The 46,709-nt window shown below is 67.5% G+C and carries 43 protein-coding genes and 2 pseudogenes (1 of these 45 cut by a window edge); 18 read left to right on the top strand and 27 right to left on the bottom strand.

Translation table 11 applies throughout. The features are described from left to right. Window positions 1-1,558 (bottom strand): annotated as a pseudogene (locus tag ABJK40_RS14765) (hypothetical protein); the annotation flags it as partial. Between the two features lie 221 nt (window positions 1,559-1,779). Between ABJK40_RS14765 and greA the strand changes: the two are divergent. The 4 genes from greA to ABJK40_RS14745 are packed head-to-tail and all read left to right on the top strand — an operon-like array spanning window position 1,780 to window position 5,918. Continuing rightward, the gene (greA, locus tag ABJK40_RS14760; protein ID WP_348479648.1) at window positions 1,780-2,229 is read left to right on the top strand and encodes a transcription elongation factor GreA; all 450 of its coding nucleotides are present in this window, start codon (window positions 1,780-1,782) and stop codon (window positions 2,227-2,229) included. Window positions 2,230-2,258: 29 nt separating this feature from the next. Next, window positions 2,259-3,209, top strand: a complete 951-nt coding sequence (locus ABJK40_RS14755) for an alpha/beta hydrolase (protein ID WP_348479647.1) — start codon at window positions 2,259-2,261, stop codon at window positions 3,207-3,209. Continuing rightward, a complete protein-coding gene (locus ABJK40_RS14750) occupies window positions 3,206-4,726 on the top strand; it encodes an AarF/ABC1/UbiB kinase family protein (protein ID WP_348479646.1) in 1,521 nt (506 codons plus the stop codon). The genes ABJK40_RS14755 and ABJK40_RS14750 overlap by 4 nt, the downstream gene beginning before the upstream one ends. 37 nt (window positions 4,727-4,763) lie before the next feature. Further along, the gene (locus ABJK40_RS14745) at window positions 4,764-5,918 is read left to right on the top strand and encodes an FKBP-type peptidyl-prolyl cis-trans isomerase (protein WP_348479645.1); all 1,155 of its coding nucleotides are present in this window, start codon (window positions 4,764-4,766) and stop codon (window positions 5,916-5,918) included. 60 nt (window positions 5,919-5,978) lie between these two features. Here ABJK40_RS14745 and nadC read toward each other — a convergent pair whose 3' ends face one another. The 3 genes from nadC to nadA all read right to left on the bottom strand — a co-directional run bounded on the left by nadC (window position 5,979) and on the right by nadA (window position 9,761). Continuing rightward, window positions 5,979-6,890 carry a carboxylating nicotinate-nucleotide diphosphorylase gene (gene nadC, locus ABJK40_RS14740; RefSeq protein ID WP_348479644.1) on the bottom strand — a complete coding sequence of 304 codons (912 nt, stop codon included), beginning with the start codon at window positions 6,888-6,890 and terminating at the stop codon, window positions 5,979-5,981. A 122-nt stretch (window positions 6,891-7,012) separates the two neighbouring features. Then, window positions 7,013-8,698, bottom strand: a complete 1,686-nt coding sequence (locus ABJK40_RS14735) for an L-aspartate oxidase (protein ID WP_348479643.1) — start codon at window positions 8,696-8,698, stop codon at window positions 7,013-7,015. 19 nt (window positions 8,699-8,717) lie between these two features. After that, window positions 8,718-9,761, bottom strand: a complete 1,044-nt coding sequence (gene nadA, locus ABJK40_RS14730; protein WP_348479642.1) for a quinolinate synthase NadA — start codon at window positions 9,759-9,761, stop codon at window positions 8,718-8,720. A 29-nt stretch (window positions 9,762-9,790) separates the two neighbouring features. On the opposite strand from nadA, the gene ABJK40_RS14725 reads away from it, so the two are divergent. Both ABJK40_RS14725 and ABJK40_RS14720 read left to right on the top strand, forming a co-directional pair. Beyond that, entirely contained in the window at window positions 9,791-10,210 is a 420-nt protein-coding gene (locus tag ABJK40_RS14725; RefSeq protein ID WP_348479641.1) for a DoxX family protein, read from the top strand. Window positions 10,211-10,341: 131 nt separating this feature from the next. Next, window positions 10,342-10,602, top strand: coding sequence for a hypothetical protein (locus ABJK40_RS14720; RefSeq protein ID WP_348479640.1), 261 nt, complete (start codon window positions 10,342-10,344; stop codon window positions 10,600-10,602). A gap of 25 nt (window positions 10,603-10,627) precedes the next feature. Here the strand turns inward: ABJK40_RS14720 and ABJK40_RS14715 are convergent, their stop codons facing one another. Then, window positions 10,628-11,551 (bottom strand): TIGR03564 family F420-dependent LLM class oxidoreductase, encoded by a 924-nt coding sequence (locus ABJK40_RS14715; RefSeq protein WP_348479639.1) that lies wholly within the window; start codon window positions 11,549-11,551, stop codon window positions 10,628-10,630. A 134-nt stretch (window positions 11,552-11,685) separates the two neighbouring features. Then, window positions 11,686-12,333 carry an IclR family transcriptional regulator gene (locus ABJK40_RS14710; protein WP_348479638.1) on the bottom strand — a complete coding sequence of 216 codons (648 nt, stop codon included), beginning with the start codon at window positions 12,331-12,333 and terminating at the stop codon, window positions 11,686-11,688. A 50-nt stretch (window positions 12,334-12,383) separates the two neighbouring features. Here ABJK40_RS14710 and leuC point away from each other — a divergent pair, with 50 nt between their 5' ends. Together leuC and leuD are read left to right on the top strand one after the other, a co-directional pair. Continuing rightward, the gene (leuC, locus tag ABJK40_RS14705) at window positions 12,384-13,808 is read left to right on the top strand and encodes a 3-isopropylmalate dehydratase large subunit (RefSeq protein WP_348479637.1); all 1,425 of its coding nucleotides are present in this window, start codon (window positions 12,384-12,386) and stop codon (window positions 13,806-13,808) included. Continuing rightward, window positions 13,805-14,392 carry a 3-isopropylmalate dehydratase small subunit gene (gene leuD / locus ABJK40_RS14700; protein WP_348479636.1) on the top strand — a complete coding sequence of 196 codons (588 nt, stop codon included), beginning with the start codon at window positions 13,805-13,807 and terminating at the stop codon, window positions 14,390-14,392. Before leuC ends, leuD begins: the two co-directional genes overlap by 4 nt. 98 nt (window positions 14,393-14,490) lie before the next feature. Here leuD and ABJK40_RS14695 read toward each other — a convergent pair whose 3' ends face one another. The 3 genes from ABJK40_RS14695 to ABJK40_RS14685 form a co-directional block, all read right to left on the bottom strand. Continuing rightward, window positions 14,491-15,057, bottom strand: a complete 567-nt coding sequence (locus tag ABJK40_RS14695; protein WP_348479635.1) for a hypothetical protein — start codon at window positions 15,055-15,057, stop codon at window positions 14,491-14,493. 64 nt (window positions 15,058-15,121) lie between these two features. Further along, window positions 15,122-16,135, bottom strand: a complete 1,014-nt coding sequence (locus ABJK40_RS14690) for an MDR family oxidoreductase (RefSeq protein WP_348479634.1) — start codon at window positions 16,133-16,135, stop codon at window positions 15,122-15,124. Window positions 16,136-16,200: 65 nt separating this feature from the next. Then, window positions 16,201-17,037: an enoyl-CoA hydratase-related protein gene (locus ABJK40_RS14685; protein ID WP_348479633.1), complete on the bottom strand. Its 837-nt coding sequence runs from the start codon at window positions 17,035-17,037 to the stop codon at window positions 16,201-16,203. 246 nt (window positions 17,038-17,283) lie between these two features. Between ABJK40_RS14685 and ABJK40_RS14680 the strand changes: the two are divergent. Continuing rightward, a pseudogene (locus ABJK40_RS14680) lies at window positions 17,284-17,361 on the top strand (FAD-binding protein); the annotation flags it as partial. A 255-nt stretch (window positions 17,362-17,616) separates the two neighbouring features. Next, a complete protein-coding gene (locus ABJK40_RS14675; protein ID WP_348479632.1) occupies window positions 17,617-18,060 on the top strand; it encodes a nitroreductase family deazaflavin-dependent oxidoreductase in 444 nt (147 codons plus the stop codon). 91 nt (window positions 18,061-18,151) lie between these two features. Here the strand turns inward: ABJK40_RS14675 and ABJK40_RS14670 are convergent, their stop codons facing one another. The 10 genes from ABJK40_RS14670 to ABJK40_RS14625 form a co-directional block, all read right to left on the bottom strand. After that, the gene (locus tag ABJK40_RS14670; RefSeq protein ID WP_348479631.1) at window positions 18,152-19,165 is read right to left on the bottom strand and encodes an NADP-dependent oxidoreductase; all 1,014 of its coding nucleotides are present in this window, start codon (window positions 19,163-19,165) and stop codon (window positions 18,152-18,154) included. A gap of 244 nt (window positions 19,166-19,409) precedes the next feature. Then, a complete protein-coding gene (locus tag ABJK40_RS14665) occupies window positions 19,410-20,843 on the bottom strand; it encodes a M20/M25/M40 family metallo-hydrolase (protein ID WP_348479630.1) in 1,434 nt (477 codons plus the stop codon). 117 nt (window positions 20,844-20,960) lie between these two features. Further along, the gene (locus tag ABJK40_RS14660; RefSeq protein WP_348479629.1) at window positions 20,961-21,845 is read right to left on the bottom strand and encodes an aminoglycoside phosphotransferase family protein; all 885 of its coding nucleotides are present in this window, start codon (window positions 21,843-21,845) and stop codon (window positions 20,961-20,963) included. A 56-nt stretch (window positions 21,846-21,901) separates the two neighbouring features. After that, window positions 21,902-23,221, bottom strand: a complete 1,320-nt coding sequence (locus ABJK40_RS14655; RefSeq protein WP_348479628.1) for a DEAD/DEAH box helicase — start codon at window positions 23,219-23,221, stop codon at window positions 21,902-21,904. A 22-nt stretch (window positions 23,222-23,243) separates the two neighbouring features. Continuing rightward, entirely contained in the window at window positions 23,244-23,855 is a 612-nt protein-coding gene (locus tag ABJK40_RS14650; RefSeq protein WP_348479627.1) for a hypothetical protein, read from the bottom strand. Continuing rightward, window positions 23,855-25,279 (bottom strand): hypothetical protein, encoded by a 1,425-nt coding sequence (locus tag ABJK40_RS14645; protein ID WP_348479626.1) that lies wholly within the window; start codon window positions 25,277-25,279, stop codon window positions 23,855-23,857. The genes ABJK40_RS14650 and ABJK40_RS14645 overlap by 1 nt, the downstream gene beginning before the upstream one ends. Window positions 25,280-25,297: 18 nt before the next feature. Then, window positions 25,298-26,908, bottom strand: a complete 1,611-nt coding sequence (locus ABJK40_RS14640) for a hypothetical protein (protein WP_348479625.1) — start codon at window positions 26,906-26,908, stop codon at window positions 25,298-25,300. A gap of 84 nt (window positions 26,909-26,992) precedes the next feature. Continuing rightward, window positions 26,993-28,153 carry a glycosyltransferase family 4 protein gene (locus tag ABJK40_RS14635; protein WP_348479624.1) on the bottom strand — a complete coding sequence of 387 codons (1,161 nt, stop codon included), beginning with the start codon at window positions 28,151-28,153 and terminating at the stop codon, window positions 26,993-26,995. A 29-nt stretch (window positions 28,154-28,182) separates the two neighbouring features. Continuing rightward, window positions 28,183-28,893 carry an FkbM family methyltransferase gene (locus ABJK40_RS14630; RefSeq protein WP_348510331.1) on the bottom strand — a complete coding sequence of 237 codons (711 nt, stop codon included), beginning with the start codon at window positions 28,891-28,893 and terminating at the stop codon, window positions 28,183-28,185. Window positions 28,894-28,994: 101 nt separating this feature from the next. Beyond that, a complete protein-coding gene (locus tag ABJK40_RS14625; RefSeq protein ID WP_348479651.1) occupies window positions 28,995-30,092 on the bottom strand; it encodes a glycosyltransferase family 4 protein in 1,098 nt (365 codons plus the stop codon). 87 nt (window positions 30,093-30,179) lie between these two features. On the opposite strand from ABJK40_RS14625, the gene ABJK40_RS14620 reads away from it, so the two are divergent. After that, window positions 30,180-30,365: a hypothetical protein gene (locus ABJK40_RS14620; protein ID WP_348479652.1), complete on the top strand. Its 186-nt coding sequence runs from the start codon at window positions 30,180-30,182 to the stop codon at window positions 30,363-30,365. A gap of 967 nt (window positions 30,366-31,332) precedes the next feature. Continuing rightward, complete coding sequence (locus tag ABJK40_RS14615; protein WP_348479650.1) at window positions 31,333-32,481, top strand: glycosyltransferase family 4 protein; 1,149 nt, start codon at window positions 31,333-31,335, stop codon at window positions 32,479-32,481. On the opposite strand, the gene ABJK40_RS14610 is transcribed toward ABJK40_RS14615, so the two are convergent. From ABJK40_RS14610 to ABJK40_RS14590, 5 genes are all read right to left on the bottom strand, one after another. Further along, window positions 32,426-33,253: a glycosyltransferase gene (locus tag ABJK40_RS14610; RefSeq protein ID WP_348479622.1), complete on the bottom strand. Its 828-nt coding sequence runs from the start codon at window positions 33,251-33,253 to the stop codon at window positions 32,426-32,428. The genes ABJK40_RS14615 and ABJK40_RS14610 overlap by 56 nt on opposite strands. Continuing rightward, the gene (locus ABJK40_RS14605) at window positions 33,246-35,024 is read right to left on the bottom strand and encodes an ABC transporter ATP-binding protein (RefSeq protein WP_348479621.1); all 1,779 of its coding nucleotides are present in this window, start codon (window positions 35,022-35,024) and stop codon (window positions 33,246-33,248) included. The genes ABJK40_RS14610 and ABJK40_RS14605 overlap by 8 nt, the downstream gene beginning before the upstream one ends. Then, window positions 35,017-35,904, bottom strand: coding sequence for a glycosyltransferase family A protein (locus ABJK40_RS14600; RefSeq protein WP_348479620.1), 888 nt, complete (start codon window positions 35,902-35,904; stop codon window positions 35,017-35,019). The genes ABJK40_RS14605 and ABJK40_RS14600 overlap by 8 nt, the downstream gene beginning before the upstream one ends. A gap of 339 nt (window positions 35,905-36,243) precedes the next feature. After that, on the bottom strand, window positions 36,244-37,332 hold the full coding sequence (locus ABJK40_RS14595; protein ID WP_348479619.1) for a glycosyltransferase family 4 protein: 1,089 nt from the start codon (window positions 37,330-37,332) through the stop codon (window positions 36,244-36,246). Continuing rightward, complete coding sequence (locus ABJK40_RS14590) at window positions 37,332-39,470, bottom strand: GNAT family N-acetyltransferase (RefSeq protein WP_348479618.1); 2,139 nt, start codon at window positions 39,468-39,470, stop codon at window positions 37,332-37,334. Before ABJK40_RS14590 ends, ABJK40_RS14595 begins: the two co-directional genes overlap by 1 nt. Between ABJK40_RS14590 and asnB the strand changes: the two genes are divergently transcribed. From asnB to ABJK40_RS14560, 6 genes are all read left to right on the top strand, one after another. Beyond that, entirely contained in the window at window positions 39,367-41,460 is a 2,094-nt protein-coding gene (gene asnB / locus ABJK40_RS14585; protein WP_348479617.1) for an asparagine synthase (glutamine-hydrolyzing), read from the top strand. The genes ABJK40_RS14590 and asnB overlap by 104 nt on opposite strands. Beyond that, window positions 41,436-41,966 carry a hypothetical protein gene (locus tag ABJK40_RS14580; RefSeq protein ID WP_348479616.1) on the top strand — a complete coding sequence of 177 codons (531 nt, stop codon included), beginning with the start codon at window positions 41,436-41,438 and terminating at the stop codon, window positions 41,964-41,966. The genes asnB and ABJK40_RS14580 overlap by 25 nt, the downstream gene beginning before the upstream one ends. Before the next feature lie 22 nt (window positions 41,967-41,988). After that, window positions 41,989-42,795, top strand: coding sequence for a polysaccharide deacetylase family protein (locus ABJK40_RS14575; RefSeq protein WP_348479615.1), 807 nt, complete (start codon window positions 41,989-41,991; stop codon window positions 42,793-42,795). 59 nt (window positions 42,796-42,854) lie between these two features. Next, window positions 42,855-43,802, top strand: coding sequence for an NAD-dependent epimerase/dehydratase family protein (locus tag ABJK40_RS14570; RefSeq protein WP_348479614.1), 948 nt, complete (start codon window positions 42,855-42,857; stop codon window positions 43,800-43,802). 3 nt (window positions 43,803-43,805) lie between these two features. Continuing rightward, a complete protein-coding gene (locus ABJK40_RS14565) occupies window positions 43,806-44,618 on the top strand; it encodes a hypothetical protein (protein WP_348479613.1) in 813 nt (270 codons plus the stop codon). 61 nt (window positions 44,619-44,679) lie between these two features. Beyond that, window positions 44,680-45,057 (top strand): PqqD family protein, encoded by a 378-nt coding sequence (locus ABJK40_RS14560; protein WP_348479612.1) that lies wholly within the window; start codon window positions 44,680-44,682, stop codon window positions 45,055-45,057. Here ABJK40_RS14560 and ABJK40_RS14555 read toward each other — a convergent pair. The 3 genes from ABJK40_RS14555 to ABJK40_RS14545 form a co-directional block, all read right to left on the bottom strand. After that, the gene (locus tag ABJK40_RS14555) at window positions 45,039-45,332 is read right to left on the bottom strand and encodes a PqqD family protein (protein ID WP_348479611.1); all 294 of its coding nucleotides are present in this window, start codon (window positions 45,330-45,332) and stop codon (window positions 45,039-45,041) included. The genes ABJK40_RS14560 and ABJK40_RS14555 overlap by 19 nt on opposite strands. Then, the gene (locus ABJK40_RS14550) at window positions 45,329-45,967 is read right to left on the bottom strand and encodes a hypothetical protein (RefSeq protein WP_348479610.1); all 639 of its coding nucleotides are present in this window, start codon (window positions 45,965-45,967) and stop codon (window positions 45,329-45,331) included. The genes ABJK40_RS14555 and ABJK40_RS14550 overlap by 4 nt, the downstream gene beginning before the upstream one ends. Window positions 45,968-46,197: 230 nt before the next feature. After that, window positions 46,198-46,709: the 3' portion of a nucleotidyltransferase family protein gene (locus ABJK40_RS14545; protein WP_348479609.1), read on the bottom strand. The gene runs 505 nt beyond the window's last position; 512 of the gene's 1,017 nt are visible here — the last part of the coding sequence; its start codon lies off the right edge, out of view; its stop codon occupies window positions 46,198-46,200.

Below are 46,709 nucleotides of genomic sequence, written 5' to 3'. Positions count from 1 at the left end.
ACGTCGACAGCGTCGGGCGGTAGCGCGCCGGGTTGGGCCATGCGTCGCGGAGCATGTCGCGTGCGTTGTTGGACACCGAGACGACGAGGTTGCCCTGCGCGTCACGCCACGGCATCAGGTGTGCGTGATACGTGTTCATCTTCGGATCGGCGCCACGAGGTTGGAGCGGGCGCGACTCGGCGGTCGTCCACGGCCCCCACGGATCGGTCGCCACGTCGAGTTCGAACGAGTCGCCCCAGTAGCCGTTGACCGCCGTGGTCGCGACCCACTGGCCGTCGATCAGGCGGGGTTGGAACGGGAACTCGGCCCAGTGCCGCTGCAGGAACGGCTCGGCGACCCGACGATCCTGCCTCCATCCCCTCGAGGTCCAGTACTCCGGCTGATCGAAGATCCGGCCTCGAGGCACACGGCCGAGCCACATCTTGGTCCCGCTGTGCGGCCCGTTCGACCAACCGCCCTCACGGGACAGGTTCTGCTCGAAGGTGTTGGCGAAGAGATAGGTGAACTCGGCGTCCGACTGCACGGCGTACCCGTAGATCGGCGTCGCCCCCGGCTGGGTGGCCATGCGGAAGTCGAGCCGGGCCATCGTGTTCGGGTCGTAGGTTCCGACGAACGTGGCGTCGGGATGCCATCCGAGGCCGTCGGGCGGCACCGGGTCGACGGCGTCCTTGCGCATCCGGACCCAGAAGACGTGCAGTCGGCCGTCGATCAGTTCGCCGCCCATCGGCCAGAACCAGGTCGCCAGCGTTCGGGTGCCCGTGCCGAGTTCGAACGGCTCGGGCCGGCCGGTGGAGCCGCCGTGCAGGAGCCGGAAGCAGTTGCCGTCCTGGATCATCGCGGTGTTGTGGACGAAACTCGCCTTGTCGAGCGTGCCGGCGGTGTTGGAGTGGTCGATGAACGTGTCCTGGAACAGCCACAGGTACCGGCTCCCACCGAGGGAATACACGTGCTGGTAGTCCCAGCCCAGCACGGGTCCGACACGCGCCGCGAAGAACGCGTCGAGTCCTGCGGCCGACGTGTCCCATGCGCAGCCGACATCGGTCGAGACGTGACCTCCGGCGGTCGTGAACACGCTGTCGGCCCACGGCGCGGGAGGCGCGTCGGGAGGGGGAGGCGGCGGATCGACGGGAGTGGGCCGGGCGACGACGCTCGGTTCCTCCGTGAGCGGCGGCGCTGTCGCCGGCGGCTCCTCGATCGTGGGCACCGTGGTGGCGGGAACGGTCGCGGCGACGGCCGTCGGCGCCGCCGTGGTCGATGCGACGGTCGAGGCATCGGACCTGGTCGCGGTGGTCGTCGTGGTCGGTCGAACGGGGACGGTGGTCCGGGGCGGCAGGCCGACGCCCAGCGGCTCCGTCGTCGAGGACAGGGCGAGTTCGGCACTGACGTTGCCCCCGGTGCCGTTCGATCCCGCCAGCACCACGAGGCCCGTCACTGCGAGAGCGGCGGCCACGAACCCGGCGACGACGATCCGGCGATCCACCTTCGACGGCGACGGAGCGTCGACACCCTCCGACCGATCACCGACACCGTCGGCGCCGTGACGCGGATCGAACGACATCGCCGAAGCCGTCGGAGCAGACCAGGCGGAGGCGGACGCCCCCGGATCGGACGATGACGACGAGGACCCTGCGCCGTCCGGCGCATCGAAATCGGACCCGGCCCCCATCGCAGCGAGGTTACGTCGCGACCCCGCCTCGGCGCGGGCACCCGACGATCGGGCGGCACGGATGGCCGGGCGATCGCTGATCGGCCGACGCCGTAGTCGCTAGCCTCCCCGGCATGGCAAATCCGCAGCTCTCCCAGGTCGCCTACGACAAGTTGCAGGCCGAGTTCGACGACCTCACCACCCGCGGTCGCATCGAAGTGGCCAACAAGATCGAGGTCGCACGCGAAGAAGGCGACCTCAAGGAGAACGCCGGATACCACGCTGCGAAGGATGAGCAGGGCCACATGGAAGGCCGCATCCGTCAACTCGAGCATCTGCTGGAGAACAGCGAGATCGTGGCCGCCTCGATGGTGTACACGATCGTCTACGAGGGCGACTCCGACGACATGGCCGAGCGCTACCTGATCGGCAACATGGAGGAGGTGGCCGAGAACGCAGACGTCATCAGCGCCACCTCGCCGCTCGGCGCCGCCCTCGAAGGCGCCCGTGAAGGCGACTCGATCACCTACGACGCGCCGAACGGCCAGTTGACGGTGAAGGTCCTGAAGGTCGAGACGGTCTGAACGGGGTCGACACCGCCGCCGAGATCGACATGACGACCGAGATCGTCGACCACCCCGCGGGCGACCCGGCTCCCGAGTCCGACCCGACGCACTGCGCCGCTCACCTCGGAGCCGTGGCCGTGACCGCAGCGGATGCCGACGTGCCGGCGCCCGATCTCCCGCCGGGGCGGTTCGTCGATCTGCCCGGTCGCGGGACGATCGTCGTCCGCGACTTCGGACCTCGCGACGCAGAGACCACGATCCTGCTCCTGCACGGCTGGACGGCCACCGCCGATCTCAACTGGTTCCGCTGCTACTCGGCGCTCGCCGAGCACCACCGCGTGGTGGCATTCGACCATCGGGGCCACGGCTCGGGGCTCAGGTCCAAGAAGCGCTTCCGACTCGAGGACTGCGCCGACGACGCCGTGGCGGTGGCCGACGCACTCGGCATCGAACGGTTCGTCCCCGTCGGCTACTCGATGGGTGGGCCCGTCGCACAGCTGATCTGGCGTCGCCACGCCGAGCGGATCAACGGCCTCGTGCTGTGCGCAACGGCACCGATCTTCAACGTCGAACGTGCCGAGCGCCTCGGATTCCTGGGCGGCAGCGCCCTCGCCGCGATCGCCCGCATCACTCCGGAGCAGGCCCGCGTGTGGCTGACCGACCAGCTGTACCTGCAACGCAAGTCCAAGGAGTGGGAGCCGTGGGCGATCCGTGAGGCGTCGAGCCACGACTGGCGGATGCTGCTCGAAGCCGGAGCCGCACTCGGCACGTTCGACTCGACGTCGTGGATCGGCGAGGTCGACGTGCCCGTGTCGCTCGTGATCACGACCCGCGATCCGGTGGTCAGCCGTCGACGCCAGACGATGCTGTTCGAACTGATCCCCGATGCCGACGTGTACCGCGTCGACGGTGACCACGGGGCCGTCGTCGAAGGAGCCGACCGGTTCGTGCCCGCGTTGCTGCGCGCACTCTCGTCCGTGGAGCAACGACGGACATGACCGCGCCCCGTCTCGGACGCGATCTGTCGAACGTCACGCGGATTCCCCTCCGCGGGCGGCGCCGACGACGTCGATGGCCGTTCGTCCTCGGCGGCCTGTCGGCAACCGTCGCTGCGGGAGCGGTCCTGCTCGCCCGGCGCGACGCGGGCGGCCGGATGGGTCTGTCCTGGGCGGGTCGCAGCGCACGCCTCGCCCGGATGGGCGTGAAGGTCGGTGGCACCTATGCCTCGACCGCCGCGCGCAAGACGTTCGCCTCGGCGGAGCGCCGTGACGAACTGGACCGCGAGCGCGAGTTCCGCACCGCCGAGCAGGTCGCCGAGGAACTCGGGCAGATGAAGGGTGCGCTGATGAAGCTCGGCCAGATGGCGAGCTACCTCGACGACGGACTCCCCGAGCCGATGCGGATCGCCCTCGCCCAACTCCAGGCCGACGCTCCACCGATGTCGACGGCGCTCGCCCGATCCACGGTCGAAGCGGAACTCGGAGCACCGATCGACGAACTGTTCGTCGAGTTCGACGACCAACCGATCGCCGCCGCCTCGATCGGCCAGGTCCATCGGGCGATCATCCGGGGCGACGACGGCGCAGAACGGGCCGTGGCGGTCAAGGTGCAGTACCCGGGAGTCGGCGAGGCCATTGCGTCCGACCTGCGAAACGCCGACATGCTCGGCGTGCTGCTCAAGCAGAGTTTCGGCGGGCTCGACCCCTCGGAGATGGTCGACGAGATCAAGATCCGCCTGGCCGACGAGGTCGACTACGAACTCGAAGCGACCAACCAGCAGCTGTTCGCCGACTACTTCCGCGGCCATCCGTTCGTGCGGATCCCCGAAGTCGTCGCGGGGTACTCGACGAAGCGCATCCTCACGACGGAGCTCGCCGACGGGCACCGCTGGGCCGAGATGATGGAGTGGGGCCAGGAAGCCCGTGACCGGGTCGGAGAGATCATCTTCCGGTTCGTGTTCCGCTCGCTGTACCGGTTCGGGGCGTTCAACGGTGATCCGCATCCGGGGAACTACCTCTTCCACGACGACGGCACCGTCACGTTCCTCGACTTCGGGCTCGTCAAGCACTTCACACCGGACGAGCTCTCGATGTTCGGTTCGATGGTGAAGGCCGCCGTGGTCGACTTCGACCAGGTCGAGTTCCGCCGGATCGTCGAGGAGGCCGGGATGCTCCTGCCGGGCGCGCCTGCCGACACCGAGGCCGTGGGCGAGTACTTCTCGTTGTTCTACGAGACCGTTCGCGAGGACCGTGAGATGACCTGGACGGGTGAGTACGCCAGCTCGGTCGTGCGCCACACCTTCGACCGCTCGAGTCCGATCAGCCAGTACGCCACGGTGCCGCGGGCGTTCGTGTTCATCCAGCGGATCAACCTCGGCCTGTACGCGCTGCTCGGTGACCTGGGCGCCACGGGCAACTACCGGCGCATCGCCGAAGAACTCTGGCCGTTCGTCGATGCCACGCCCTCGACCGAGCTCGGTCGCGCCGAGGCCGAATGGCTCGAACGCAACGGCTGACCCCGCCACGCGTCCCGCCACCGATAGCTTCGTCGCAATGCGCCGGACACTCGCCATCTCTGCCTTCATCGCCTTGACGCTCGCTGCGTGTGGGGACGACGACTCCTCCACGCCGGTCAGCCTCCCGCCCGCCGAGGGCGCCGTTCCCGAGACGACGACCACCACGCTGCCCCCCGACTACTGCGTCCCCGTCGGCGGCGAACTGCCCGACACCGTGCCCGAGGCGTTCCCCGAGACCACCGAACCGGACGAGACCGAGACCGGCAACACTCAACTGCCCGAGACCAGCGACCCCGAGACCGACGGCACCGATCCGGAGACCAGCGAGCCCGAGACCGGCGAAGCCGACGACGCCGAGACCGACGGCACCGACCCGGTGACCAGCGAGCCCGAGACCGACGGCACCGACCCGGTGACCAGCGAGGCAGACGAGGTCGCGGTCGACAAGCCCGAGGTCGAGATCCCCGCCGAGGCGCCGACCGAGTTGGTGCGCACCGTTCTCGTCGAGGGCACGGGCGAAGAAGCCGAGTCGGGCGACACGGTGATCGTCGACTACACCGGCGTGCGTTCGAGCGACGGCCTCCCCTTCGACAACAGCTACGACCGGGGTGAACCCTTCCCCGTCGTCCTCGGCCAGGGTTCGGTCATCCAGGGCTGGGACGACGGTCTCGTCGGTTCCCAGACCGGTGAACGGGTGCAACTCGACATCCCGTCCGAGCAGGCGTACGGCGAGACGCAGCGCAGCGAGGTCATCTGCGCGAACGAGAACCTGTCCTTCGTGATCGACGTGCGAGCGGTGATCAAGGCCGGCGACCCGGCCGACGCTCCGACCGAGCCGGGTGTCGACCTGTCTCCGGCACCGGGCGTCGACGACACCGTCTTCGAGGACCTCGTGGACGGTGACGGCGACACGTTGGAAGTGGGCGACACCGCAGTCATCCGCTACGTCAACTTCGTCGGTGACACCGGCGAGGTGATCGAGACGAACTGGGGCACCGATCCGCTCCAGGTGCCCTACGGCGAGAACCTGCTGCCGGGCCTGCTCGAAGGCATGGAAGGCATGAAGGTCGGCGGGCAGCGCGCCATCACGATCCCGCCCGAGGACGGCTTCGGTGAAGCGGGCAGCCCCGAGGCCGGCCTGCCCGCCGACACCGACATGATCTTCGTGGTCGAACTGGCCGGCAAGTACTGACCGACCGGGGAGTCGTCAGGCGGCGGTGCGTCGGCAGGAGTGCGTCCGGGGACGCACCCGCTACACGGCCTCTCGGAGGTCGAGTCCCAGGTCGAGCACCCGGGCGGAGTGCGTGAGTTCGCCGACGGCGATCAGGTCGACGCCCGTCTCGGCGACCGCTCGCGCCGTCGCGAGAGTGAGGCCGCCGCTCGCCTCGAGTCGCACCGACGGGTTCATCTGGTCACGGATCTGCACGGCCTGCCGCATCATGTCGGGGGAGAAGTTGTCGATCAGGACCTCGTCGGCACCCGCCGTGACCGCCTCACGCAGGCCATCGAGCGTGTCGACCTCGATCTCCACGGGAATGGTCGCTTCGAGTCCGCGCACCAGCGAGTAGGCCTCGGTCACGCCACCCGCTGCGGCAACGTGGTTGTCCTTCACCAGCGCCATGTCGGACAACCCCATCCGGTGGTTCGCTCCCCCACCGCAGCGCACCGCGTACTTCTGGAGCGCCCGCATCCCGGGCATCGTCTTGCGCGTGTCGCGCACCGTCGCGGCGGTGCCGTCGAGAGCGTCGGCCCATCGCCGGGTGAGGGTCGCGACCCCCGAGAGGTGGCAGAGCAGGTTGAGTGCGGTCCGCTCGGCGGTCAGCAACAACCGCGTCGGTGCGGTGACCCGTGCGACGTCCACACCGGGAAAGACCCGCGACGCGTCGTCCACGAGGTACTCGAGATCGCTGGCGTGGGGCCCGCAGACCGTGTCGATCACCGCAGCCAGCACGGGGAGCCCGGCGACGATGCCCTCCTCCCGAGCGCCGAAGGTGGCGACGCTGCGGTGATCGGCGGGGATGGTCGCCGTGGAGGTCACGTCGATTCCGCCCATCAGGTCCTCCTGGACCGCCATCCGGACGAAGCTCGCCACAGCGTCGGGGTCGAGCCCGGCTCGCAGCAGCTGGTCTCGGATCTCGGTCGACAAGGGATGGAACACGAACATGCCCCCGACCCTATGACGGCAGGTGTGGCAGGGGTCTGACCCACTCCACACCCCATCCGATGGTGTGGCAGGGGTCTGACCCACTCCACACCCCGTCCGATCCGTCGGCGCGTCCGGACTGGTCAGGCCGGGTCGGGGGGTTCGGGGCGGATGTCGATCGAGCCGACGGCGTCGAGCACGACCTCGAGGTGGCGGACCCACGTCGGGTCGGTGTCGGGGTGGTCGCTGCGTCGATGACACCCGCGACTCTCGGTCCGCGCCAGCGCGGCGGACACGATGGCCGACGCCATCGTCAACAAGTTCGTCGCCTCCCACGATGCCCGATTCGCGGCGACGTCGGGCGACGCCGACCGAGCGAGCGCACCGAGTGCCCCCATCGCCATCGCGAGTTGCGACTCGTTGCGGACCACCCCGGTATGTCGGGACATCAGCGCCCGCACCTCACGCAGCCGGGTGGGGTCGAACAGGTCGTGCGCAGTCGGATCGTCGTGGTCGGGTTCGACGCGGGCACGGGACGGAAGTTCCCATGCGAGGTCGCGTCCGAGCCGCGTCCCGGCGACGATCGACTCGGTCAGGCTGTTCGACGCGAGCCGATTGGCTCCGTGGACGCCGGTGGACGTGACCTCGCCGACGGCGAACAGCCCGGCGAGACCGGTGGTGCCGTCGAGGCCCGCCGTGATCCCGCCACAGCTGTAGTGGGCGGCCGGAGCCACGGGGATGCGATCGACCGCGGGGTCCAACCCGATCTCCTGACAGGCGGCGAAGATGGTCGGGAACCGTTCGGCGAACCGGTCGCCCATGTGGGTGGCGTCGAGGTACACGTGGTCGTCGACGCCGCCGGGAGCCTCGGCCATGCGAGCGCTGATCGCCGCCGACACCACGTCGCGCGGCGCGAGGTCCTCCTGCGGGTGGACGCCCTGCATGATCCGCTCCCCCGCTGCGTCGAACAGGAGCGCACCCTCGCCGCGTACCGCTTCGGACACGAGCGCCTGCTGGCCGCGAGCCTCGGGCCCGCGCCACATCACGGTGGGATGGAACTGGACGAACTCGGCATCGCGCACCGCCAATCCGGCCCGCAGCGCCATCGCGATCCCGTCGCCGGTCACCGCTGCCGGGTTCGACGTGGACGCGAACACCTGCCCGTACCCACCGCACGCGATCACCACGGCGCGAGCCGTGATCGTGCCGACCGAGGTGACCGCGCCGTGTGCGTCGGTCCGAGCGACCCGTACCCCGGCCACCTGGCGCACACCGTTCTCACCGACGCCCATCACGAGGTCGAGTGCGAACGTGTGGTTCATCACGTCGACGCCGGCGCCGATCGCCGACTCGTCGAGCGTGCGCTGCACTTCGGCACCCGACCGGTCACCACCGGAGTGCACGATCCGGTCGTGGCTGTGCCCGCCCTCGCGGGTGAGTGCGATGTCGAGATCGAAACCGGGACGCGGTTCGCGAAGGTGGTCGGGGTCGAACGCCGCACCCAACCGCATCAGGTAGCGGATCGACTTCGGGGCCTCCTCGACGAGGTCGCGCACCACGTCCTCGTCGCACAGGCCGGCTCCGGCGGCGAGCGTGTCCTGCACGTGGTTCTCGGTGGAGTCGGCCGGATCGAGTACGCCGGCCAGCCCGCCCTGCGCCCACTGGGTCGAGCCCGCCTCGAGCACGTCCTTCGTGACCACCAGCACGCTGCGCACCGGACGCGCCGCGAGCGCAGCGGACAATCCGGCGGCGCCCGACCCGAGGATCACGACGTCGACATCGCGCTCCCAGGTGGCGCTCGGGGCCTTCAGTCGTGACGCGATCGCCATGCCCGGATCCTTCTCGACGTCAGTTGGCGGTGGGGGCAGTGGTGCCGATGGCGTTCATGCGTTCCAGCGACTGACGTGCGGCGTCGGCGATGTCGCGTTCGAGCGTGACCTCGTCGGTCCCGGTCTGCAGCGAGCGCAGCAGCTTCGCCGGGGTGATCATCTTCATGTACTTGCACACGGCCGCCCGGTTGACCGGCTCGAACTTCACGTTCGGCGCCGCCTTCTGCAACTGGTGGATCATCCCGGTCTCCGTCGCCACCAACACGGTGGACGCCGTGGTCTCGCCGGCGGCTCGGATCATCCCACCCGTCGACAGGATCCAGGTGCGCTCCTGGGGCACCACGCCCGCTCCGACCAGGTACAACGCGCTGGTCGCGCACCCGCATTCGGGGTGGACGAACAATTCGGCGTCGGGGTTCGACTCGACCTTGTCCTTCAGGTCGGCGCCATTGATACCGGCGTGGACGTGGCACTCCCCCATCCAGATGTGCATGTTCTCCCGCCCGGTCTCGCGCTGCACGTGGGCGCCGAGGAACTGGTCGGGGGCGAACAGCACCTCGGTGTCGGCGGGAATCGAGTTGACGACGTCGACGGCGTTCGACGACGTACAGCAGATGTCGGTCTCGGCCTTCACCGCAGCCGTCGTGTTGACGTAGCTGACCACGACGGCGCCCGGGTGCTGCGCCTTCCACGACCGCATCTGGTCGGCGTTGATCGTCTCGGCGAGCGAGCATCCCGCACGAGCGTCGGGGATCAGCACGGTCTTGTCGGGGCTGAGGATCTTCGCCGACTCCGCCATGAAGTGGACGCCACAGAAGATGATCGTGGACGCATCCACCTCGGCAGCGACACGCGACAGTCCGAGCGAGTCACCGGTGTGGTGTGCGATGTCCTGGATCTCGGGCAACTGGTAGTTGTGGGCCAGGATCACCGCGTCCTTCTCCTCGGCCAGGGCGCGCACCCGCTCGCGCCAGTCCGAGGGAAGGAGTTCGACGGGCTCGAGAACCGGATCGTCCCGATCGACATCGGTGGCGTCGTCGAAATCGCCGGTCGTTTCGCTCATCACATCACCGTACGCAAGACTCGTGGCCGATGCCTCGTCCGATCCCGATCGAACCGACCACCCTCCTGGCCAGCGCGTTCTTCACGGGGGCGGGCACGTTGCACTTCGCACGACCCGATGTGTTCGAGGCGATCGTGCCCGACTGGTTCCCCGACGCACCGCTCGCCAACTACGTGAGTGGTGCCGCCGAGGTCGTGCTCGGCGTGGGCCTGCTCCCGCGCCGGACGCGTCGGTGGTCGGCGATCGGCCTGATCGCCCTCCTCGCGATCGTGTTCCCGGCGAACCTCGACATGGCCGTGAACGACGTCGAGGTCACGCCCGTCGACGGAACCATGACGCGTTCGGTCGGAACGGCGTCGGGCCCGTCGCGCCTGGTCAACTGGGTCAGACTGCCGCTCCAGTTGCCCCTCGCCTCTGCGATGTGGCGCATCGCCCGGCGGAGCGCCTGAGGTCGAAGCGGGCGGCGTGGCCTAGAATGCGAACCACCGACCGACCGGGGACCTCTGCTGACGCACTGCTCTCGTGACGCCGTCACATTCGACCGCCGGGATCGACCCGGCACAGACAGGAGCAGGATCACATGGCCAAGAAGAAGGTTGCAGCATCGCGTTGGCATGACGGAGTCAGTGAGATCGAGGACCTGTCCGAGACCGAGCAGGTCGCCCACGCGATCGTGACCGAGCGCCGCGATCTCGAGCCGTCGGTCGCCCGCATCATGGACTCCGAGACCCTCGACGAGGACCAGCGCGCCGTCGCACTGACGTCGTTCCACGATGCGCTCTCGGATCCCGACGACGAGAACCGCAACCCGATGGTTGCGATCGCCAACGCCGGCGGCTGATCTCCTTCTCGCACTCCGGCGTCGCTCAGTTCGACGTCGTCGCCAGTCGGCGCAGGAGTGCCCGGGTGCGTGCTCGGTCATCGGAGTTCAAGCCGAACTCCGACGCGCCGTAGTCGGTGACTCCGGCCGTGGCGAGCGCGGCGACTCGCTCCTCGACCTCGTCCTCGGAGCCGACCATCGCGAGGTCACCTGTGTCCGACACGCCCTCGCGCTCGAGCATCGCCCGGTACGAGGGGAGTTGGGCGTACATCGTGGTGTTCGCCGTCAGCACCCGACGTACCGCTGCCGGATCGTCGGTCACGCAGATCGGCAGCGTCGCGATGATGCGCGGTGCCGGTCGATCGGCGGCGTCGGCGGCATCGGTGATCGTCGGCACGATGTGATCGCGGATCGTGTTCGGCCCGACCCAGGCGAGATTCGTCCCCGCCGACATGCGCCCCGCCACCCGCAGCGCCTGCGGACCGAGTGCGGCAACGGTCACCTCGGGCGGCTCGACGACCGGGTAGATCGCGTCGGCCTTCGCTCGGATCGTCTCGCCCGTGACATCGACGTGACCGGTCTGGATCAGCGGCATCAGTGCCTCGAGGTACTCGCGGAGGTGACGGATCGGCTTGTCGTCGCGCAGGCCGAGGTCGTCCATCATCACCTGGTGCGACATGCCGATCCCGAGCGACAGGCGGCCCCGGATCGCGGCCTGGACGGTGAGCGCCTGGCCAGCGAGCGCGACGGGGTGGCGCGGGTAGGTGGGGATGATCGCCGTGCCCAGCTCGATCCGTTCCACGGAGCGGCCGATCACGGTGAGCATCGTGAGGGCGTCGAATCCGCCGACGGGATGCTCGGCCATCCAGTAGCTCGTGAACCCGTCGGTCTCCGCCGTGCGCGCGTGTTCGACGAACCCGTCGATGTCGGCTCGGCCGAGTTGGGCGGTGGCGTTGATCCCGATCCTCATCGAGCCTTGCTACCACTCGGACCGGGTCGGTCGGCATTCGCGGGTGTGGAGTGGGTCTGACCCACTCCACACCCTGGTGTGGCAGGGGTCTGACCCACTCCACACCACTCGGGTGGTGACGTCGTCGTGAGCGATCAGCCGCCGAGCGACACGAACAGTTCGTCGGCGGCGGCGACCACGGCATCGCCGAAGCGCTCGCCGGGTTGGCGGCTCAATCGTTCGATCGGGCCGCTCACGGACAGCGCAGCAACCACCGCGCCGGCCGGGCCGCGGACCGCAGCACTGACCGATGCCACGCCTGCTTCACGTTCCCCGACGCTCTCGATCCAGCCGGTCGCGGCACCCTTCGCCGACAGCACCCGACCGGCCGAACCCGCATCGAGGGGGAACACCGAGCCCTCCGGGACGATCCAGCGCAGGCCGTGCGGCGTCTCGAGCGACAGCACGCAGCGTCGCTGGCGGCCCTCCTGGACGAAGAGTTGCACGCTCTCGCCGGTCCGGTCGCGCAGTTCCGAGAGGATCGGGCGGGCGAGCTCGACGAGCGGGAATCGCGCCTGCGCAGCGGATCCGAGAGCGACGAGTCCGTGTCCGAGTTCGAAGCGGCCGTCGACGTCACGGCGCAGGATGCCGTGCGATTCGAGCGCGGCGGCGAGACGGTGGACCGTGGCCCGCGGGTAGCCTGTCGACTGCTGGAGTTGTGAGAGCGCCTGGGGTCCGTCGGCGACCGACTGCAACACCGTCATCGCCTTGTCCAGAACGCCCACACCCGTTACGATGTCCATATTCAGGGAATCGTATCTCAGAATGTGAGACGAAGCAAGGAGAGTCCAGGATGTCGAAGACACTGCCGGAGAAGGTGTGGGAGCGCCACCTCGTCCAGTCGGGCGATGGTGAGCCGGATCTGATCTACATCGACCTGCACCTCGTGCACGAGGTCACCAGCCCGCAGGCCTTCGACGGGCTGCGTCTGTCCGGGCGCTCCGTCCGGCGGCCGGAGTTGACCATCGCCACCGAGGACCACAACGTCCCGACCGAGAACATCGACCAGCCGATCGCGGACGAGGTGTCACGCAAGCAGGTCGACACGCTGCGGGCGAACACCGCCGAGTTCGGCATCACCAACTTCCCGATGGGCGATCCCGACCAGGGCATCGTCCACGTGATCGGCCCGGAGCAGGGTCGCACGATGCCCGGCATGACCATCGTCTGTGGCGACTCGCACACGGCGACGCACGGAGCGTTCGGGTCGCTCGCGTTCGGCATCGGCACCAGCGAGGTCGAGCACGTGCTCGCCACCCAGACGCTGCCGCAGGAACGACCGAAGTGGATGTCGGTCACCGTCGACGGGGAGTTGCAGCCGGGCGTCACCGCGAAGGACGTGATCCTGGCGATCCTCGGCGAGATCGGCACGGGTGGCGGCCTCGGCCACGTGATCGAGTACCGCGGTTCTGCGATCCGGTCGCTGTCGATGGAAGGCCGCATGACGGTGTGCAACATGTCGATCGAAGCCGGCGCCAAGGCCGGGCTGATCGCTCCCGACCAGACCACGTTCGACTACCTCCAAGGCCGCGACCAGGCGCCGAAGGGGGCGGACTGGGATGCCGCCGTGGCCGACTGGAAGGCGCTCTTCTCCGACGACGATGCCGTCTGGGACAAGGAGGTCGTGCTCGATGCAGCGGCCATCACCCCGCACGTCACGTGGGGCACCAACCCCGGGCAGGTCGCGTCGATCGACACGCCGATCCCGTCGCCGAGCGACTTCGACAACCCGACCACCCGTGAGACCGTGCAGCGCGCCCTCGACTACATGGGCCTCGAAGGCGGCCAGTCGATGCGTGACGTGAGCGTCGACACCGTGTTCATCGGTTCGTGCACGAACAGCCGCATCGAGGACCTCCGTGCCGCAGCCGCGGTGATGGAGGGTCGCACGGTGACCGTGCCACGCGTGATGGTCGTTCCGGGCAGCCACCGGGTGCGGAACCAGGCCATCGAGGAAGGGCTCGACAAGGTGTTCATCGCGGCCGGCGCCGACTGGCGCGAGCCGGGTTGTTCGATGTGCTTGGCGATGAACCCCGACAAGTTGGCGCCCAAGGAACGGGCGGCGTCGACGAGCAACCGCAACTTCGAGGGCCGTCAGGGTCCGGGCGGTCGCACCCACCTCGTCTCCCCCGCCGTCGCTGCGGCCACCGCGGTCAAGGGCACGTTCTGCACGCCCGCCGACCTCACTGCACAGAACGACACGGAGGTGTCCAAGTGAAAGCCGTTCACGTCATCAACGGAACCGGCGTGCCGCTGAAGCGCTCCGACGTCGACACCGACCAGATCATCCCGGCGGTGTGGCTCAAGCAGGTCGAGCGGACCGGATTCGAGAAGGGCCTGTTCTCGGCATGGCGCGACGAGCAGGACTTCGTCCTGAACGACGAGCGGTACGCGGGGGCGAACATCCTCGTGGCCGGGCCGGCCTTCGGCGTGGGGTCGTCGCGTGAACACGCCGTGTGGGCCATCCAGCAGTACGGGTTCGACGCCGTGATCGCTCCGAGCTTCTCGGACATCTTCAAGAACAACTGCACCAAGAACGGCCTCGTCCCGGTCGTTCTCGACGAGGCGACGGTCGAAGCGATCTGGGCCGCCATCGAGGCCGACCCGCAGACGTCGATCGTGGTCGACGTCGAGCGGTTGAAGGTCGAGGTGCCGGCGGCCGACATCGACATCGCATTCCCGATGCAGTCCGACGTCCAGCACCGTTTCCTGAACGGCTTGGACGACATCGGCATCACGATGGGCAAAGCCGACGCCATCGACGCCTTCGAGGCCGCCCGGCCCGCCTACCTCCCCCGCTGAACCGAACGGCGTGAACCGAACGGCGTGAACCGAACGGTGTCCGACACCGTGTGGTCTCCGTGCGTCGGGTCCGGACTGGTCGGTGTCGAGGACCGACGTCAGAGTTCGGCGAAGTCGACGCCGCACTCGTCGAGGGAGAACGCGGCCACGCGCTCGGTCGCTCCCTCGAGTTCCGGGTCGATGTCGGAGACGACTTCGAGCAGATCCTCGCTGAGCTGGAGCTGCGTCATCCCCGGCTCGACGTCGCGGAGCAACTGGGTGATCCCGTCCAGCAACTCCTCCGACGAGTCGGCGATCACCGTGAGATCGTCGGCCAGTTCCCCGTCGGCCCGTTCGACGAGGTCGTCGTAGGCTCCGATCGCCTCATCGACGATCGTCTCGAACTCCTCAGCGGCCTCCTCGGCGGCCTCGGCACCCGCCTCGTCCACGGTGCCGTCAGCGGCGACGCCCTCACCGACGTCGATGCCGGCGATCTGGGTCTGGATCGACTCCGACGCCGGGCCGAGGGCTTCGAAACCCGCGCACAGGTCACCGTCGCCGGTGCTGCTCTCGGCACCGTCCTCGCCGTCCGACGAACTGCACGACACGAGCATGCTGAGCCCGACGATCATCACTCCGGCGACGCGGCGTCCGTTTCGGGGGGAGGTTCCGACGATCCGTGGCATGTGGACGACAGTAGTTCTCGGGCCACCCCGATCCTCTTCGCCCCCGACGGACATCCACACGGCGTCAGGCGTTGGGGTCGACGACGATGCGGCCTCTCGTCTGGCCGGCCATGATCGCGTCGCCCTGTTCGGGGAGGCTGCTCATCGGGACGATCTCGGTCATCGTCGCGAGCATGTCGCCTGGGAGGTCGGTGGCGAGTCGGGCCCATGCCGCTTCGCGGTCGGCGGTCGGCGCCATCACCGAGTCGATGCCCTGCAGACGCACGCCACGCAGGATGAACGGCATCACGCTGCTCGGCAGGTCGACACCGCCGGCGAGCCCACATGCCGTCACCACGCCCTGGTACTTCGTCTGCGCGATGATCTTGGCGAGCATCGTCGAGCCGACCGCGTCGACGGCGCCCGCCCACGTCTCGGTCTCCAGCGGCTTGGGGTCCTCGGACATCTCCGCACGGGTGAGGAACACCGACGCACCGAGCGACCGGAGGTAGTCGTGCTCCTCGGGGCGTCCCGTCACGGCGGTGACCTCGTAGCCGAGCTTCGCGAGGATCGCGATCGCCACGCTGCCCACGCCGCCTGCCGCACCGGTGACCACGACCGGCCCGTCGTCGGGTGTCACGCCGCCCGCCTCGAGGCCGAGCACGCACAGCATCGACGTGAGCCCGGCGGTGCCGATGCCCATCGCCTGCTCACTGGTGAGCCCGACGGGTCGTGCGACGAGCCAGTCGGCCTTCACCCGCTGACGCTGGCTGTAGCCACCCCAGAAGCGCTCGCCCACCGCCCAACCGGTGAGGATCACACCGTCGCCCTCGGCGAAGCGGTCGGACTCCGACGACACGACGGTGCCGGCGAAGTCGATGCCCGGCACCATCGGGAACGAGCGGATGATCCGGCCCTTGCCGGTGAGGGCCATGCCGTCCTTGTAGTTCAGCGACGAGTAGTCGATGTCGACGACCACGGTCTCCTCACCGTCGTAGACCGGGAGGTCGGCATCGGTCAGTTGCTCGATCGACGCCGCCGCGGACTTCGGGTTGCCTGCTTCGGCTTCACGGACGACGAGTGCATTGAAGGTGTTCATGATGGGCTCCTGTGGTGGGTCGGCGCTCGGAAGATACCGATGGTCGTCGTGGGATCGTGGTCTGGTCAGTGGGTCGGGTGTCCGTCGGCCTCGTCGAGCGGAGACATCCACGCGAAACGGGTGCCCGTGCCCAACGACGGGAACGTGACCTGCCGCTTCTCGAGGAAACTTGCGATCCCCTCCGACACGTCGGTTCCCGCCAGCGATTCGCGCATCAGCGCTTCGGCGTGGTGGAGGGCCTCTGCGGCGTTCATCGACGGTTCGGTGTTGACCTGGAACTTGATGGTCGCCATCGATGCCGGCGATGCGTTCGCAGCGAGATCGCGCGCGTACGCCATGACGACGTCCGTCAACTCGCCGGGATCCACGACGCGCGACACCAGCCCCAGGTCGTGTGCCTCCTCGGCCAGGACGACACGGGCCGACAGCAGCAGGTCGAGTGCGACCTGACGTCCGGCGATCGCCTGGAGCAGCCATGCCATCCCGTACTCGGCGATCAGACCGCGGCGTGCGAAGGCGGTGGTGAACTTCGCACCTGCAGCGGCGAAGCGCAGGTCGCACTGCAGCGCATAGGCGAATCCGACGCCGGCGCACGCGCCGTTGATCGCCGCGATCATCGGCTTGGTGATCTCCAGTGGCGTGGTGCGCGGAATGGATGCGTTCGGGAGCGGCTCGTCGTCGGGGCCCGGTCGGTGGGCCAGGTCGGCTCCCGGGCAGAAGGCGCGACCGGCACCCGTCACGACGATCGCCCGAACGTCGGCATCGACCTCGGCCTGACGCAGCCGCTCGAAGTAGGCGACCTCCATGTTGCCGGTCATCCCGTTCATCGAGTCCGGACGGTTGAACGTCAGCACCGCGACGCCCTCGTCGACGACGTACGTGCACAGATCCTCATCGCTCATCCCCCCAACATGGCACCGGGACGTCGTGGCGAGCGCATCCTGGACCTGCGGGATCGTGATGGTCTCGGTCGACGTTGAGATCGGGCGACGTCGGTCTCCTCCGGCGGCGAGTCGGATCCGCGCTCCGGACGAGCACTCATGAGTTCCGGGCATCGATGAAGCCGAAGCGCAAGCCAGCCTGCCGACAGGCGAGCCGAGCAGGGTGTATCGGCAGCCGGCTTGCGCTTTTTCGCGAGCCGGCACTCGGAAGTCGTCGTGCCGAACGTGTACATCGCAGCGGGCATCTCCGGTGCCACACAGCACATGGCGGGCATGAAGGGCTCGACGAACACAACCCGGTCGTACCCCTCCACCGCCGACGTGAGCAAGACCCCGTGCCAGATTGGGACGATCCTCACGTCCGCCACCCCACCCACCTCGACGTGAGCGACACCCCGCCCCAGACCGGGGCGATCCTCACGTCATCGGGTTCGGATCCGGGGAGGAGGCGGGGATCGTGTGGAAAGCGACGACGGTTCGCTTGAGGTCCGGGTCGACGTCACGGTGGCTGCGGGACGCCCGCAGTCGTACGATCGACGCATGCCCCTCACCGGAGAGTACGAACCGTCGAAGCTGGACTGGGTCCGCGAACAGGTCGAGACCTACGAGGCCTCGAACGGGACCGAGGCGAACACGCTGCGGGACACGGGGATCCCGATCATCGTCATCACGTCGATGGGGGCCAGCACGGGCAAGCTGCGCAAGTTCGCGCTGATGCGTGTCGAGCACGATGGCGAGTACGCACTCGTCGCCTCGATGGGCGGCGCGCCGGCCAACCCCGGCTGGTACCACAACCTCGTGGCCGAGCCGCTCGTCGAGATCCAGGACGGGCCCGAGCCGCACGACTACACGACCGAGATCGTCACCGGCGACGAGCGTCAGGTCTGGTGGGATCGCGCCGCCGAGGTCTTCCCCACGTACAACGAGTACGCGGAGAAGACCGACCGGGTCATTCCGGTCTTCGTCGCCCGCCGCACGGACTGACGTCACGCCGAGCGACGAGCGGGGGCGGGATGCGACGTTGCGACGCTGCGACGCTGCGACGCTGCGACGGACCCCAGCACGATCCGACTCGTCAGATCGCGACGACCATCTTGCCGGTGTTGGCTCCGGCGAGCAGGCCGATGAACGCGGAGGGAGCGTTGTCGATCCCCTCGACGATGGTCTCGTCGTTGCGCAGCGACCCGTCAGCCAGCCACCCACCGACCTCGGTGACGAACTGCTCGCGCAGCGATGCATGGGCACCGACGAGGAACCCCTTCAAGGTCAACTGCTTGCCGATCGCGAGCGTCAGGTTGTTCGGGCCCGGCGCCGGCTCGGTGTTGTTGTAGACCGAGATCGCACCACACATCGCGACGCGACCGTTCGGCTTCAACGCGTGGAGCGCTGCCTGCAGGTGGTCACCGCCGACGTTGTCGAAGTACACGTCGATGCCGTCGGGCGCAGCTGCGAGCAGCTGCTTGCTGACCGGGCCGGACTTGTAGTTGAACGCAGCATCGAAGCCGAGCAGATCGGTGAGGAACGACACCTTCTCGTCGGAACCGGCCGAGCCGATCACGCGTGATGCGCCCTTCAGCTTGGCGATCTGACCGACCACCGAACCGACGGCGCCTGCCGCGCCCGACACGAAGACCGCATCACCTTCGACGAACGAGGCGACCTCGAGCAGTCCGGCGTAGGCGGTCAGACCGGGCATGCCGAGCACCCCGAGGTTGGCGGACAACGGCACACCCTCGACCGCGGTGGCCGGCTGCGTCTCGTCGGCCGGCACGACAGCGATCTCGCGCCATCCGAGTCCGTGGGTCACCAGGTCGCCGACGGCCACGTCTGGCGAGTTCGACTCGATCACTTCTCCGACCGCTCCGCCGGCGAGCACCTCGCCGAGTTGGAACGGCGCCACGTACGACTTGACGTCGTTCATCCGTCCGCGCATGTACGGGTCGACCGACATGAAGCGGTTGGCGACGACCACTTCGCCGTCCGACGGAGCGGCCACGTCCACCTCGACCACCTCGAAGTCGGACTCGACCGGCGCTCCGTTCGGGCGGGCGACGAGGTTGATCTGACGGCTGGTGCGGGTGTCGGTCATGTCGTCGACCCTAACGACGGGTGGCGCTCGTCCGTCCCCGTCGCGTCTCGCATCGAGCGATCCCCCGGGAGCGCAGAGACGGCCGGAGTGGGTCGGACCCGATCCGGCCGGACCCGATGATCCGGACGACGTGCCAGATCGCGGGCACCCGTCGGCCGGAAGATGGTGTGGAGTGGGTCAGACCCCTGCCACACCACCCGTCAGGTCAGACCCGATCCGGCCGGTTCCGAACCGGACGAAGAACTCAGCGACGTGCGTGGGCGTCGAGGATGTGCGCGACCGCCATGGTGAGGCGTCGACCCGTGGGCACGTGGAGGTACTCGTTGGGGCCGTGGGCGTTGGCGTCGGGGCCGAGGACACCGGTCACCACGAACTGGGCGTCGGGGAACTTCTCGCCGAGCATCCCCATGAACGGGATCGACCCGCCTTCACCGAACGTGCGCGCCGCCGAGCCGAACGCCGACGTGGACGCATCGTCGAGTGCCGTTGCGAGCCACGGCGCGGTGGCCGGGGCGTTCCAGCCCGGAGCGGCGTCGACGTCGTGGAACGACACCCGCGCACCGTACGGCGGGTCGGCTTCGAGGGCCGCGGTGATCGCCTCGCGGGCGGCGAGCGGGTCGGCGGTGGGAGGCAGACGGAACGACAGCTTGAGCGACGTCGACGGACGCAACACGTTGCCGGCCCGCTCGGTCGGCGGGAGGCCGTCGGCACCGACGACGCTGAGGGTGGCTCGCCAGGTGCGGGCGAGCAACTGTTCGGCCGGGTCGTCGGTGCTCGGCCCGGCGCCGTCGACGAACGGGTAGTGGTCCGCGATCGCCCCGATCTCCGCGGCGGTCGCCTCCGCCTCGGCGAGGCGACCCGACGGGATGTCGACGATCAATTCGGGGAGCAACGTCTCGCCGGTGCTCGAATCCTCGACCCGGTCGAGCAACTGTCGTGCGATGCGGAACGTCGACGGCACCATGCCCGACGCGTCACCCGAGTGCAGGCCGTCGCGCACGATGTCGATGCTGAGCACGCCGGCGACCATCCCGCGCAGCGACGTCGTGACCCACATCCGGTCGTAGTCGATGCAACCCGAATCGAGACACACGACGAGGCTCGGCGATCCGATCCGGTCGGCGAGGTGGTCGACGTACGCCGGCAGGTCGATCGAGCCGGATTCCTCGCTGGCCTCGATCAGCACGACGCAGCGTGCGTGCGACAGACCGGCGGCCTGGGCGGCCTCGATGGCCGTGAGACTCGCGAACGCCGAGTAGCCGTCGTCGGCACCGCCACGGCCGTAGAGCCGGTCGCCTTCCAGCACCGGAGTCCACGGCCCGAGGCCGTCGCGCCACCCCTCCATCTCGGGTTGCTTGTCGAGATGGCCGTAGAGCAGGACCGTGTCGGCGTCGGATCCGGCGTCGCCGGACGCGGGGATCTCCATCAGGATCACCGGCGTGCGCTCGGGCAGGTCGACGACCTCGACGGTGAGCCCGTCGATCGGACGGTCTCGACACCAGCCCGAGATCAGGTCGACGGCCTGCTGCATGAAGCCGTGCTCACGCCAGTCGGCATCGAAGTCGACCGACACGTTCGGGATCGCGATGTAGTCGTGCAGAACGGGAACAATGTCGTCCCACACCTCGTTGCATCGCTCGCGCACGACGTCAGCAGCGGAGGACTCGGTGATCGTCATGCACGTCACGGTACCGACCCCCGCAGGCTCGATGCCCCGCGGCCGTCGGGGTGGTTCGACGGGGAACGCGCTCGAAGGCATCCCGAGAGGTCCGGGAGCGGCTCACACGCGATCAGGTCACGCGAGCAGCACGGTCCGCAGACGTTCGCCGATCGCACGCATCGTCGGGTCGTCGGCGGAGTGCAGGGTGTACACGAGGGCGAAGTGCAGAGCCCACGCTTCGGCGCGCTGCCAGGTTGCGTCGTCGATCTCGTGCGCGCCCGTGCCGGCTGCGGCTCGGAACACGTCACGATCGTCGACGTCGAACATCGACCACGCGACGGAGAGGTCGGTCGCAGGGTCGCCGGCGCACACGTCGCCGAAGTCGATGACGCCGCTGATCTCCCCGGCGTCGACGAGGACGTTCGCCCCGTGGAGGTCTCCATGGATCCACGTCGGAGCGTGCGGCCACGGCTCGACGTCGACGAGTTCGTGCCACCGCTCGAGGATCCGATCTCCGTCGTCGATCCGGGACGCCCGATCGAGGTTGCGGACGGTGTTGTCACCGACGAAGTGACCGCGGTGAGGGTTCGGCGGAGCATCGGTCGGGGCCGTCACGTGGAGCGCTGCGAGGAACTCGCCGAGGCGTCGTGCCTCACGGGTCGGATCGGCCAGTGGTGTGGTGGCGGCGAACGTGCCCGGGATCCACGGATTGACGCTCCACGACGACGGGTAACCGAGAGCGGGCCGACCGAAGCGAACCGGTGCCGGAATCGGGATCGGCAGCACCTCGGCGAGGCCCGGCAACACGGCTTGTTCGTGCTCGACCAGGCATGCCGACATCTCCCGGCGCGGCAACCGGACGGTCAACTCGTCGCCCAACCGGAACATGACGTTGTCCCACCCGTTGGCCAGAACGTGGATGGGCAGGTCGGCGAGGTCGGGATGCTGATCGGCCAGCAGCGATCGGACGAGGTTCTCGTCGACGTCGACCTTCGCAGTCGCCATGTTCCGCGTGACCATGGGTCGAGCCTCGCACCTTTCGTCGACGGTCGGACGGCGCCGACGCGTCCTCGGCCCTACATGTTGCTGGGGTTCGAGGCAGACAACTTGACGTCGTCGCCGAACTCTTCGAGCTTCTGGAGGCGGTGGTCGTTGGAGAACACTTCCACCGGCTTGGTCGGCTCCATCTTCATCATCCGCTGCAGGATGCGCACCTGGGTGACCTGGTTGTACTCCGACAGCGTGATCGCCCAACCGTCACGACCCGCACGTGCGGTGCGACCGGACCGGTGCAGGTAGTCCTTGACGTCCTTGGCCGGCTCGTAGTGGATGACCGCGCCGATGTCGTCGATGTCGATACCACGGGCCGCCACATCGGTCGCGACGAGCACCTGCAGCTTGCCTTCGGCGAACGAACGCATCACGCGCTCACGGGTCTTCTGCTGGAGGTCGCCGTGGATCGCCATCGCGTCGACGCCGAGTTCCTGCAGCTTCTCCGTCGCCCGGTCGCACTGCCGCTTGGTCTGGCAGAACACGACCATCTTCGGGATGCCACGGGCGATCGCACCGATCACCTTGTCGCGGTCCATGTGGTGGATGCCGAGGAACACGTGGCTCATCTGGCCGGTCGTATCGGTGGTCTCGTCGATCGCGACGGTCGCCGGGTCGGTCTGGTAGGCCCGGATGAGGTGGCCGACGTCGCCGTCGAGCGTGGCCGAGAACAGCATGGTCTGGTTGCGGTTGCCCGTGTGACGCAGGATCCATTCGACCTGCGGGGTGAACCCGTCGTCGGCCATCCGGTCGGCTTCGTCGAGGGTGACGATCTGGATGTCGTCGAGGCTGATCTCGTCGGACTTGATCAGGTCGATCAGACGCAACGGCGTGGCCACGACGATCTCGACACCCTTGGCCATCTCCTCGACCTGATGGTGACGTGAGGCGCCGCCGTAGACAGGGATGACCTTCATGCCAGCCTGCGCGGCGACCGGATGGAGCACTTCGGCGACCTGCACGGCGAGTTCACGCGTGGGCACGAGGACGAGGCCGAGTGGCTTCATCGGAGCGGCCTTGTCGGTGATGCGTGCGAGCATCGGGATGCCGAACGCCAGCGTCTTGCCGGAGCCGGTCTTGGCCCGCCCGCACACGTCGCGACCGGTCATGGCGACCGGAATCGCCTCGAGTTGGATGTTGAAGGGTTGCGCGAATCCGCAGGTGGCGAGCCCGTCGTCGATGCGTGCCGGAACGCCGAGTTCGAAGAAGCCGGTCGGCGCCTCGACGGGAGGCAGCGCATTGATGGAGGTCAGATTCGAGGTGTTGACGTGGTCACGATCGTGCGAGTCATCGGATCGTGTACGCCTGCCGCGGGGGGCGCCCCGCCGGGAGTTGTCATGTGTCATGTGGGATGCGATGGTACCGCCGTCACGACGACGTGTGCCCGGATGGGCTGGTCGAGCGCTCGTCGCGACTCGACCTGAGCCTCGTGACGACCACGAGACCCGCACCGCTGACGAGGATCACCAGAGCCACCCACAGCGAGCCGAAGACGCCGCCGGAGCCCGTTCGCGGAAGGTTGCCCGGCACGGTCGTCGCGGGTCCGGCCGGTGTGGTGGTCGCCGTCGGCGTCGTGGTCGGTGTGGTCGTCGTCGCCCCGGCGGAGAGCACCCTGATCGAGATGATGCGGGTGGTCGCCTCGGCCCGGTCCGGGAAGGCGACGACGACGTCGTAGTCACCCGGCTGGTCGGGCGCCGGGATCGTGACGGTCACCTGGAGCGTGATCGGATCGCACGTGGCCTCGACGGTGCGGCCGCCGATGGTGACGACGACTCGTTCGCCGGGGACGCATCCGGTGATGACGACCTCGACCGGGTAGCCGGGCGTCCCCTCGGGGTTCGTGACGGTGACGGTGAGCGGCTCGTCAGGCGGGTACGCGGTGGACGGCAGAGCTGCCGCGACCGGGTTCGCCATGGCCGGCGCGACCGAAACGGACGCACACAGCATCACCAGCAACGCTGCAAGTCGACGGACGAACATCACGCCAACACTCCCGGCGACGACTTCGGCGTGGATCGGGCAGCGTCGGGCCGAGTGACGCGAGACGTGTCGTGCCGGCGGGGCATCGACGCGGGCAGACACCACAAGACCAACATCAGCGGCAGCACCAGCGAACGTTGGCGGGCGAGGATGCCCAGGTTCCCGATGCTGGAGAACGCCACGCCGAACATCAGAACGGCGAGCACGACGAACACCATGAACGGTTGACGCCTCAGCAGACGAGGAAGACTTCGGAGTCGACTCCAGCTCACGACGAGCAGCGCGAGCAGCGCAGTCGTCTCGATGGCGGGCAACATCTCGGCAATGCTACGCGCTTCGATCAGCAAGGGTCGCGTCAACGTCCTCGCCGCTGCCACCGGCCAGTTCAGCGGATTCTCGATCGACACCGTCTCGAAGTTGGATCCACCTTGCGAGGTCTGGTTCTCGGTTCGTTCGAAGATGTTGTTCACCCGGTCCGTCACCGACTCGGGCGCGCCCTCGGTCGCCGTGTCCTCGGCGATCGGGTCGAGGCGTGAGAGTGTGGCCATCGAGATGCCAGCGAACCCCACCACGGCCAGGGCGATCATCACGGCGATCGCGATCCTGGATTGCGGCCGGCGTTCCCGACGTCGGGTACCGAGCGACTCCGACACGAGCTTCACGACGAGTGCCAGGACGAGCGCGGCGGCCCAGATGGCGGCGAAGTGCGGACGGATCCGAGCCGTCAGGCCGAGGCCGACGACGCACCAGATCACGGCCCCGCGTCGTCGCTGCCGGTCACCGAGCAGCTGCGCCGCTCCGAACGTCGTCATGCCGAGCAGCAGCCCGATCACGGCTTCCTTGCCCGGGCTCGAACCCCAGTACATGAGGCTCGGCGTGAACATCAGCAGGCAGGCGTAGCGGCGACGGCCCAGCCCGGGGACGGCGTCGAGCACGCCACGCATCACCAGCAGCGTGCCGAGGAAGCTGAACCAGGCGAACACGAGAAAGCCGCCCACGAGGCTGGACCCCACGATCGCGTACACGAGGCCGTTGACCTGCTCGATGAACGCTGTGTCCGTCGAGGTCGGCAGCACGGCAACCGGTGAACGCTCGCCCGAGCGCACACCGGCGGCCAACAACCGACCGGCATCGTGGTAGCGACCAGCGTCTGCGTTGCCCCCGTAGGCGTCGAAACGGACGAAGTAGCCCAGCACCGTGCCGACCAACTTCGCTCCGAGGCCCGTCCAGATGAACGGCACCAGCTCCGGATACCGATCCCGGAATCCGAGGTTGATCAGTGGAGCCGTTGCGAACCCGACGATCGGGGCGAGGACGACCGCCCCCCAGATGTCGTAGGACAACCGGCTCATCGACAGCCCGACGACTGCGACGCCGATCACTCCTGCGATGACGGCCGAGACGCTGCGACGGTCCAAGGTCATCCGGTCGCGACGATCGGTTCAGACCGACACGGTTTCGCGCACGTCCGCGGCCGGCTTCACACGGCGGCGGAAGCGGCCGGGCTTGGACCCCCGATCGTGCTCTTGGCTGTAGTAGTAGCCGTCGCTGCGAACGCCACCACCGAGGATCACCAGCAGGACGTCGCCCTTGTGCAGGGCCCGGATCATCTCCATCGCCTGGCGGGCCGACGCGATCGACGTGTGGCCGAGCCGCACGGCGACGAGCACGGTCTGGGCGTGGGGGACGAACTCAAGCACTTCGGCCGTCGCTCCGATCGGTGACGTGTCGACGACGACGCGATCCGACACCTTGACGAGTCGTGGCAGCAGACGGGCCGACGTTCGAGCCAGCTCGCTCGGGCTGTGGCCGCCGGCTCCGGACAGGTCGATGATCGAGAGGTTCAGCGTGTCGCTCTGGTTGGCAACGAGCCCCAGCGGAGCCTCCTCGATCTCGCGCAGCCCGAGGTCCAAGGGTTCGGGCTGGTATCCGAGCAGTCGCTTCGTCAGCGCCGGTCGACGGAAATCGGTGTTGACGCCGAGTGTGCGCTCGCCGGTCTCCGCGAACGCCGCCGTCAGGTTCGCAGCGATCGACGTCTTGCCGTCCCCCGACCCAGGTGACACGACGAGCGTGACGGGCGCCTCGCCGGACTCCGACGCACGTTCCTCGTCGGCGAACACGACGATGCTCCGCAGCGTGCGATACGCATCGGAGAGGGCGTCGTGACGATCGGGCACCACCGACACTCTCGAGACGTCGTGTTTGGACACCATCGGGATCGTGACGATCGCCTCGAGTCCGAGGACCGCCTCGGCCTCGGCACGGGTCCGGATCTTGCGGTCGGATCGGGCGAGCACCAGCGCGACGGCGGACCCGATCGCAACACCTGCGAGCAGGCCGAACGTCCCTCGCCCCACTCGGGACTGCGGGGCGCCGAGCCCCTGATCGGTGATCGCGACGGCCTCGGCGCGTTCCAACGTGGTCAGCACGAGCTGGCCGACATCGGCCTGGAGCACGTTGAACTGTTCGAACACCACGCCGTACTGGCGCGTGAGTGCGTCGAGTTCGGCCGTTGCCACCCTGTCGTCGGGGCTCCGATCCGCCCGGTCCTCGGCATCACGCAGTTCGGTCTCGAGTTCGGTCAGGCGATCGAGATTCGACGTGAGACGCGTCTCGCGCAGTTCGTCCTGACGCTCGGCGAGGTAGGAGATCAGCTCGTCGGCGAAGGCGTCCGCGACGTCGACGGCCTCGTCGGGCGTTGCCTGCGTGGTACTGATCCGAAGCGCTCCGCTCTGTTGGTCCGCGGTCACCACCACCTGCGCCGCCAGCCCTGCCGGAGCTCCGTCGAAGCCGATCGACTCTGCTGCGCGTGCGGGCACCTGACCCGTCGTGGCGAACAGCTGCAGCTGGTTGAAGGCGAGCGGATCGGTGAACAGCGAACCGACATCGGAGGAACTCGACACCAGAATCGTGTGGCTCGCGGTCCATTGAACCGTTGCGTCGGCGGCCGTCTGCGGCTGAGGCAGTCCCCCGACCGCCGCACCGGCGATTCCGAACAACGCAACGACCCACCAGAAGCGCCTCAACGCATCGATCGGTCGGCTTCCGGACATCGACGCGAGGCTAGTCCTGTCACGCCGTCTGCCCTCGGCGGCGGTCCTTCGCGTCGTGCGGTGATGTCGGGTACCGGCTGAATGTCACCACCGCGAGAACGGCAGCAACGAACGCCATGTGACCGGCGACTTCGCCGCTGCCTCGGTGTACAGGGCCGCCATCGACCGAGTGGCCCGATCGAGCCCGAATCGCTGGACGAAGGTGGAGTGACCAGCATCTGCGAGCGTTGCTGCGAGGTTGCGATCATCGAGGAGTTGTCCGATCGAGCGAGCAAGTTCGGCGGGCTCCTCAATCGGTACGAGCAGAGCGTTGCGATTGTCATCCAAGATTCCCACCAGGCCGGCAAGATCGCTCGCCACGATCGGTAGGCGCGTCGCCATCGCCTCGATCGCAGCACCCGCAGCCCCTTCGCGTCGAGACGACAGGACGAACACGTCTGCAGCGCGCAGAATCTCGTCGACATCGCGACGGTCGCCGAGAATCCGTACGTCTTCCGGCCGCCTCAGGGCAGCAATTCGGACTCGCATCGCTGCCGTCTGTTGTCCGGAGCGTCCGGCGATCATGAGGACGAAGCCCGGGCGGTCCGCCTGGAGGATCTCGACAGCGTCCAACAGCACGTCGAACCCCTTCGGGTGCTCGTGGCGTCCGACGGCCACCACCAGTTCCGTCGCACCATCGACTCCGAGATCGTCCCGAATCGTCGGTCGCTCGCCTTCGTGCGCTGGCCGGAATCGTGAGCCGTCCCGGCCGCGTTCGGCGACTCGGATCTTGCGTTCGGCAACCCGAAACTCGTGGCGAACCGAGTCGGCGACGCCCGGGGTCACCGCATGGACCATTGAACAGAGATGACGCGTCGCAAATCCTTCGGCCCCTGTAACGACACGCAGCTTCCAGGTGGCGACGCCCGGCCGACGTGCTTCGGGCGTGCTGACGATGCTGATCAGGATGGGAACGCCTGTCCCGATCGTTCCCATCGATCCGATCATTGTCGGTGTGAACAGATTGAGGTGGAGGAGCGACGGCGCCGTCGAGCTGACGTACCGACGAAGCCAACGCATGGCAGACAGTGGCGCCGCGTTCGGCATCGTGGTGACGGCGACACCTTGATCGACGAGTCGCTGCTCGACATAGCTGTCGGCTCGGTAACGACACACCAACTCCACATCGATCCCGAGGTCGCGCATTCCCGGAAGGATCGCTGCGAGTGAGTGCTCGGCTCCGCCCTGGCCGAGAGAGTCGATCACGACCACCACCCGCATCGGGCCCCGACCCGTCACGACAGTCGAGCGATCAGGTCCTGGCGACTGCGGAGGACCGCGACGCACGCCGGCCCGACCCAGGTCTCCTCCGCCGTCGAGTACGGCATGAACTCGATTCGATCGGGCTTGACCTTGCCGATGGTGAAGCCGAGCGGCTCGAGGAGATCGTAGAAGTCGGCGAGCAGGACACGGCTGTGGATGTTCCACTCGTTGTATTCGAACTGGACCATCGTGATCGCACCCTTGGCAAGGGTCTCTGAGAAACCGCGCAGTACTTCGATGTCGTGACCTTCGGTGTCGATCTTCAGAAGGTCGATGTGCGCGAGGGCATGTTCGCTCACGTAGCTGTCGCCGGTCCGGATCTCGACCATGATGTCCGTCCCTCGATGGTCCGCGTGCCTGACGAGCGAGTTCAGATCGGACGAGTGTTCGTTGAGGAACAGCGTCCGACGTTCATCGATCCGGCCGAGCCCAAATGCATTGACGACGACTCGGTCATCACCGTCGGTGGCACGAACAAGTTCCCGGGCGCTTCCAGGGGTGACCTCGAAACAGTGGATGACAGCCTCGGGCTGGGCGTTTCGGACCAGTGCGGCCCACTCCCCGTGGTGCGCACCGACATCGACCACGCACGCCAACTCACCGGCCGGAACCTTCAAGAGGTAGACGGCTTCGCCGTTGTTCCGAGCGTTGTGGTCGTTGTTCCGATAGGCCTTGAGGAACACCTGACACGCATGCGCAAGGCGCCGAACAATCCGATTATCCGATCGGCTACGGACGAACTCGAAGACGCTGTGCTTCACCGACGTCACGAACGTACGGGTACTCATCGTCTCGCCAACTCTCGATACGTCTTCACGAAGTTCCTGGTGGCCACCCCCATGCTGAACTTCTCGAGACTACGGATCCGGCCAGCTGCTCCCATCCGGAGTCGTAGTTCATCGTCCTCAGCGAGACGTTGCAGTGCCATGGCCATGGCACCGACGTCACCAACGTCCACGAGGAGGCCGGTCACGTCCGGGTCGATGAGGTCCGTCACACCTCCGACAGCAGTCGCCACCACGGGAACTCCGGCGCTCATGGCCTCGACGACGACGAGTCCGAACCCCTCGTAACCCGACGCAGAGAGGACGATGTCGGCCGACCCGTACGCATCGGCCAACGCCCTGCGGGAACGGGGTCCGATCAGGTGTACCCGGTCGGACACCCCCAGTTCCTCGGCGCGATCCCGCAACTCGGCTTCCATCGTCTCACTTCCCCCACCCACAACCACGAGATGGACCCGCGTCCCGAGGCGATCCGCCGAAGCAACCGCTTCCACGGCGTCACCGAAGCGCTTGGATTCGACGATCCGCCCGACGGCGAGAACGACCACGTCGCTGTCCTGGACACCGACTTCGCATCGCCATCGGTCACGTTCACCATGGTCGATCGGGGAGAACAAGTCGGTGTCGACACCGAGTGGGAACATGACGACCTTCCCTTCACCGGGCCGCCAACTGGCTCTGACCTCGTCGCGCACCGAGGTCGAGTGACAGATCGCCGTGACGCCGAGGCGGCGCACCCACCACCCCTCCATCATGTCGGTGAAGTGGCTGTGACGACCCGAGCCCGGAGCGTCGTGGACTTCCAAGACGAACGGCGTGCGAGGAGCAGTGAACCGTGCGACGATTCCGAGCCAGCCGATCCCACTGTGCAGTTGAACGACGTCCGGACGGATGCGTCGAACGAGCCGAGCAACTCCCCAGGCGAGACGGAGTCGATCGATCGGTCGATACCCGCCCCGGACGTAGTCGAGCGGATGCAACGTGATCGGAAGCGCACCCAGATCTCCGCTGCGCTCCGCCGGTCGCGTCGTGATCACGTGTGTCGTGAGCGACATCGGCGACGCTGATACTGCCAAGTCACGGACGACCGTCTGCACTCCTCCTCCCGCCGCTACACCGGTGACGACGTGCGCGACCGAGATCGGCCGTTGCTGCCGTACCGTCCCTGAACTGTCCAGCACGTCGTGGACAGAGTCAGCGAATCGAGCGACGTCCCAGCGCTCGGCACAGCGTTCGGCAGCTCGGCGTCCGAGGTCGGCGGCGCGGTCCGGGTCGTCCAACAGAGCCATCACTGCGGCCGCCAACGCAGCGGGATCCTCCTGCGGCACGACGACTCCCGCATCGCCCACCTGCTCGACCGGCCCGGGTAGATCACTCGTGACGACGGGACGACAGAGTGCCATCGCTTCGAGAACGACCAGAGGAAACGAATCATTCCGGCTCGGAAGAACGAAGACCGCGGCCGCAGCGATCTCGCGCAGCGCGGTTTGGCTCTCTCCCGCCACCTCGACTCGTCCAGTGGGCAACTTTGGATCAACTGCCCCGATCCATCTCCACCGCGCGTCACACCCGCCCGCCTCGGCAAGTCGGGCGGCGTCCACGAAGAGGTCGAAGCCTTTGCTTGCAACGCCTCGGCCGCATGCGACCACAATCGATTCAGCGACTGATCGGTCATCCGACGAACGGGCCGAACGGATCGCCTTCGTGTCGACGGCTGATGTGATGACCGATACCCCGCCCACGCCGATGCCCAGCGCGTCCGAGACGGTGAGTGCCGCCTCGTCCGAACACGCAACGAGAGTTGCGGAACGAAGGATCGGATCCGCCGAACGGATCCTCTCTCGCGCCCACTCAGCTGTCTCGTGGACGTGAAGCACAGTCGACCGACCGGCTTCCAACGAGGCGACGGCGACACCGGCGGTGACCGTCGTGTTGCACCACACGAGATCGGGATCGACCAGCGCGATCGTCCGTCGGATTCCCCATCGATCCAGGCGTCTCGCAAACGTGCGCAGCGGACCGACTTGGCGGAGTCGGGCGCGAACGACGTTGAGCGGCTGGCGAACCGATTTCGAGGCTCTGGCATCGAGTTCGCTGAGAAGCGGGCCTCCCCACCGGTGCCACACGACGGGCTCCCAACCGGCGTTTTCGAAGGCAGTGAGGAGGTCGACGGCGACACGCGGAGCGCCTGTGCGTGAGGCCTCATGCGAAACCAGAAGTACTTTCGGTCGCCAAGTCTCGGGAGCAGCCGTCACGGCGCGCCGATCGAACTGCGGTTGGGCACCGTGATCCTGTCGACTCCCATCAGCAGCAACCCGCCATACGCTCAGCCACGTGATGACCGGGTGGTTGCGCGACCGGCGACGACATGCAAGTCAGAGTACCGAGCCCACCATCGCGCTCCTGAAGTCACCGCGCTACGGCCCCGCCCGAACGACCGATCTGCTCCCGTACCGCATCGACCTGCTCGCCAGCAGTGGATTCTCGCTGCGCTGGTCGGACGAGCAGAGGTCGTCTCGACTCGATTCCCTGGTCCGCCGCCTCGAAGGACTCACGGTGCCGTTCTCGCAGGCATGGCGGACGCGTCGGCTTCGTCGTGACGCCGTCGCGACCATCGCCATGTTCGAGAGCGAGGCGCACGGCCTGGCCCTGTGGCGTCGGATCAGTCGACGCTGGCACCCACCACTCATCGTCATCGCATGTTGGCTCACCGAAGTCGCCACACAGTCGCCGCTGAGGCAGCGCCTCTATCGCCAGTTGTACAAAGCCGTCGACCACGTCGTCGTGTTCTCGGAGAATCAGCGAGACGTGCTCGAAGCTCGGCTCGGCATTCCATGCGACCGAATCACGTCCGTCCGTTTCGGTGTCGACCTCGACGAGCTCGCCGAGATCGACGTCTCGGACTCATCCGGAACCATCGTCGCGGTGGGGCGAGACCTCGGCCGCGACTGGAGGACTCTGGCAGACGCCGTGCGAGGGACAGGCTGGAAGGTCGAACTCGTCACTCGTGCGATGCAGGTGGAGAACATCGATCTTCCCGCAGAGATCCGTCACCGCCACTCGCTGCCGCGGGACCAGTATCTGCAACTCCTCGCCGATGCGACAATCGTGGTCGTTCCGACTCACGTTCGCGCCTATCCCTCGGGTCAAACCGTGCTGCTCGAAGCCATGGCTCTCGGGAAGCCATGCGTCGTCACCGACACCCCAGCGATGCGGGAGTACGCGACCGATGAGGTGACGGCGCTCGTTGTGCCGCCCCACGACCCACCCGCAGTCAAACGAACGATCCAACGTCTGCTCGACGAGCCACTACTGCGTGCGAGGCTCGGTTCTCAGGCCAAATCGACGGAGGCCGAGTACGGAGGCGCCGGTGTCATGTGGGTTGAAATCGCCCGATGCGTGACCAGCGCCGACGCCTCCGAGTGCGCGGTCAACCCGCCGCTCCCGGATACTGATCAGGCCCGGCCTGCCAATACCGATAGGTGACGGTCGGCAAGTAGCCCATACGTACGCCGATCAGACTCATTCGTTTCCAGAGGTTCCAGTCCGCTGGTTCATGCAGCCGATACGCAGTGGCCGAATACTCCATGAAGAACAGGCCGGCGGAGTACAGAACGGCACCGTGCGTCGTCGCTCCCCTTTCCATTCGATTCTTTCCAATGCGACCGACAACACCCGTGGAACAGAGTTGCTCCGTATCGCTCCAGACGAACTCCAATCGCTCGCGCCGTGCGTGGTTCAGGAGAACCTCGACGTGGTCATGGGTGAACTCGTCGTCATCGTCCAGCGGAGCGATCCACGAGCCAGCGGCGAGCAGGAGGGCCGCATTCATGGGCTTGCATCCGGCGACTCGCCAGCGATCCACGCCGGACTCCGGATACCGACCCATCACCGGCAGGTTGACGAACCGGATTCGGTCGTCGGCAATGGACGCAACCGCTCTTGCGGTTCGTTCATCGCAGTCGTCTCCGACGACGAGGATGTCCAGGCGCTCATAGGTCTGCCGCGTCGCTGACGCCAGCGCACGTTCGACCAGTTCGTCCGGCCGATTGCGGGTGGCAATACGAACCGTGACCAGTGGCTCGCCGTCATGCTCGTCGACCCAGCACACGTCTCCATCACCTCGTGCATTCACGAGGTCGGCGCGCTCCTTCGCCAGCCGAGCGACTTCGGCGACGTGCTCCGCGGCAAACGAAGGCAGGTAGGCGTGACGGGTCCGAGCGATTTCCCGTGCCCACTGCCTCGTCGAATCACGCACGATGGCTGCCCGCTGGGACCAAGCCCGAGAGTTCCAGGACCTCGCGGTAGAACTCACTCGACTGTTCGAGTACCTCTCGTCGGTCGAAGGCAACGATCCTGCCGTCCTGCACGACCATGATCCGATCGCACGAATCCAGAGTCGAGAGACGGTGGGCGATGATGACGACAGCAGCATCGGCACGAAGCGCGTGGAGCGTCTCGCGGATTCGAGCCTCGGATCTCGCGTCGAGCGCACTCGTCGGCTCGTCGAGGACCAGCAGGTCAGGATCGGTCGCCAAGGCTCGGGCGATGCAGATGCGCTGCCGTTGACCACCTGACAGGTGCAGGTCCGTTCCACCGACGACGGCCTCGTAGCCGCCCTGTAGAGCAACGATCTCGTCATGGATGTTCGCCGCACGCGCCGCCGCCTCGATGCGCTCCGGAGGAATCTCGGGTCGGAAGAATCGGATGTTGTCGGAGATCGTCCCGTTGATCAGCTTTGCGTCCTGTGGGACGAAGGCCACGCGTCGACGCCATCCATCGATGGCGATCTCGTTCGCCGGAACGCCTGATGCGAAGATCGAGCCTGACGTGGGCGTTCTGAGCCGAAGCAGCAGTTGGACGAGCGTGGACTTGCCGCTCCCGGACGGACCGATGATCCCGATGCTCTCGCCCACGTCGACCCGAAAATTCACATCCGTCAGTCCGAAGCCGTCAGGCGAATACGAGAACCCGACATCTCGGAACTCGACGAACTCAAAGTCGGCGCTGTCGATGCCGGAGCGGTCCACCGCATCCGAACGGTAGGCATCGAGCTGCTCGGACAGATCGGCCAGGTACGGCTGGCTCGCCTGAAGTGTCCCGTACACCGCCTGCGCCAACTGTGCGTAGGCCAGTGATCGGATCATCATGACCATGACCGCACCGAGCGACGCGAGGTCTCCGGTCCCCGACGCACGAATCGCTCCCAATGCCCCGACCAGCAGAAGCAGCAGCACGGTCGCGTACATCGGCGTGAAGAGGAACGCCACGAACGACTGGCGTCGTAGCGCCCGGCTGTTGGCAACGATCACGTCATCCACCCGCTGGTTGACGGTGTGCTCGACTCCGAAGATCTGGATCTCCTGCCCCAACCCCGAGACTTCGCTGATCTCCGTCGCGAAGTCGAGTCCCGTGTCAGCCGAGCCACGCGACGTCCGTCGAACCAGGCGCCTCAACGGCTGCAAGGTGAAGCCCAAGAGAAGCACCGCAACGAGCAGCGCGACCGCCGCAATCGGGCTCACGAGCAGTGCGGTGACTGCGAGCGCCAGCAGGCTCAATCCGCTCGTGATCCCCTTGGTGATCGCATCCACCACGGTCGACACCCTGGACACGTAGGTGGTCAGGAGTTCCTGGAGCCGACCGCCCCGTTCCCGTGATTGGCGCGACCAGCTGCTGTGGAGATACGCGGACGCCATCTCCTTGCGAGCCGCAGCGAGCACGTCCGTGACCAGACGCGCCGCCTGATGCCCGTTCCACGTCTGAGCACCGCCACGGACGAGGATGACCGCTGCGGTGAGCAACAGTCCATTGACGATCGTGAGGTCGATCACGACCGGACCCCCGCCGAGCGACACTCGATCACTGCCCTGGGACAGAGCGAAGGCAATTCGCGTCACCATCACGAGTGCGAGGGCCTCGGCCACCCCGGTTCCCAGCGCGGTCGCCGTGACCCCGAACAACTGGCGCCGACGGCCGGCGAGCGGCGGACGAAGCAGTTCGACCAAGCCCGGTGAGTTCTTCTCAGTCATCGGTGCCTCGACTGCGACGAGGCGCTCTCGGAGCCGCCGCTCTGGCCAACCGACCCCAGTGCCGCCATTCGGTCGGATGATGGCGCACGGCGAGCGCCAGGTTCGAGAGCGCCTGCCGGCGATGGCCGAGTCTGGATGCAGCCACACCGGTAATCGCATAGTGCGACGCGAGGAGCGAAGGGTCCTTCGAGATGAAGTCGTACGAAGCACACAGCAGCCGTGTCGCTGAATCGAACCTCTCCTCGGCGTCGTAGACGCGGTCGCTACGGTGAATCCTCACGAGTGGGTCGGGGATCGAGGCAGCCATCAGATCATCCGATGCAATGAGTGCTCCGATTCGCATACCGAGATCGGAGTTCTCCCCGAATCTGAGACCCTCGGGAAACCCTCCTGCTGACGTGAAGGTGCTCCGGCGGACCATGTAAGCACCCGCTTGGAACAGCGCACACACGTCATCGAAGGCGGGACCACAATTCGCCGGAGCAACCATTTCCGCCGCGCCCGTTCCCTCGGACAGATACTCAACACCGCATGAGAACAGATCAACACCCGACCGAGCACTCGTCACGAACGCCTTCAACCAGCCTTCGAGCGCAACGTCGTCGCTGTCGAGAAAGGTCACGTACTCGGACTGCGACGACGCAACGCCGTGGTTGCGTGCGGCCGACACTCCCAAATGTGGGCGAGGTTTCACGCGGAGGCGAGGGTCATTGACGGCTCCGAGAACCTGCACGGTGTCGTCTGTCGACCCATCGTCGACAACGATGAGCGAGAAGTCGGTCTCACCTTGGCCGAGGACGCTGCGCACAGCGCGAAGGGTCTCGACGGGCCGGTTGTGGGTCGGAATCACGACGGTGATCAGGGGGTCGGCCAGCATCATCCACCTGCGCGGGACGAAGACGGCGAGAACATCGTCCCAAACCTAGAGTCGGCAGCGGCAAAGCGGGGCCAATCACGGCGGCCAGTGGCCATGGTGGTTGGTAACGGGTCCAGGTCGATCATTTCAATGACGATGCCATGAGGACTCTCGGCGTCGCAGCCGACGGCGTGAAGTTGTTCCACGACACGCGAAGGCAATCGCTCGATCGGTTCGAGCGGTTGCGTTCGCTGTCCACGGCGTGACGCGGAGCGTTCGCAACGTCGTCGCACAGCCCTCATCTTCCCTCGTCCGATGCCATGATCTTGGGACGCAACCCGCGTGGCGTCGATGCCAACCAGGTCACCAACGGCTTCGTGCTTGCAACACCACCTCTTCCCAGGCGGCCACAGCGCTGACCCACCCCCAGAGCGCCGGCACATCACTCGTGCTCGGCACCTCGTCGGCGTCGGCCTCAATGGTTTCGACGATCGCGCTGCCGATCCGACGAGCGGACTCGTCCACACCGCACGTCGTCCCCATTTGGCCGCGATCGAACATCCACGTCACTGCGCCGACCGATGTGGCCACGACCGGTACTCCGCACAAGCCAGCTTCGATCAGCACTCCGGGCATTCCCTCGGTCGAACTGGTCGACAGCACCACGTCGGCAGCCCAGTACGTCTCGCGTACGTCAGCGAGCGTGCCCAGGAAACGACAGCGACCGCCGAGCGCTCGTGCCGCCTCCTCCTCGAGTTCGTCGCGCAGTGGACCATCACCAACGACGAGCAGGAGGTGCTCGTCGGACAACAATGCAACCGCGTCGATCGCGAGACCGAGTCGCTTCTCGGGGGTGATCGACCCGACCCACAGGATGACTCGGTCGGATGCCTTCACGTCGAGGCGCTCGCGTGCGGCTTCACGCTGTTGCGGTTCCGGGGGATGGAACTCCTCCGCCGACCGGGCGTTCGGGATCGACACGGTTCGTTCCGCGCCGTACAGCGTTCGGATCGCCTGTTCACCGCCGGGCCAGAGTGCGACGACAACAGCCGCACGACGCATCAGCCATCCGGTCCGTCGGCGGCGCCACCCCGTGTGCGCCCACGCTGACGGGTCACCGATGCTCCGGTAGATGAACGGTGTCCGGGATCCGAGCGTGGCGATCGCACACGCTGGCAATGCCCGCGACCCGAACGCGATGACAACGTCGACATCTCGGACGCGACGACGCAGTGCGCGAAGCGTTCCGAGCGCGAGCGTCGAACGTCCGAGCGTCTCGACGTCGAGCGGTGCCGATGACTCCGCCCGGGCAAGAGCCACGGCGTCTGCGACCATGTCGCCGCCCGCGAGCTCTCTCGCGAGTCGCTCGCCTTCGATCTCGGCGCCGCGGCGGGCATCGGAGGTCAGAACGACCAACACCCGCAGCGCCTGCTCGTTCGAATGAGCGGTCATCAGAACAGCTCGACGTCGGCCATCGTCAGCTCCCAGTTCGCCAGGGGCGGCGAGGCGCTCATCCCCAGCGACCTCCACATGAGCACGGGTCCCGCTCCCGGCATCGGGACGAACCCGTTCCGTGGCGACGCCTTCCCCAACCGCAGCGCGTGGGTGACTCCGGTCCCTCGCACCGCGCGACCGACGATCGAATCTGCTTCGCCGGCATCGACTCCGAGCGCGAGGAGTGAGACCAGCTCGGAGGCGGACCCTCTCGTCCGTTCGCGTACGACCACGCCCGTCCCGCTCTGCGCGCCGGGAATGACCCGGTAGTCGAGAAGGTCGCCTCCGAACCGCCAACGAAGTCGGTCGTGCGTCCATGCGGTCGACAGCGTGCGACCGTCGCACGCTGCGTCCGGCAGCGCTGAGTCCGGAGAGAACCAGTCGTCGAACGGCTCCCCGATGTCGCTCGCAACCGACCACAACTCGGCCGGAACCCGGCTCGACGCGGCGCGACGCGCTCCCCGAGGACCGGTGAACCTGACGGCCGCCCGAAGCGACCCGACGTCACGCCAACCCATCTTCAGGTAGCCGGGCCGGCTCGCGTCGTTCGGAGTGTTGAACACGAAGTCGACGCCGGCCCCACCGATCTCCTCGAGGCCGTGCATGGTGAGCGAGCGGAAGACGCCTCGGCCCTGCGCTGCAGGATCGGTGACCGTGTCGACGGCGCGCACAGCGTCGAGCATCTCGCCGTCGCGCCGGAACTGCCAGCGCATGAATGCACGGAAACCGATCACGTCGTCGTCGTCCACCGCCACGTAGGCGAACGACGGCCCGAATGCGTTGCGGTCGTGCTTCCACGCGAACAGTTCGTCGACCCGATCGTCGTCCGGCCAACCGAGGGCCTTTCGACCGAGCCCGAGAATCGACGCCCGGTCGACATCGGTCGCCTCGCGGATCGTGAACTCTCGCCTCGCCGGTGAACTGCCACCGACACGAACCCGGTCCGATGGCGTTGGCGGTTCCGGTGGACGTCGAGCCGGCATCTTCCCGTGGTTCGCCAGTTGCACGTACAACGCTTCGATCCGTTCGACGGTCCGCCCGATGTCGAACGAGCCGGCCCGTTCGGCTGACGCCGCTGCGAGTGTGATCCGCAATTCCGGGTCGCTGTGAAGGCGCTCCCATGCCGACGCCAGCGCATTGGGCTCGCGTGGCTCGACGAGGAGCGCGTCGACGCCGTCGGTGCACACGTCGGCGACTCCGCCGACGGTGGTCGCGACCACAGCGAGCCCGAGCGCGCATGCGTCCATCAGGGCAACCGGCAGGCCTTCGTGGAACGAGGCCAGCGTGAAGACATCGAACGATGCCATCACGCGAGTCGCGTCGGTGCGGTGTCCCGTGAGCACGACGTGGTCGCCGAGTTCGAGTGTCTGCACCAGCGCTTCGACCTTCGATGCGAGCGGCCCCTGGCCCACAGCGACGAGGCGTGCCTCGATGCCGCGATCGATCAGGGTTCTCATCGCCCGGAGCAGGTTGGAGTAGTCCTTCTGCGCCCGGTAGTTCGCGACCGTCCCGATCACGAACTCGTCGGAGCGAATGCCGAGTTCGGAACGCACGACTTCGCGCTCACGACTCAACGCACTGACGGCCGCGACGTCGACGCCGTGATGCAGCACCTCGGTACGTGCCGCCGCCTCCATCGACATGGACCGTCGCGTGCTGTCGCTCACTGCGATCACTGCGTCGTCGAGTCGAGACGTGAGTTGATTGACGAACCGAGTCGGACGGGCGAACGTGTTCCACTCGTTGTGCTCGGTCGAGATCAGCGCAGGGTGACGGTTGCCGCGTATCGACCGGACCGCGAGCCGGCCGGCGGCAGCGAGCAACGGCGAGTGCGCATGGACGACATCCCAATCGCCGTCGACCACGAGTCGACGGAGACGCCTCGGCCATGCGGTGTCGCCGGAATGCTGCGACAGGCAGTGGCATCGGACGCCGACCTGCTCCAGGCGCTCTGCCAGATGGTCTTTCTCGGGCACGACGAATGCGCACTCGATGTGGAACCGGGTGAGGTCGTGCGACTCGGCAGCGGACGCCAAGAGATGCTCGGCGCCGCCCGGTCCGAGACCCTTGACGAGCCACAGGACACGGATCGCCACAGGGCAGACGCTAGCGCTGCCGGTCTCACCGTTACAGTCCCACCATGGCTGCGTGGCACGTGTGTGTGGGATAGCCGGCATCGTCGGGACCGGCCTCGGCTCTACTGAACGGGCGACCGCTCTGGTCGAATCGATGGTCGGAACGCTGACGCATCGTGGGCCGGATGGATCCGGTGTCGTTGCCGTCTCACCCAACTGCGTGCTCGGCCATCGCCGACTCGCCGTCATCGACCGCTCCGACGCCGGGCACCAACCGATGGTCTCCCGTTCGGGCCGATGGATCGTGACCTTCAACGGCGAGATCTACAACCACCGCCAGATCCGGACGGACCTCTCGGCCGAAGGTGCCCACTTCCGCGGACACAGTGACACCGAGACGCTCGTCGAGGCGATCGACGCCTGGGGTGTCGATGCCACGCTCCAACGAACGAATGGGATGCTCGCCCTCGCCGCGTTCGACGCCGTCGACGACCGGCTCGTCATCGCCCGCGACCGGTTCGGGGAGAAACCGCTCTACTGGTGGCATCGCGAGGGGCGACTCGCGTTCGCCAGCGAACTGCGTGCGCTCCGCCAGCTCCCCGACGTCGACTTCGAACTGGACGATGCGAGCGTCACCGCGTTGCTACGGTGGTCGTTCGTTCCCCACCCGCACACGATCTACCGCGACGTCTTGCAGCTGGCCCCGGGATCACTACTCGACATCGCCGTCCACGCCGACGGCCACGAGGTCACCGAGCGTCGCTGGTGGTCGCTCGAGGACACCGTGGTCGGAGCAGTCGGCGACCGGACGGACACGACACCCACCCGAGCAGCGGACGAACTCGAGGCACTCCTCGCTGATGCCGTCGCCCTGCGCATGGAGAGCGACGTCCCGCTCGGAGCGTTCCTCTCCGGCGGCATCGACTCCTCCGTGGTCGCCGCCCTCGCCCAACGGGCATCGGGCCATCGATCACTGGTCACGTTCACGGTGTCGATGCCCGACATCGGCTTCGACGAATCCGATCACGCCCGAGCGGTGGCCACACATCTCGACACGGATCACCACCAGCTCCACCTGTCGGCCTCCGACGCATTCGAGCGGATCCCACAGTTGCCCCACGTGTGGGACGAACCGTTCGGCGATCCCTCGATGCTGCCGAACCTGCTGCTCTGTTCGGCAGCGAGCGACGGCCTCACGGTGTGCCTGGGCGGCGACGGGGGCGACGAGTTCTTCGCCGGGTACAACCGGCACGTGCTCGGCTCGGCGGTCGAACGCCGCACCGCACGCCTGCCGGAGTTCGCTCGCCGCGGCCTCGCGCGACTCGCACTGTCCGTTCCGCCGACGGTCGTGGACGGCGCCGCGCGTTTCGTCCCCGGTCTCCGGCGCATCCCGAACCCCGGCGACAAGGCCCAGAAGTTCGCGGCACTGATGGCAGCGGATCGCGGTGACGGGTCGACCTGGGAGGCGCTCGCCGGCGTGTGGCCCGTCGACGCGTTGACGCCGACGCCCCACCGGCCTTTCTCGCCGGACCCGGGGATCGAACTCGACGCAGTCGAGCGGATGATGCTCGCCGACACGTCCTCCGTCCTGTGCGACCAGATGCTCGTCAAGACCGACCGGGCGAGCATGGCCGCATCGCTCGAAGTTCGTGCGCCCTTCCTCGACCATCGGGTTCTCGAATGGGCGTGGCGTCAACCGACCTCGGTCAAGGTCGCAGGCGGTGTCGGCAAGCAGGTGCCGCGCGACGTGGCGGAGCGCCTCGTCCCCGCGTCGATCGCGACGCGACCCAAGATGGGCTTCGACCCCCCACTCGGCGCCTGGCTCCGGACCGACTTGCGAACGTGGGCCGAGGACCTCCTGGCGAAGCCGACCTGTGTCGAACGCGGCTGGATCTCCGGCGATGTCGTCGCGACCGCCTGGTCCGATCATCTCAGGGGCCGCCGGAACCGTGACGACCGGCTGTGGAGCGTGTTGATGTTGGAATCGTGGCTCGCAGCGCACGGTCATTGACGTGGCCATCGGTGGTCCTGCCGGGCGAGGTCCCGGCGGTCATGATCGGTGTGGCCGCGTCGATCTTCCTCTGCGTGCCCGAAACCGATCAGATGGACGAGGTGGGAGTGGCGCTCGGCGTCGTGCTCGTGCTCGAACTGCTGGCACGTCGGCCGTTCGGGCCCGCCGTCGTCGCGGTCCAGGCCGGCGTCGTCCTGGCCGCCGGGCTCTACGGTGCAACGAGCCGGGACTCCGCGACCGTGGGTGCCTGGTTCTCGTTCTGGCCGTTCGCCCTCACGTCGCTCACACTGCTGGTCACGCACCGACTCGGTGATCGTGTCCGGGTCGACTCATCCCGGCGGATCCTGATCGAGATCGTCGGAGTCGCCGCAGCGATCGGCGTCGCCCGCACCGGTGCGATCCAACCGACCATCGGGCCGGCAGTGGCTGCGGTCGCTGTCGCTGTGCCCGTCTCGATCGCTCTTGCGGCCCTCGTGGTCCTCGCGAGGCGACCGACGCCATCCTGATCGCCGCTGCCACACTGGGACCGTGTCGATCAGGAGCTTGGTCAAGAGGACGAGTCCCCTCGTCGACTCGATCCTGCGACCTCCGCCGGGCATCACGATCCTGATCTACCACCGTGTCGGCGGCGGCACGCCGAGCGCGGTCGACCTCGACGTCGACGAGTTCCGTCGCCAGCTCGACCACCTGCGAGAGCACCACGACGTCATCGATCTCGACACCGCGGTGTCGCGACTCGAGTCGAACGAGGTCGCCCCGACATCGGGCGTTGTGCTGACGTTCGACGACGGCACTGCGGACTTCTGCGACGTGGTCGTTCCCGAACTCGTGGCCGCCTTCGTCCCGGCCACCCTCTACGTCACGACCGGGTTCGTCGAGGACCCGCAGGGCTTCCACTGGGACACGCCGGCCGTCACGTGGTCGGGACTGCGAGATGCCGTGTCGACCGGACTCGTCACCATCGGGTCGCACTCGCACACCCATGCGCTGTTCGACCGGATCGGCCCGACGCAGGCAGCCGACGAGATCGCCCGGTCCATCGACGCCATCGGTGACAACGTCGGCGTCGTCGCCGAGCACTTCGCCTACCCGAAGGCACTGCGAGCGTCGGTTGGAGTCGAGCCGACCGTGCGCCAGTCGTTCACGACCGCCGCAGTCGCTCGCGGGCGGGTCAACCGACCGGAACGATTCGACCTGCACCGCCTCACTCGCACACCCATCCAACGCGACGACGGGCCCGCCGAGTTCGCCGCCAAGGCCCGAGGTGGAATGCGACTCGAGGGCGAACTCCGCGAACTCGTGGCACACCGCCGCTACCGCGACGCAGTGAACTGACCGACCTCCGCACGAAGCGGTCGGACCCTGACGACGCGCACCATCGGTAGCCTGCCGCGATGCGAGTCCTCGTCACCGGCGCTGCGGGATTCATCGGCTCCCACGTGTGCGCTCGACTCTCGGAGGATCACGATGTCGTCGGCATCGACGATCTCTCCACGGGTGATCGTTCCAACCTGGACGGCATCGACATCGAGTTCGTCGAAGGTTCGATCCTCGACCCGGATGCCCTGGCCACAGCAGCCTCCGGCGCCGACTCCGTCGTGCACCTCGCTGCGATCCCGTCGGTCCCCCGGTCGATGGCAAACCCACTCGCCAGCCACGACGCCATCGTCACCGGAACCCTCCGCGTCCTCGAAGTCGCACGCGCGCTCGATGATCCGCTCGTCGTCATGGCGTCGTCGTCCTCGGTCTACGGAGCGAACCCGGAACTCCCGAAGCACGAGCGGATGACGCCGATGCCGATGAGTCCGTACGCCGGAGCCAAGTTGGCCGCCGAGCAGTACTGCACGACCTGGTCGCGCTGCTTCGGCCTGCGAACGCTGCCGTTCCGGTTCTTCAACGTGTACGGATCGCGCCAAACGCCGGGTCACGCGTACGCCGCCGTCGTGCCGGCGTTCGTCGACGCGGCCCTCGCCGGGCGACCGATCCCCGTCCACGGTGACGGAACCCAGAGTCGTGACTTCACGTACGTGGGGACCGTGGTCGACGTGATCGCGGACGCGCTGCGGCGCGACGTCGCCACCGACGGTCCCGTCAACCTCGCGTTCGGGACGCGTTCCACACTCCTCGACGTGATCGAGTTGCTGGAGACGCAGTTGGGCCGAGAACTCGAACGAGAGCACTCGACGAGTCGGGTCGGCGACGTTCCGCACAGCCAAGCCGACCACACGTTGCTCGACGAGCTGTTCCCCACGATCGTCCCCACCTCGCTCGACGACGGCCTGCGCGACACGGTGGCCTGGATGACCTCGTATCTCGCCGGCGATCACGCCCCGAGCAGCTGAGACGTGACCGTGAAGCGGGTCGGTACCTACCGGGCTCTGGACTGCGTCTTCGAACTCCGCACCCACTCTGCACTCGCGGACCCGTTGGAATCGGCACTGGTCGACCTCCGATGCGACGACGCTCCCGACGACCGCCTCGTCGTGCGATACCGACGGCGATCCGGCTGGGAGTGTCGATGGCACCGGGCCGGACGAGACCATTCCCATGGCGAGACCGTTCGCGAGGAGGGCGATGCCCTCCAGGACGCACTCGCCCACATCAGCGCAGCAGCCGCTCGCTCGGCGTCGGCGCACGATGCCGTTCTCCACGGTGGCGCCGTGGCGATCGACGGGCACGCGGTCGCCCTCGTCGGGCACGACGGTTCCGGCACCGCAGTGTTGGCTGCCACCGCCGTGCTCGACGGGCACCTGCACGTCTCGAACGACGTCGCTGCCATCGACCCGAACGGTCGGGTCAGGTGCTTTGCGCGCCCGGTCGGACTGAAGCCAGAGGAGGCGGACGGGCTCGGCGTCGAGATCCCTCCCGGACCCTTCGACACCGTGTTCCCGTTCCGGATCGCGCCGACCTCACACGGCGAGAACCTGATGCCGCTCCGCGCCGTCTTCCTCGTTCAGACGTCAGACGTCGATCGATGTGAGCGAATCGATCCTGCTGATGCGCTCGTCGAGTTGTACCGGAACTCGGTCGGCGCAGAGGGCTCCGAGCGCCGGATGTTCGCCCGCCTCGAGACGGTCGTGAGGACGGTGCCCGTCCACCGTCTCGAGTGGCAGAGCCATCGTGCGGGGATCGAGCAAATCCGCACCACGCTGTCATGACCGATCGCAACGTTCGGCCGAACGGCGCGGGCGCTCGACCGGTCGTCGTAGGGTTCGGGTCGTGACCGAGCCGCACATCGCTGAGCCACACACCGCCACGTTGCGTTTCGATGCCGACGATCGGCCCGAGGCGATCCACGAGGCCGACGTCGCTGTCTTCGAAGGGGCCGCCGTTCTCTTCGACGTGGCAACCTCCGTCGTGCACCGTCTCGACGGATTCACGGCCGGCGTGTGGATGTCGTGCGACGGCACACGTCCGGTCGAGCAGATCGCCACAGACCTCGCGGACGCATTCGGTCTCGACGCGGTCGACGACTCCGTGCCGGCCCGCGTGGACCAGTCGCTGTCGGTGCTGGCCGACCACGGCCTCCTGGTCGACTTCGCTGCGATCGCTCCTCCGTGCGTGGGCTGCGGCCGCGATCAACCGACCGACGGCTGAACCAGGAGTTGTCGGTCGAGGAGACCGTCCAGCATCGTGTCGACATCGCTGCGGATCGAAGCGGGGTCGACGTCGTATGCCATGGCCACAGTTTCGGTGATCATGGCGACGGTCCGACGGCCGTCGATCGTCGCCCAGATCGCTCCTGCGGTCCCCGGAAGCCGATGCCAACGGCGTGTGGAGTCGTGGAACAGGATGATGTCGCTCCCGTCGGAGGGGCTGAACGTCGCCGCTTCGTCGCTGGCGTGCGGAACCTCGCTGGCGTGCCACGTCACGTGTCGACCGACCGATCGAGTGCGTCCGACACGACGCGCGCTGCATCGCCCACGTCGCCGTAGGTCACGGCGAGCGCACGTGCATCCTCGACCATCCGGCAGAGACGGTCGAACACGATGCGCCCGTGTGTTCCGAGCCCGGGCGTCAACGCCGCGATCCGCTCGAATGCGTCGGCGTGATCCAGTTGCTGCACCGACGACTCAGCCAGCGACCGGTACGTCGGGAACACCAGGAGCCCGACGGGGGTCGGCCGGGTCCCGACTCGGGCTCCGAGGACCCCTGCCGGGACGAGTCGTTCGTACGCGACGTGGCCCGACGAGTCGACCGGTGCCCGCTCGGTCGCGAGGCGGGCGAGCGGGCTGTCGGATCGCACACCCAGCGGGCGAGGGAAGGGGATCACCCTCCCCTCGTCGTCGATGACGGCCACCTCGTCGGTCAGGTACTCCATCTCGTGGTGAACAGCCAGCCAGCCCGCCAACGTCGTCTTGCCGCTGTGCGACGCACCCATCAACAGCGCAGCCCGTGAGCCGCGGGCGACGGCTGCGGAATGGATCGCCACCGGTTGCGACTCGATCGCCAGCCTGTTGAGCTCCCACTGCTGATGGACGAGGACCGCCTCGTCCATCAACTCCATCTCGCACGGCTCCCCGTCACGTCGGATCGACCACGTGACAGGCGGTCCGACGCTCCGTGTCGCGTCGAACCTCACGGTTCGGTCAGGAGTTGCGGCACCGTCGGGCGTCGTCAAGTCTGCGAACACCGATCTGGCGGTGCGTTCGAAATCGAGTGAGTCCGTTCGTAGGAAGACGTCACTGTCGCCGACCCGCAGCGGCCCGACCTCGAGCGACATCGATCCTCGTTCGGTCATCGCCGGCGCTCCCGGCCCATCATCCACGAGGTCCCGACGAAGCGTGGACGCTCACTCCACGGCAGTTCGGTCAGAGTCGTGAGCGCCTGCCGGCGGAAACCGGCCCGGTGCGCGAAGACGCGCAGTGCGCGCTCGTCTGCCCGATCGATCTCGACCCGTTCCGCCCGAACGGCGACATCGTGTCCCGACGGCAGGTCGAGTCGCTGCCACGTCTCGACGATGGCCGCTGCCATCACAGCCCGAACCTTCCACCGGTCGGCGATCCGCCATGCAGTCTCCAGGTCCTCGGGGGAACCGAGCGCGATCTGTGCGACGTCGCGGAATGCACGCACCTCACGGCTGCCGCCCAGCGCTGCATGGAAGCAGGCGTGCAGCATCCGATGCGGCGTCGACGGAACCGGGATCAGCCGACCGGCCAGCGTGATCGAACCCGGTCCGTCGAAGCACTCCTCGGTCCGACATCGGGCGCCGAAGCGACCGATTGCGAACCGCAGATGGAGATCCACCT

The sequence above is a fragment of the Ilumatobacter sp. genome, assembly GCF_039969435.1.
Taxonomy (GTDB): domain Bacteria; phylum Actinomycetota; class Acidimicrobiia; order Acidimicrobiales; family Ilumatobacteraceae; genus Ilumatobacter_A.
This window is presented reverse-complemented; position numbering and strand designations above follow the sequence as displayed.

Bases quoted from the DNA above. Each gene is read 5' to 3' on its own strand.
- greA (WP_348479648.1), top strand. From the start codon at position 1,780: ATGGCAAATCCGCAGCTCTCCCAGGTCGCCTACGACAAGTTGCAGGCC.
- ABJK40_RS14755 (WP_348479647.1), top strand. From the start codon at position 2,259: ATGACGACCGAGATCGTCGACCACCCCGCGGGCGACCCGGCTCCCGAG.
- ABJK40_RS14750 (WP_348479646.1), top strand. From the start codon at position 3,206: ATGACCGCGCCCCGTCTCGGACGCGATCTGTCGAACGTCACGCGGATT.
- ABJK40_RS14745 (WP_348479645.1), top strand. From the start codon at position 4,764: ATGCGCCGGACACTCGCCATCTCTGCCTTCATCGCCTTGACGCTCGCT.
- nadC (WP_348479644.1), bottom strand. From the start codon at position 6,890: ATGTTCGTGTTCCATCCCTTGTCGACCGAGATCCGAGACCAGCTGCTG.
- ABJK40_RS14735 (WP_348479643.1), bottom strand. From the start codon at position 8,698: ATGGCGATCGCGTCACGACTGAAGGCCCCGAGCGCCACCTGGGAGCGC.
- nadA (WP_348479642.1), bottom strand. From the start codon at position 9,761: ATGAGCGAAACGACCGGCGATTTCGACGACGCCACCGATGTCGATCGG.
- ABJK40_RS14725 (WP_348479641.1), top strand. From the start codon at position 9,791: ATGCCTCGTCCGATCCCGATCGAACCGACCACCCTCCTGGCCAGCGCG.
- ABJK40_RS14720 (WP_348479640.1), top strand. From the start codon at position 10,342: ATGGCCAAGAAGAAGGTTGCAGCATCGCGTTGGCATGACGGAGTCAGT.
- ABJK40_RS14715 (WP_348479639.1), bottom strand. From the start codon at position 11,551: ATGAGGATCGGGATCAACGCCACCGCCCAACTCGGCCGAGCCGACATC.
- ABJK40_RS14710 (WP_348479638.1), bottom strand. From the start codon at position 12,333: ATGGACATCGTAACGGGTGTGGGCGTTCTGGACAAGGCGATGACGGTG.
- leuC (WP_348479637.1), top strand. From the start codon at position 12,384: ATGTCGAAGACACTGCCGGAGAAGGTGTGGGAGCGCCACCTCGTCCAG.
- ABJK40_RS14695 (WP_348479635.1), bottom strand. From the start codon at position 15,057: ATGCCACGGATCGTCGGAACCTCCCCCCGAAACGGACGCCGCGTCGCC.
- ABJK40_RS14690 (WP_348479634.1), bottom strand. From the start codon at position 16,135: ATGAACACCTTCAATGCACTCGTCGTCCGTGAAGCCGAAGCAGGCAAC.
- ABJK40_RS14685 (WP_348479633.1), bottom strand. From the start codon at position 17,037: ATGAGCGATGAGGATCTGTGCACGTACGTCGTCGACGAGGGCGTCGCG.
- ABJK40_RS14675 (WP_348479632.1), top strand. From the start codon at position 17,617: ATGCCCCTCACCGGAGAGTACGAACCGTCGAAGCTGGACTGGGTCCGC.
- ABJK40_RS14670 (WP_348479631.1), bottom strand. From the start codon at position 19,165: ATGACCGACACCCGCACCAGCCGTCAGATCAACCTCGTCGCCCGCCCG.
- ABJK40_RS14665 (WP_348479630.1), bottom strand. From the start codon at position 20,843: ATGACGATCACCGAGTCCTCCGCTGCTGACGTCGTGCGCGAGCGATGC.
- ABJK40_RS14660 (WP_348479629.1), bottom strand. From the start codon at position 21,845: ATGGTCACGCGGAACATGGCGACTGCGAAGGTCGACGTCGACGAGAAC.
- ABJK40_RS14655 (WP_348479628.1), bottom strand. From the start codon at position 23,221: ATGACACATGACAACTCCCGGCGGGGCGCCCCCCGCGGCAGGCGTACA.
- ABJK40_RS14650 (WP_348479627.1), bottom strand. From the start codon at position 23,855: ATGTTCGTCCGTCGACTTGCAGCGTTGCTGGTGATGCTGTGTGCGTCC.
- ABJK40_RS14645 (WP_348479626.1), bottom strand. From the start codon at position 25,279: ATGACCTTGGACCGTCGCAGCGTCTCGGCCGTCATCGCAGGAGTGATC.
- ABJK40_RS14640 (WP_348479625.1), bottom strand. From the start codon at position 26,908: ATGTCCGGAAGCCGACCGATCGATGCGTTGAGGCGCTTCTGGTGGGTC.
- ABJK40_RS14615 (WP_348479650.1), top strand. From the start codon at position 31,333: ATGACCGGGTGGTTGCGCGACCGGCGACGACATGCAAGTCAGAGTACC.
- ABJK40_RS14605 (WP_348479621.1), bottom strand. From the start codon at position 35,024: ATGACTGAGAAGAACTCACCGGGCTTGGTCGAACTGCTTCGTCCGCCG.
- ABJK40_RS14600 (WP_348479620.1), bottom strand. From the start codon at position 35,904: ATGATGCTGGCCGACCCCCTGATCACCGTCGTGATTCCGACCCACAAC.
- ABJK40_RS14595 (WP_348479619.1), bottom strand. From the start codon at position 37,332: ATGACCGCTCATTCGAACGAGCAGGCGCTGCGGGTGTTGGTCGTTCTG.
- asnB (WP_348479617.1), top strand. From the start codon at position 39,367: ATGTGGAACCGGGTGAGGTCGTGCGACTCGGCAGCGGACGCCAAGAGA.
- ABJK40_RS14570 (WP_348479614.1), top strand. From the start codon at position 42,855: ATGCGAGTCCTCGTCACCGGCGCTGCGGGATTCATCGGCTCCCACGTG.
- ABJK40_RS14550 (WP_348479610.1), bottom strand. From the start codon at position 45,967: ATGGAGTTGATGGACGAGGCGGTCCTCGTCCATCAGCAGTGGGAGCTC.